The following is a 57,671-nucleotide window of genomic DNA, read 5'->3' on the forward strand; positions in this document are numbered from 1 at the left end:
GGCGCTTGCGCGAGCGCGAGGGGCCGCGAGCGAGCGCGAGCCGAGCGACCTGTTACGGGAGGGTGAACGTCGCGGTCTTTGCGGCGCTCGCGGCGCCCTGCTCGTCGTACGCCACCGCAGAGAGGGTGTAGGCGCCGCCGGGCGCGTTCCCCGCGAGAGTGAGCCGGATGGGGTACGTGCCCGCGGCGCCCCCGGGAATCGCGATCGACTGGGTGGGGATGATCGCTGGCCCGCTGGCCGAGAGGTCCAGCCGTAGAATCTTGTGCTGGTCGGGGTCGCTCACCGCGACGGAGGCCGTCATGACGTAGTTCCCGTCGGCGCCCTTCGCAGGGGCGGTCACCGTGAAGGTGTCGACGGAAGGCGGCGTGTTCGGAGGCGGCGTGTTCGGAGGCGGCGTGCTCGAAGCCGGCGTGTCCCCACACCCCGTCAGGGTGAGCGCCGCGAAGGCCAAGCACGTGGCGGAGATGCCGGAGGTGAGCGTACGGGCGAGCGCGCGAGGGAGGATGCGGGCCATAGAGTTCCTTGCGTGAGCGGAGCGCGCGGGGCGCGATGGGGAAGGGCGAGCGGCGGACGCAAGCGCACGAAATCACCCCGCGACCAGCACGTCCACCCGCGCGTGCGTGAACCGCGTCTCCACGGAGCCCTCAGTCACGAAGTTGCCCACCTTGTCGTACACTGGTTATGCCCGAGGTCGTGATGTCTGCCCGTCGCCTCGCCCCCGCTTCCGCGGGCCTCCTCGTGCTCGCCACGCTGGTCTCGGTCGCGCCCACCTCGCAGGCTCGCGCGGGCGGCGGGTGGCAGGAGTGGCACCAGACCGGCAACGACCTCATCGCCACCTTCGCGAAGGACGGCCGCGTCCACGTCGAGCATCACGTCCGCTACCGGGTGGTGGCAGGCCAGCTCCACTCGTTCGATCTGCCGTCGATCGACCTCGAGGCCTCGATCGCGCCGGACGTGTCGGTCGTCGGCGAGGACGGCGCGCACCTCGCGGCCCACGCCGAGGGGATCTCCTCGAAGGCCGCCAAGGACGTGCCGCACGACGGCGTGGTCGACGCGAACAGCCAGGTGGTTCGCGTGAGCGTCGACGACCCCAAGGGCCTGAAGCGAGGCACGTACGCGTTCGTGGTCGCCTACGACGTCGACGGCTGGAAGACGAAGCGCCTCGTGAAGGACGGCGCGCTCGTGCGGGCGTCGTTCACGCTGCCGCCCTCCGCGGAGGGACGCGACGCCGCGCGCGCGGTCTTCCGCCTGCCCTCGGGGCCGACCGAGCCGCGCGTCCTGCTCGCGGACGGCGCGGAGGCGGAGGACACGACGCTCGTGACGCTGCGCCGCACGACCGCCCAAGACGAGCTCGAGCTGGTGCGCGCGCACGTCTCGCGTGGCGAGACGTTGACCTGGGGCGTGCGGGCCGACGCGAAGGCCTTCGGCGTGCGCTCGAATGAGGCGCGCGAGACCACGCCGCGTGCGGTGGCGCCTCGTGACCGACGGCGGGGCGCGGCGTTCACGGCGGTGGCCCTGGTCGTCGGTCTCGCGCTCGGCGCGCTGTTTGGCCGCAAGCTCCGGGGCTTTCGGCGCGAGGTCGCGCGCGCGGGCATGTCGCCGCGGCCGCTGCTCCCCGTGCCAGCGTCGATCCGCCCGCCGCTGTTCGCCCTCGCGTTCGCGGCGGGGCTCTCCGTGGCCGTGCTGCTGTCGCCCCTCGCCGGCACGGCTCCGCTGTTGGTCGCGATGGCGCTTGCCGTCGAGCTCCGCCCGAGGAAGCTCGCGCTGCGCGTGCGTGGGCCCGGCGAGTGGAGGCCGCTCGACGGTCGGGACGAGGGTGGCGGCGAGCGCGCCTCGACCCTCGCGCGGTCCTCGTCGTGGCTCGACGCGACGAGCGGTCGCGGCCTCGCGATGTTCGTGGCCCTCGTCGCGCTGGCCGCGGGGCTCGGGGCGCTCGGGGAGGCCCTCTACCCAGGACTCCGAGTGCTGGCGCCGCTCGCGTCCCTCTCGCTCGCGCCGCTGTTCTTCTCTGGGGTCGTGGGCCAGCTCCCGTCGGGGAGCGTGGCGCGCGGGGTCTCCCTGCTCGCGCCGCTCGCGCGCCGCCTGGCCGCGAGGCGGGACCTCCGCGCCAAGCTCTACGGCCGCGTGCCGACGGGCACCGAGCGTTGCGACGAGGCACGGCTCCGCGCGCTGCCTCGGCGCGCGATGCCTGGGGTACGCGGGCTCGAGGTGGGCGTCGTGGAGTCGAAGACCCTGACCGGGTTCCTGCCCGCCGCCGAGGTGCTCGTCCGCGTCTTCGACGGGAGCCCGGCGCACATGAAGCTCGAGGGCGCGTCCGAGGCGGCGCTCGGGCCGCGCACGGCCGTGCCGGGGCGCAGCACCGAGGAAAAAGTGCTGCGGTTCGCGCCGGAGGGCTCGGAGCCGCGCGAGGTGGAGGGGCTGCTCGCGAAGTTGACCGCCGCGCTCACCGATCGTCGGGGCCCCGCCACGCCGGCGCCGAGCCGGCGCCCGAGCTACGCGGGGAGGGAGCGCCGCACGCCCCGCCCCCTCGATCCCAGCCCGGCGCCGACGGTTTGACCTGGCGCACCCTCGCCGACCGCGAAAAATCGAAGAATCGCGTTCCCCATTCGTGGCCGCCGGCTTAGCTTAGCGGCGAAATGCCCGAGAGCCCCGTGAACGTCCGCAACCACGGCGCCGCCGTGGCGCAGCACGCCGCTAGCGCGCCCCCTCCCCCCACCTTGAGCGCTTTGGCCGAGCGCGGCCGCCCGCCCGCCGTCGTCGCAGCGCCCACCGTAACCGTCGAACACGCGCTCTGCGCCTACGCGGAGCCCTACATCCGTGGCCGCCGAGGGCTCGTCGTCGGCGCCGCCAGCTCGGGTGTGGGGGAGCGCCTCCTCTCCCTCGGCGCCCGCTCGGTGCACCTCTTCGACCCGGATTCGGCCCGGGCCGCCCTCGCCCCCGCGGCGCGCGGCCTCACCGTCGCGGCGCTGGACGACCGCGCGCTCGACTTTCGCGACGGGGCCTTCCAGTTCGCGGTGGTGTTCGAGCTCGCTTCCGTCCCCTCTGCCGCCGGGTTCTTGTCGCAGCTACGCCGGCTCCTCGAGGCCGGCGGCGCGGTGATCGCGCGCACCGCCGCGGGCTCGGACGGCCTGGAGTACGGTGAGCTGTACGATCTCGTGTCGCTCGAGTTCCCGCACGTCACGATGGTTGGGGAGGTCGGCTTCGGCGGCGTCGCGTACGTCGAGCTCGGCGCGGAGGCGCCGGACGTCACGGTCGATTCTCAGCTCAGCCAGCCGAGCGCTCCGCGCGCGTACATCGCGGTCGCGTCGCACGCCCCGTTGACGCTCGACGGCTACGCCATCATCCAGCTCCCGGCCGCCGCGCCCTCCGTCTCGGACGCCGAGCGCGAGCGCCTGGAGGCGGGGCTGGCCGAGGTCGAGCGCCAGCGGACCCACGTCGAGACCCTCCTCGACACCCTCGACCGCGAGGGCGAGAAGGGCATGCGGCTCGCGATGGAGCTCGAGGTCGCCCAGAAATCGCTCGTCGACGCGCGCGCCCAGGCGTCCGTCACCATCGCCGAGGCGATGCAGGCGAGCCAGGAGGCCTCGGTCGCTCTGCAGGCGCGCCTCGCCGCGGAGCTCGAGGGCCAGCTCCGCGCCGCGCAGACCGAGTTCACCTCGCGCATCGAAGAGGCCGAGGCCCAGCTGCTCGTCCAAGATGCCCAGATCGTTCGGCTTTCGAAGGATCTCATCGACGCGAAGAACCGCCTCGAGCAGCCGCTCTCGACGCCGTCCCCGGTGGTGGACGACTCCCAGCTCAAGGTCCTCGAGGGGCGCGCCACGGCGGCCGACCGGCGGGCCGCTGCAGCGTCGACGGAGGTGGCGGAGCTCACCCGGAAGCTCGAGGCTGCGCGCGCCAACGCCGCGCAACACGCCGCGGAGCTCTCGCAGGCCAAGGCCGATCGCCTGGGCGCTGAGGAGGCCGCGGCCAAGGCGCTCGCGGCGGTCGAGGAGCTGCAGCGCGCGCTGTCCGAGGCGGAGAAGCGCTCGGCGGGGGCGATCTTGCTCGCGGGGGCGGCCGACGGACGCCTCGACGAGCTGGCGACGCTCACGTCGGACCTCCAGGCCGCGGTCGCTCGCGCCGACGAGCGCGTCGCGGTGGCCGAACGACGCGTCGACGAGCTGCTGACCGAGGTCGCCCGCGCCGACGAGGTCGAGGGGCGCATGCAGCGAGCGCTCGCCGAGGTGACCCGCCGCGCGGCGTCGGCCGAGGCTCGCGCCGAGGCCGCCGACGGGCGCATCGCGGAAGCGCACGCCCGCGGCTCGCAGGCCGACGCCCGCGCCTCCGAGGCCGAGGCTCGCGCCCAGCAGCTCGAAGAGCTCGCCCGCGCGGTCGAGGGCCGGCTCGGCGATCTCGCCCTCGCCGAGGAGCGCCTCGCGCAGCTCGCGCCCGCGTTCGAGCAGGTCGCCGGCGAGCACGCGCGGGAGGTCACGGAGCTCGAGGGCCAGCTCCTCGAGCGCGCGCGAATGCTGAAGGCGCAGGACGTGGAGCTCGCGCGGCGCGCCCGCATGATCGAGGACCTGCTCTCGGCGCTCGACGAGCTGCACCGCGGCGAGGTCCCCGGCGGCGCACACTCCGAGCCCCGCGAGGCGGCCCCCCGGCCCGCACAGGACGACGCTCGCGTCGCCGAGCTGCGCGCGCGCCTCGACGAGCTCGCGGCCGAGTGCGCGCGCCGCGAGGGTGAGCTCGAGGCTCGCGCCTGGCGCATCCAAGAGCTCGAGCTCGAGCGGACGCTGCCTCCGAGCCCGCCGCCTGCCGCCGCCACCCCGCCCGCCGCGGAGTCGGCCGCCGTCGCCGCGCTGCGCGCCGAGAACGAGCGGCTCGAGAGTGAGCTCTTCGCGCTGCGGCAAGGCTTCGTCCAGGAGCACGAGGCCCGGCTCGCGGCCGACGCGCAGGCTCTCGCCAAGCTGCAGGCCGAGCTCGAAGAGAGGAACGCCCGAATCGAGGCGCTCGAGGGGCGCCTGGCCGCCGCGAACGCCTAAGGCGCGGGGCCGCTTGCGCGGTTGACAGTCGCCGCGCGGGCTTTATCTTGCGCCGCGGTCTCGTGTAACCCGCCGTCGAGACCCGCGGCGTCGCCCGTTGCCCCGATCGCCGCCGTTCGCATCGCCGAGAGCGCCTTCACTTATGTCCCAGAAGCGTGATTACTACGAAGTGTTGGGCTCGGCCCGCGGTGCCTCCGCCGACGAGCTGCGCAAGGCCTACCGCAAGGAGGCCATGAAGCACCACCCCGATCGGAACCAGGGCAACCCCGAGGCCGAGGTGCGCTTCAAGGAGATCAACGAGGCTTACCAGGTGCTCTCCGACGAGCAGAAACGCCAGGTGTACGACCAGTTCGGGCACGCCGGCCTGGAGGGTGGCGGCGGCGGCTTCGATCCCGGCGTGAACGACATGTTCTCGCACATGCAGGATCTCTTCAGCGAGATGTTCTCGGGTGGCCGAGGCGGTCGCGGTCGAGGGCCTGCGCGCGGCGAGGACCTGCGCGTGCAGCAGCGCATCACGCTCTCCGAGGCCGCCCACGGCTGCAAGCGCGAGGTCTCGCTCCGCACGCCGGCCGCCTGCACCGACTGCGGAGGCAACGGCGCGCGTCCAGGCAGCAAGCCCGACGTGTGTGGCCACTGCCGCGGCACGGGGCAGGTGTCGAACGCGCGCGGGTTCGTCATGTTCACCGCGCCCTGTCCGAGATGTGGCGGCGCGGGTCAGCACATCCGTAACCCGTGCGGCGGGTGCCGCGGGCGTGGGGTCGTGGAGCGGCAGCGCAAGGTCAGCGTGCAGTTTCCCGCCGGCATCGACTCGGGCCAGCGCCTCCGGGTACCTGGCCAGGGCATGCCCGGGCCCCCCAACTCCCAGGCCGGCGATCTCTACGTCGAGGTCGACGTCGAAGAGCACCCGCGCTTCGAGCGGGACGGCGCCGATCTGGTGACCCGCGCGCACATCAACTTCACCGCCGCCGCCCTCGGCGCGGAGGTCCTCGTCGAGAACGTGGCCGAGCCCGGCGCCTCCGAGGGGCCTCGGGTCTCGGTCGACGTGCCGGCCGGCACCCAGCCAGGCGCTGTCTTCACCATCAAGGGCCAGGGCCTGCCGCGGCTCGACGGCCGCGGCCGTGGCGCGCTCGTGGTCGTTCTCCAGGTGGATGTGCCCACGGCGTTGAGCGACCGCGCACGCTCTCTCCTGGAGCAGCTCGACGCCGAGCTCGCCGCGGGCACGGGGTAGTGGCCTCACGAGGCGGACCGCCCTCGGCCGAGGAGTTCGCGCCGCTCAGCCTCGCGCAGGCTCCCACGACGGGGCTTCGCGGCTGGCTCGAGCGCATGTCTTCGCTCGGGGTGAAGGTCAACCAGCCGCCCGGCGAACGGCGGCGCATTCGACTCACCAACCAGAGCGCCCTCATCGGCGCGGTCAGCTGCGGTGGTTTCGCCGTCGGCTATGCGCTCGCGGGCCCGCGCTTCTATGCGTCGCTGGTGACGAACGTCATCGCGGTGGCGGTGCTCTGCCTCGCCCTCGCTTGCGCGCAGCGTGGCGCGCTCGTTCTGGCACGGGTCGCGGTGCTCGCCCCCATCAACGCGACGGTCGTCGTCGCGTCGACGCTGCTCGGCGGTCGGGTCGGCTTCATCTATTACATGTTCCTGTTCGCCGTGGTGGCGTTCCTGCTGTTCTCCGAGCGGCAGTGGGCCTACCGCCTCGGGTTCGCGGCGATGTCGTTGGTCGGCTGTGTCTACGTCGTGGTCGCGCCGCAGCTCCATGAGAGCCGAGTCTCACCGCACACCGCGCTCGCGCTCGACGTCGTCTCGGCCGTGACCGTGCTCGTCACGGTGCTCCTCATCGTCCACCTCTTCACGCGCGACACCGCGACCGCCGAGGAGCGCCTCGCCCTCGCGCACGCGCGCTCCGAACGCCTGCTGCTTAACGTCTTACCCGCCCCCATCTCCGCGCGACTGAAGGAGAACGGCGAGGCGATCGCCGACGGCTTCGCCGAGGTCACCGTCCTCTTCGCCGACCTCGTGGGCTTCACGGAGCTCAGCCAGCGCCTCACGCCGGAGGAGCTGGTCGTCATGTTGAACCGCACGTTCTCGGCGTTCGACGACATGGCCGCCGCGCTTGGCGTCGAGAAAATCAAGACCATCGGCGACTGCTACATGGTCGCTGCCGGGCTGCCCGAGCGCTCCAACGATCACGCCGAGCGCGTCGCACGCATGGCCTTGCGAATGCGCGAGGCGCTGGAGGACATCAACCGCGAGGGCGGCTACACGCTGCGCGTCCGCATCGGCGTCCACTCCGGGCCGGTCGTCGCTGGCGTGATCGGAAAGCGAAAGTTCATTTACGATCTTTGGGGCGACACCGTGAACACGGCCAGCCGAATGGAGTCGAGCGGTCGGCCCGGCGAGATCCAGGTCACACGCGAGGTCTACGATCGACTCGACGGCGTCTTCTCGTTCGAGCGCCGCGGGGTGATTCAGGTCAAGGGCAAGGGCGAGATGGAGACGTACCTTCTGCTCGGCGAGCGTCCCAAGGCCGACGTGCTCAAGGTCTCCCCGTAGCGACCTCGGGCCACGGCGGCCGGACCACCTGCTACGCTGCCGAGAGCGAGGTCTCCATGAACCGAAAAGTGAACGCCGCAGCGGCGAATGAAGGTGGATGGCGAGCCCGAGCCGAAGGCGAGGTGTCGACATGAGGGGGCGGTGGTTGTTTCGGTGCGTGGCGTCGGTGGCGTCCGCCGGATCCATCGTCGCCGTCTCCGCGTGCGGTGAGGAGCCGACCTCTCTCTTCTCGTATCCCGAGGCGGGAGCCGACGAGGGTGGGAGCGAAGCGAGCACCTTCGAACCGGGCAAGTCCGACGGCGGCCGCGGCTGTGGCACGGGCTGCCCCACGGGGCTCACCTGCGTGGGCGACGTGTGCGTCCCTCCGCAACCGAGCTGCCGCCCCGAGGGGGGTGTGGCCACGCCGTGCCGCTACGACAGCTACTGCCACGAGCCATCGGGCAAGTGCCTCCCGTACGGCTCCGTGCCAGAGGGGCGGCTCACCGATCCGACGTGCAAGCTCGGCGCGATCCCGGGGGCCTTCGCGCCCAAGAGCAAGTGCGAGTTCCCGAAGGCGGTGCCCATCGTGGGCGATCCCTTCCCCAACCACGTCGACGTGCAGGCCACCCCCGCCGTCGCGCGGCTGGGCGGGCCCACGGCGCCGCCCAGCATCGTCGTGCCGTTCACGGCGCCGGTCGCGAACAGCTACACCGAGAACCTGGGCGTGATCCGCGTGCTGCGGGGCACCGACTGCGCGCAGGAGGCCGTGCTCGGCGGCGTCGACCTCGACGCCGATGGCGCCATCGACTGGGCGCGCTCGTCGGCCTCGGTGGCCCTCGCCGATCTCGACGGCGACAAGAACCCCGAGGTCATCGCGTACATGGTCGGCACCGACGGCGAGACCATGGTCGCCTTCACGAAGAAGTCGGGTACGTGGGCCCCGCTCTGGCCGCGCAAGAAGGCGACCCACGCCGACGGCACGACCATCTTCAAGGCGACCCTCACGGGGGGGTGGGCCGGGCCGAGCGTCCACGACCTCGACGACGACGGGAAGCCCGAGATCGTCCGCGAGGGCTGGGTGTTCGACGGCGCCACCGGGAAGCTCCGCGCCGCGCCGCCAGCGAACTACGCGACCTACAGTCAGGGCATCGCCAGCGTGCTCGCGAACCTCGACGCGGATCCTCGCGTCGAGCTCACCAACGGCGCGCGCGTGTGGGAGCTCGACCCTGTCGCCAACGCCTGGGTCGAGGACACCACGTACTCGCAGGCCAGGCCCACCGGCCCGTGCTGTAGCGCGATCGCCGACTTCAACCCGTTCGACGGGCAGAAGAAGCCCGAGATCGCCGTCGCCACGACCGATCTGCTCACCATCTTCAAGACCGATCACTCCGTGTTCATGGGCATGCAAATCGCCGTGCCGGGCGGCGGTGGCGGCCCGCCCACGGTGGCCGACTTCGACGGCGACGGTCTGCCGGAGGTCGCCCTCGCCGGCCGCGCCTACTACACCGTGTTCGACCCCGACTGCCAGGCCACGCCGCGGCCCGGCGGAAAGTGTGCAGACCGCACGCATTGCGACTTCGCCGCGGGCGGCGCGTGCCCCGATCGCATCCTCTGGTCGCGTGGCACGCAGGACATCACCTCGAACACCACGGGCAGCTCCATCTTCGACTTCGAGGCCGACGGCAAGGCCGAGGCGGTCTACGCCGACGAGTGCTTCGCGCGGGTGTACTCGGGCGTCGACGGGCGGGTGCTCTTCTCGCAGTACCACTCGTCGTGCACCTGGCTCGAGAACCCCATCGTGGCGGACGTGGATGGCGATTTTCGCGCCGAGCTCGTCGTGCCGAACAACACGGCGTGCGGGCCGGTCGGGGTAGGGCAGGCGTGCACGTTGAACATCGACGCGCAGGGCGTAGACACGCAGTTCGCCGGGCTCGTCTGCCAAAAGCCGACCGACTGTGTCTCGGGCGTGTGCGACCAGGGCTACTGTCGCTGCACGACCAGCGCCGACTGCTGCGCCGACAAGGACGTGACCAAGTGCGAGGGCTTCGGCACGAAGTGCGCGAACCCGCCCGCGGGCACGGCGGGCGCGGGGAAGACCTGCCGCGCGAACCACCCGAAGGGGCTTCAGGGCATTCGCGTGTACGAGGACGCGGCCGACCGGTGGGTCCGCTCGCGCACGATCTGGAACCAGCACGCGTACGCGGTGACGCACGTGAACGAGGACGGCACCATCCCGAAGACCTCGTCGTGGGCGAACAACTGGGTCACCCCTGGGCTGAACAATTTCCGCCAGAACGTGCCGGGCACGGCGGACGCGAAGGACATCTCCGACCTCACCGCGCAGGCAGGGTACTCGTTCGCGTGCAACTCGTCCGGCGGCGCCCAGCTCACGTCGCAGGCGTGCAACCGCGGCACGGCGCCGGTAGGCGCGGGCGTGAGCGTGGGCTTCTACGTGGCCGGCGCGAAGGTGTGCTCGGCGCGCACGACCCAGCCGCTCGATCCGGGCAAGTGCGAGCAGGTGAGCTGCACCTGGGCGACCCCGCCGGGCGCCGCGGCGTCGGCCGTCGACGTCACGGTGCTCCCGAACGACGACGGCGCCATCGCCGAGTGCAACGGCGACAACAACGCGGGCCTCGTTGTGGGTGTATTCTGCACGGGAATCCGCTGAGGTTGGACCTCGAAGCGCTGCGCCGGCGTCTGCAAGAGACCCCCTCGGCGCCGGTGCGGGGGCGCGTGCTGGCCGTCACTGGGCTGGCGCTCCGCTTCGCGCTGCCGGGCGCGCGGGTGGGCGACGTGGTGGTGGTCCAGCGGCGGGGCGAGCCGCTCCCCTGCGAGGTCGTGGGCTTCTCGGAGGGCGTCGCGATCGGCATGCCCCTCGGTTCGCTCGTGGGGGTCGGACCCGACGACGAGGTGCGGCCGACCGGCGCCCCCTTCCGCGTCCCGGTGGGGGAGGGCCTCCTCGGTCGCGTGGTGGACGGGCTCGGGCGCTTCCTCGACGGTGGGCCGGAGCTCGACCCCGGCTGCGCGACCGTCGCGGCCGACCGCGCGCCCCCGCGCGCGCTCGAGCGCCCGCCCATCGATCGCGTGTTCCCCACCGGAGTGCGCGTCATCGACGGGTTGCTCACGCTCGGAGAGGGGCAGCGCGTGGGGCTCTTCGCGGGGTCGGGGGTAGGGAAGACCACGCTGCTCGGCGCGATCGCGCGCGGCGCCGACGCCGACGTGGTCGTGTGCGCGCTCGTGGGCGAGCGTGGGCGCGAGGTGCGAGATCTCCTCGAGCAGCTGGGCGAGGCGGGCCGGGCCAAGGCCATCGTGGTGGCGGCGACGAGCGACGTGCCCGCGCTCGAGCGCGTGCGCTCCGCGGAGATCGCCACCGCGTACGCGGAGTGGCTTCGCGATCGAGGCATGCGGGTGCTCCTCGTGGTCGACTCGATCACGCGGTACGCGCGCGCGCTCCGCGAGATCGGGCTGTCGGTCGGCGAGCCGCCCACGCGCCGAGGCTTCCCCCCGAGCGTCTTCGCCGCGCTCCCGCGGCTGCTCGAGCGCGCGGGCCGCGCGGGTGGCGGCGGCAGCATCACCGCGATTTACACCGTGCTCGTCGAGGGGGGAGATCTCGACGAGCCCGTGGCCGACGAGGTGCGCGGCATCCTGGACGGGCACATCGTCCTCGATCGTGGCCTCGCCGAGCGGGGCCGGTTCCCCGCCGTGAACGCGCCCGCGTCGGTGTCACGGCTCATGGGGGCGGTCGCGACGAAGGAGCACCAGCGGCTCGCTGTGCGCCTGCGGGCGCTGCTCGTCGCCTACGAGGGCAAGCGCGACCTCGTGCAGCTCGGCGCCTACGCGAAGGGCGCCGACAAGACGCTCGACGAGGCCCTGGCCAAGCTCGCGCGGATCGAGCGCCTGCTCAGCCAGGGGCCCGGGGACCCAGCGACGTTCGCCTCGACCGTGGGCGCGCTCGAAGATCTCGTGGGTTGATCGCCACGCCCACGTTCGCGCGCGTCGACTCGGTGCGGAACGCAAGGAAGGGGCCGATCACGCCTGGCCGCGTGTGCCGACGAACGCTTGCGGGATCGTCCCGATGGCCTGCGCGTAGGCGCGCTCCCAGAGCGTGCCGGTGTCGCCCTCGAAGAGCAGCGTCGCGTCGGCCGCGGCGGGCAGCCACGACCCGCGCGACAGCTCACGCTCGAGCTGGCCGGAGTCCCACCCCGCGTAGCCCACGAGCAGCCGGAAGACCTCGGGTCCGCGGGAGTCGATGAGCGTGCGGAGCGCCTCGACGGAAGACGTGACGGCGATCTCGTCGCCTACGGTGATCGACCCTGGCAAGAGCTCGTCGCCGGCCGCGCGGCGGTACACGATCCAGACCGAGTTCGGTGACACCGGGCCGCCGCGCAGCGCGGGCCCCTCGAAGGTGTCCGGGAGGGCGTCGTCGGGCGCCACGAGGCTCGTGGCGCGGACGATGGTCGACGCGTCGTCCACCAGGGCGCCGTTCAGCGTCCAGCCGAGCGACCCTGTCGCCTCGTGGACGCCGAGCAGCACCACGGTCCCCTGGAAGTGTGGATCGCCCAGGCGGGGCGCGGCGAGGAGCAGGCCAGGCTCGATGGCGTGGATCGACACCCCAAGGTCGTAGCAGATCTTCTCGCGTGTCGGCAGGGTCGGCCGGCCGGGTGCCGTGTGGGGCGACGTGACATTGTGCGGGGAGCGAATCGCGGTACGCTGCGAGGATGACACGGACCGGCAAGGCCTGCGCGGTGGCGGTCATCGGGCTCCTGCTCGCCGCGTGCGCGTCGCTCGAAGGGCTGGTTGGCGGCGCGGATTCCCCGCCTCCCGACGACTCGGGGCCGGCCACCGACGGGCCGGTCACCGACGGGCCCCTGGACGTCGGGCTGACCGACGCGTCGGCGCCTCTGTACCGCCCGGAATCGGGCACCTACCGCTACGTGGGCACTGGCCTCGACAAGCTCACGCGAATCGACGGAGGTCCCCTGAAGGAGCAGCTTCAGGGGCCCGTCATGGACGGCGTGGTCGCGCCTCTGCCCCGCGGAGACGGCGGCGTCGCCGACGCCTGCTATTCGTTCTCCCTCTTCGCGAGCGCCACGCACTCGTGGACGCTCAACCTCTGCCAGCGAGGCGACAGGCTCGTCGAGTCGAGCGGGCAGGACGAGCAGGTCTGGGTCTTCGGGACGCTCAGGAACCCGAACCTCGCGAGCTGGCGCTGCACGCCGGAGAACCTCATCCTTGGCCCGACGCTCGAGCGCGATAAGCAGGCGCCACACCTCTGCGAGGGGCAGAACACCACCCCGCCGGACAGCGGCTTTCGGCAGGGCGGTCTCCTCAAGTTCCTGGGTCGAGAGGTGCTGAACGTCGCCGGGCAGGACGTCTCCGCGATTCACGTCGAGGTCACGCGAACCGTGACGGGGAGCACCCAGCAAGGCACGCAGGCGCTCGAGCTCTGGCTCGACGCGCGCTCCTCCCTCCCTCTGCGAGGGGTGCGATCGAGCACCGTGACCACCACCGCGCCCTTCTTCGGCGAGCTGCGCTACACGGAGACGAGCGAGTTTCAGATCCAGTCACTGGACCCCGTGCTCCCGAGCTCCGACGCCTCCGTCGACGCCGACGGCGACGCGCCGAAGGACGGGCCGCGTGGGTAGCGCGCGTTGTCGGTCGCGGTTGCGCCGCGCGGCGGTCGTCGCCGCGAGCCTCGCGAGCCTCGGCGTCGCCTTCGCCCCGACGCACGCCGTGGCCGCGGCCCCGAACCAGAAGGCCGTGTGCCTCGCTGCCTACGAGGACGCCCAGCGCCTGCGCGTCGCGAGCAAGCTCGTGGCCGCGCGCGAGCAGCTCCGCGTGTGCCGCGCCGACGCGTGCCCGGCCTTGGTGCGCAACGAGTGCGAGAAGTGGCTCGGCGAGGTCGCGGAGAGCCTGCCTTCCGTGGTGCTCTCGGCGCGGGACCCGGGCGGCAAGGACCTCATCGACGCGACCGTGTCGATCGACGGCGCCGCCCCGCGCGGGCTCGATGGCAAGTCGGTCGACGTGGATCCCGGCTCGCACACGTTCCGCTTCCAACGCGGCAAGGACGTGAAGGAGGAGCGGTGGCTCGTGCGCCAGGGCGAGCACAACCGCGTGATCGTGGGCGTCCTCGGTGAGTCCCCCAGCCCCGCCGTGAGTGGCCCCGCGGTCGCGTCCGGCGCCGCCGTGGGGGGGCAGCCCAGCTCACAGCGCACGATTGGCCTCGTCGTCGGCGGCGTCGGTGTCGTCGGGCTGGGCGCCGCCACGGTCCTCGCCCTCGCCGCGAACGGGGAGGTCAACACCCTCCGCGAGACCTGCGGCGTGGGTCAGAAGTGCACGCAAGACCAGGTCGACGCCGTGGCGGGGCGGCGCACGATCGCGGGCGTCGGCGCGGGGCTCGGAGGCGCCGCGCTCGTGGCAGGCGTCGTGCTCTTCCTGACGGCACCCGGCGGAGAGCGCGCCGCGGCGTCGCTCGAGCGGAGGCCCGCAGACTCCGCGCGCTTCTGGCGCAGCTGGACCTGGAGCGCGTCGCCCCTTCCCGGCGGGTTCGTCGGCGGCGCGCGCGCCTCGTTTTGAACGCGTGCGACCCCGCGCCGTGCTAGTGCAGGGCTCCTCTTGAACCTGAACGTGAGCCCCAGGGCGAACCAAGGTCGAAGGCGGGCCCGAGCCGAAGGCGAGGTCTCGCCTTGAATCGTGCACCTGGGCTTGGGCGCGGCCCAACAGAAACGACAGAAACAGGAACAGTCTCGCTCTCTTGGACGACGTCCTTGTCGCGCGCCGCGCCGTCGGTCGGCCCGCACCGGGGCCCCTCGAGGGGTCCGTCGTGACCGTTCTTCAAGTGGGCAACGTGCGCTTCGGGTACGCCGGCGACACGCTGTTCGACAACGTCACCTTCACCGTCGCCGCGGGCGAGCGGGCCGCGCTCGTCGCGCCCAATGGCGCGGGCAAGTCGACCCTCCTGCGCATCGTGGCCGGCGAGCTCGAGCCGGACGCCGGGAGCGCGCTCATCCGCAAGGGCGCGAGCGTTGGGTACTACCGACAGTCGCACGAGGTCCGCGCGACCGGCGACGTGCTCTCGGCGTTCTTGTCGGGCTTCGCCGAGGTGCTCGCGCTCCGCGAGGCGCTCACCGCGGCCCAGGAGGCGGCGGCGACCGGCGAGCCGCGCGCGCTCGACGCGCTCGCGCACGCCCAGGATCGCTACCACCTCGCGCAGGGCGACGAGCTCGAACGCGAGGTGTCTATCCTAGCGCAGCGACTAGGTTTTTCGGAGCGCGATCTGTCGCGTTCGGTCGCGTCGCTCTCGGGTGGAGAGCGAGGTCGGCTCACCCTCGGGACGATCCTCGCGAAGAAGCCCGACCTGCTCCTGCTCGACGAGCCCACGAACCACCTCGACCTCGACACCATCGCCTGGCTCGAGTCGTTCCTCGTCGCGTACCGCGGCGCGCTGGTCGTCGTCTCTCACGACCGCGCGTTCCTCGACAACGTGTCGAACGTGACCCTCGAGCTCGGCACGAGGGGGCTGCGCGCGTACCCGCTCGCGTACTCGGCCTACGCAGAGGCGCGGAAAGACGACCTCGCGCGCGAGCGCGCCGTGCTCGAGCGGCAGCAGGCCTTCATCGAGAAGACCGAGGACTTCATCCGGCGAAACATCGCGGGACAGAAGACCAAGATGGCGCAGAGCCGGCGCAAAATGCTCGACAAGCTCGAGCGCGTCTCCGGCCCCGAGGACGTGTGGGACGTCGCCGATCGCATCGCGTTTCGGTTCGCACCGGCGCTCCGCTCGGGCGACATCGTGCTCGACGCGAGGGGCCTCGCCGCGTCGCGCGGGGGGCGAGCGCTCTTCTCTCGTGTGGAGTTGCTCATCCGCCGTGGCGAGCGCATCGGCGTGGTGGGCCCGAACGGCGCCGGCAAGTCCACGCTGCTGAAGCTCCTCGCGGGGCGTGGCGAGGCCGCGGATGTGGGCTCCGTGAAGCGCGGCACGAACCTCCAAGACGGATATTTCGACCAGCACCTCGGCGAGGTCGACACCGCGAAGACCGCCGTCGAGGAGGTCCGCCGCGTGCGGGCCGACTTCACGGTGGAGGCGGCGCGCCAGTACCTCGCCCGGTTCCGCTTCTGGGGCGACGATCCGCTCCGCAGCGTGGGGGGCTTCTCGGGCGGTGAGCGCTCGCGGCTCGCCCTCGCGAAGCTCTTGCTCGAGCCTCGCAACCTGCTCTTCCTCGACGAGCCGACCAACCACCTCGACATCCCCGCGGCCGAGATCCTCGAGGAGGCGCTCACGGGCTTCGAGGGCACCGTGGTGCTCGTCTCGCACGATCGGCGCTTCTTGGAGAACGTGACGACGCGCATCGTCGCCGTGCGCGACGGCGCGGTCGACGTGTACCCTGGCACCTTCCGCGAATACTCGGCGCACCTCGCGAAGCGGGCCTCGGCGGCGGCCGGCGAGGAGGCCGCGGCGAGGTCGGCGAAGAGATCGAAGGCGCCGCCCCCGAAGAAGGTCGAGGCTTCGCCCGCCGCGTCCGCCGCGCGCCAGGCGTCCGAAGCGCCGCGCGCCTCGTTCGAGCAGCAGCGCCAGCAGGCGCGTGACAAGGAGCGCCGCAAGCGCCGCGTGGCCGAGCTCGAGGACCTCATCGCGGCCGGCGAGGCCACCTTGGAGAAGCTCCGGGCCGAGCTCCGCGAGGATCCCGGCGGCGACTGGGCGAAGCTGGCGGAGAAGGCCAAAGAGGAGCAGTCTTTGCAGAAGCGCGTGGAGAAGATGATGGACGAGTGGACTCGCCTCTCGGAGGGCGGCCCGTGAGCGGCCGCGGTCTCGGCCTCGATCGAGGTCTCGCTGGCGGGACGCGCCTCGTCGCGTGCGCGTGCGCGCTCGGGCTCGCGCTCGCGGCGACGGTCGCGGTCGGCTGTTCTCGCAACGACCCGGATCTACCCAAGAAGGAGCCCGCCGCCGCGGGGCCGCTGGTCGTCCGCGACGACACGCAAGGGTTGCTCTTCACGTGGATCGACGCCAAGGGTGACTTCCACGTCGAGGAGACCGCGGACAAGGTGCCGTCCGAGCATCGCGACATGGTCCGCGTGCTCGAGCCCACCCGCGCCGAAGAGCCCGACCAGATCGCCGTCGTCGACCTCCGCGCGACCGCCAAGGGGCCCGATGGCGCCTACCCGGTCACCTCCAAGCCGCGGGCCTCCTTCGAGGCGGTCGCGGTCGGGCGTCGCAACGCGCTCCGCGCCGATCTCGCGGCCAAGGCGCCGTCGGGAGCGGCCGGGCCGTCCGGGGCGGGGGCTGGGCACGGGGCGAGCACGGGTGGCGGTGCGGCCGAGCGGCCGGGCGCAAAGAAGACCGTCACCGTCTATGGCGCCTCGTGGTGTGGCGCGTGCCAGAAGACCCGCGCATACTTGAAGCAGAAGGGCGTGGCGTTCGCCGACAAGGACATCGACGCCGACTCGAGCGCGGCGCGCGAGATGCGCGTGAAGCTCTCGAAGGCGGGTATCGAAGGCCGGGGGCATCCCGGTCATCGACATCGGTGGCGCGGTGATGGTGGGCTTCGACGCGCGCGCGATCGATCGCGCGCTCAGCGGGGGTTGAGCGCGGGCTCTGCCGCGGCCGTCCCGTGCGCGGCGTGAGCTCGCGGCGGCTCAGCGGCGAGGCGCGCGCGCCGTCGGGCCACGCGGCTCGAGCGCGCCCTCGCAGGTCGCCGTCGCTTTCCCGTCGCGGATCCAGCAGGGCGACCTGAACACCGCGTTTGGGCCCTCGCCGTCGCGGGCGAAACGCTCGAGGAGCGTCGCGTCGGCCTCGGGGGAGACGCGCCGCGCCACGATCTCGTCCGAGCCGCGTCGCTCCAGCTTCGGCTTGTCGTTCCACACCAGGTGGTAGCCGTAGCGAACGCGGGGTCGCGCGTTCGGGGCCGCGTTGGCGGCGGGAGTGACCGAGAGCTCCGCGATCATCCCCACGCGCGTCCACGCGTTCGCGGACACCTGCAGGCGATCGGGCAGCACGACGGGGTTCGGCGCTCGCCACGCGTAGCCTTGGTTCGTCACGAGGTTCCCCACCGAGGCGAAGATGGGCACGTGCCGCCCGTCCGCGGTGGTCGCGGTCTTCAGCGGCGACACGATGTGCGGGTGGTGGACGACGACGGCGTCCGCGCCCGCCTCGGCCAGACGCGCGCCGAGGGCGTACACGCTCGGCGGCTGCGCCTTGTACTCCTGGCCGAGGTGCACCACCGCGACGACGGCCGCGCAGCGTGTCCTCGCCTCGGCGATGGCATCGCCCACCTTCCTTTCGGCCGCGCGCCCGAGCGGCGCGTAGGCGAGCGAGCCCTCGCACGTGCGCGGATCGCCGTTCGTCAACGTGCTCCACGCCACGGCGCACACGTCGTGGCCGTCGCGTGAGGCGATCACCTGCGCGCGCCAGGGCGCCTCGCCCCCACCCACTACGCCGAGCTTCGAGGCCTGCGCTGAGGCGACCGTGGCGAGCAGCCCCTCGCGCCCGAGATCGCACGCGTGGTTGTTCGCGAGGCCGATCGCGCTCACGTGCGCGCCGGCGAGCTCGCTGGCCCAGAACGGGGGTGCGGCGTAGGCGAGCTCGGCCTCACGGCTGTGCCCGGTTGGGGTCGCGCCGGTCGATGACTCATGGTTCACGAGCACGCCGTCGGCCGAGCCGAAGAGCGGCGCGAGCGGACCCAGAGCGCGCGCGAGGGCGCCCGGGTGGATGAGGACGGGGCGGTGCGCGATGACGTCGCCCGTGAGCAACACGCGAAGGTCTCCGGAGCGCGCGGCCGCGGTCGGCGCCGGCGGCGCGGTCGGCGCGGTCGGCGCGGGGGCGGCGGGAGGGACCGCAGGAGGGAGCGAGGGAGACACGCTCGTGGTCGGGGCTGCCGCGCGCTCGGCGGGGGAGGCGCCGTCCGCGCTCGGGCGCTCACACGCGCCAAGGAGGAGGCTTGCGAGGCTCGCGAGGCAGGCGAGCGCGACGCGTTGAGCTTGGTCGAGGGAGAGGGCAGAGCCGGCTACGCGCATGCGTGAAGGTCGCCCAAGAAGCCGAACTTGGCCCAGTTTCCGGGGGCTTACGGGGCTCGGAGGGACCTGACGAAGGCAGGAGAGCCGGCAGCTCAGCCTTCGTCGTGGGGGCCTCGGCGTCGATTCGCGCTCAGCGGCGCTGGCCGCGCTGGCTCACGACCCGCTCGTATATTTCGCGTCTCGGGCGCCCGCTCCACGCCGAGAGCCGCTCGGCGAGGGTCTTGGCGTGCAGGCCCTCGGCCAGGCCCTCGGCGATGCGCCGATCGAGCGCGGCGTCGTCGACCTTGGCCTCCCGGGCGGCGACGTCGTGGGCGCCGAGCACGAGGACGATCTCGCCGAGCCACTCGCGGGGATCGGCGGCGAGCGCGCTCACGGTCCCGCGGACGACCTCCTCGTGGAGCTTCGTGAGCTCGCGCCCCACGGCGCACGCCCGCTCCGGCGTGGCCGAGGCCAGGTCACCGAGCGTGCCCTGGAGGCGCCTCGCCGACTCGTAGAGGACGACGGGCTCCGGGGTGGCGGCCACGCGCGAGAGCGCCTCGGCGCGTTCGGTGCCTTCGCGGGGCAGAAACCCCATGAAGCGAAACCCACGCTCCCCCGAGAGGCCGCTCGCGACCAGCGCGGCCAGCACGGCGCTCGCGCCGGGCAGGGGAGAGACCGTGTATCCTGCATGCACCGCGGCGGCGACGAGGGCGCCGCCCGGATCGCTCACCGCGGGCGTGCCCGCGTCGGTCGTGAGCGCGACGTCGGACCCGGAAGCGAGCACGTCGAGGATCTTCGCGAGATCCGCGGGGCTCGCGTGCGCGTCCACGCGGTGCAGGGTCTTCTGTCCGAGGCCGAGGTGCGAGAGGAGCTGCCGCGCGCGCCGCGTGTCCTCCGCGGCCACGTGGTCGACGGCCGCGAGCGCGTCGCGGGCGCGGAGCGTCAGATCACCCAGGTTGCCGATCGGCGTGGACACCACGAGCAGCGCGCCGCCTAGGCGCGCGCCGGGACCGCCGGTCGGGGGCTCGGCGCTCAGCTTATCTCCGTCGCGTCGCCCATCTCGGCCTTCAGGAAGTCGCGCAGGCGCAGCAGGAGTCGCTGCTCGAGCTGGCGCACGCGCTCGCGGGAGATGCCGAACTTGTCGCCCAGCTCCTGGAGGGTCATGGGCTCGTCGGCGACCAGCCGCAGCGTGAAGATGGCGAGGTCCTTGTCTTTGCCCTCGAGCGTCGCCCTGAACTCCTCGAGCTTCTGCTTGAGGAGAGTCTGCAGCTCGCCGTCGGCCAGCATGGCCTCGGGGCCGATCCCTCCGCTGGGCATCATGTCGATGCGGGAGATCGAGCGGCCGTCGGCGTCGCCCACGGGGGCGTCGAGTGAGTTCTCGTTCGAGCCGAGCCGCACTTCCATCTCCGCGACGTCGGCCTCGGGCACGTTCAGGCTCTTCGCGATCTCGGCGTGCGAGGGCGTGATCCCCATCGCCTCGAGCTCGGCCCGCTTCTTCCGCAGGTTGAAGAACAGCTTTCGCTGCGCCTGGGTGGTGCCGAGCTTCACGAGGCGCCAGTTGTTCAGGATGAAGCGCAGGATGTACGCGCGGATCCACCACGCCGCGTAGGACGAGAGCTTCACGCCGCGGTACGGGTCGTACCGCTTCACCGCCTGCATGAGGCCGATGTTGCCCTCCTGCACGAGGTCCATGATGTTCTTGTAGGCGCGACGGTACTCGTAGGCGATCTTCACCACGAGGCGCAGGTTCGCCGTGACGAGGCGCGCCGCGATGGCGGGGTCCTGGGTCTTCAGGAAGGTGGTGGCGAGCTCGTGGGTCTCCTCGACGGTGAGCAGCGGGTGGCGCTGCACCTCGCGGAGGTACGCGGCCATCGGGTCGAGCCGAGCCAGCGACGTGGGCTCCACGGACACCGGCGCCTCGGAGTCGCGGGCGCGCTTCGGGGCCGAGCTCGAGACCTCGGCGTCCGGATCGAGCGGATCGTCCTCGTCGACGAGGGGCTCGCCGCCGAGGTCGTCGCGCTCGCCGAGCGCAGCGTCCGACTCGGGGCCACCCTCCGAGGTCTCGTCGTCCGGATCGCGGGCGACCTCGCCCGAGTCAGCGGCGTCGCTGCCGTCAGCGCGGGCGTTTGCGCCGCCGGTCGATCGCGTCTCGTTCTTTCGTCGGGCCAAGGTACCTCTCGGCGGAGTCCTACCACATCCCCCGCCACGCGGGACGCCCGGCGTGGCAGCTGCGGTCGCGGCGCTTCGAGCGCCCGTGGGCCGACGCCTATGACGCGTGGAGCCACCAGGTGGACGCCACGCCCGTGAGCGCGAGCGCCCACAGCCCGGCGAGCAAGAGCTCCCGAGCGAGCGCGATGTGCGCTGGATTCCCGCGGAACTCGGGCCTCGGTGAGTGAGTGATCGTCATGAGAGCGAAGGTAAGCGCGTGGACGCGCTGCGTCAATATGTGGTCCCGTGTGGGACAGTGCGTCATTCGGCCCGTGGCCACCCTCGAGGGCGGACGCCGAGGCCAGCCGCCCCGGGTGCGGGTAGAGTGCTCGGATGCTGTCTTCACTCGTGTCCCGCCGGGACGACGCGCCCGCCATCGTTCGCTCCAACGGCGCGAGCCTCTCCTACGCGGAGCTCTACGCGCGCACTTCACGCCTCGCCGAGGCGTTCCGCGGCGCGGGCGCGGGGCCAGGGCAGGTGGTCGCGGTCGCGGCGAAGGACCCGGCGGACTACCTCACGCTCGCGCTCGCCGCCTGGCAGGCGGACGCGATCGTGCTGCTCCTCGACGCGCGCGCCGGCGAGAGCCTCCCGCTGACGGGCGCGCGCCGGGTGGGCGTGGTCTCGCTGGCGATGGGCATCACCGAGGACGGGCTCCCCAAGACCCTCGACACGGGCGTGCCCGCGCGCGCCTTCGATCCGTCGATCGGCCTCATCCTGTTCACCTCCGGCACCTCCGCGCTCCCGAAGGGGGTGCTGCTCCCGTCGGCGGGCGTCGCGCACAACGTCCGCGCGATCAACGCGTACTTGCCCATCGCCAAGCACCCGACGACGGGCATCGTCTTGCCGCTCTCGTACAGCTACGGGCTCGTCGGGCAGGCGCTCACCACCCTCGCGGTCGGCGGCACGGCCGTGCTGCTCTCCGACGTGATGTATCCGGCGAAGCTCGTCGAGGCGATGGTCACGTACGGCGTGACGGGCCTCTCGAGCGTGCCGCCTTCGCTCCGGCTCATCGCGCGGGCGTGCATCTCGGCGGGGCCCGAAAAGACCCCGCGGCTCGGGTACGTGGCGTCCGCGGGTGGGTTCCAAGACCCGCACACCCGCGAGCTCATCGCGCAGGCCTTCCCCGAGGCCACGCGGTTCAACCAGTACGGCCTCACGGAGGCCTCGCCGCGCGTGACGGCGCTCGCGCACCACGAGCCCGCGTACGCGCTCGGCTCGGTCGGCAAGGGCATCGACGGCGTGGAGGTCTTCGCCGTCGACGAGGCGGGCGCCCGCCTCCCCGCGGGGGTGCACGGCGAGATCGCTCTGCGCGGCCCGTCGGTCATGATCGGCTACATGGACGACCCTGAGGCCACCGCGAAGGTGCTCTCCGGCGGCGTGCTCCGCAGCGGCGACGCCGGCCACGTCGACGCCGATGGCTTCGTGTTCGTCGAGGGGCGCAAGGACGGCGTGGTCAAGTGCGGCGGCGAGCGCGTGAGCGTCGAGGAGGTTGCAGGGACCATGCGAACCGCGGAGGGGGTCCGCGACGCCGCGGTGATCGCCGTGCCTCATGAGGATCTCGGCAACGCGCTGTGGGCGTTCGTCGAGGCCGACGCGGCCGTCATTCCCGCGCTCCGCGCCCTCTCGCGCGAGAAGCTCCCGCCCGCGAAGAGGCCCCAGAAGTTCTTCGCCATCGAGGCGCTGCCGCGTACCTCGAACGGCAAGGTCGCCTTCGGGGAGTTGCGCAAGCTCGCCGAGGAGAAGTGAAGCCCCGCCGGCGTCTCGCGCCGCGTGACGCGAGCCGCGCGAGCGACGCCCGCGAGAGGAGCGACGTGTGGCCGAGGCACTGAAGGACTTCTTCTCCGCCGCGCGTGTCCGTGAGCTCGGCGAGGCGCTCGGGCGCGTGCACCCCCAGTTCCCCGTCGCGGCGTTCGTCCGCAGCGCGTCGCGCGGGCTCACTGACCTCGAGCTCGTCGCGCGCGCCCGCCACATCGCGGCCGCGCTCGCGCGTCACCTCCCCCCTCGCTACGAGGACGCGGTGGCCGTGCTCCTCACCTCGCTCGGGCCGGAGCACACGAGCGACGAGCTCCTCGGCGTCGGGATGGCGCCGTTCTTCTACATGCCCCACCTCGTGTTCGTCGCCGAGCACGGCCTCGATCACTTCGAGCTCTCGATGGCCGCGCAGAGAGAGCTGACGAAGCGCTTCACCGCGGAGTTCTCGATCCGCGCGTTCCTCGAGCGGCACCCGGAGCGCACCCTCGCGGTGCTGCGCGAGTGGGCCTCGGATCCCAACCCTCACGTGCGCCGTCTGGTCTCGGAGGGCACGCGCCCGCGCTTGCCGTGGGCGCCGCGCGTGCGCTGGCTCGAGGAGCACCCCGAGCGGCTGCTCCCGCTGCTCGAGCGCCTGAAGGACGACCCCACGCCCGTCGTCCGACGGAGCGTCGCGAACCACCTGAACGACCTCGGCAAGGCGCGGCCCGCGCTCCTCTTCGACACGTGCCGCGCGTGGCTCATCGGCGCCTCGGCCGCCCGTCGCGCGCTCGTGCAGCACGCGCTGCGCAGCGCGGCCAAGCGCGGGGAGGCCGGCGCGCTCGATCTCCTCGGCCATGGCGCGCGCCCTCGCCTCCGCGTCGCCAAGGTGAGGTTCGAGCCCCCGCGCACGCCCATTGGGGGCAAGGTGCGCGTCACGTTCACCCTCGTGAGCGAGGCGACCGCGGCGCAGGCGCTCCGGGTCGACCTCGCCGTGCTCTTCGTCAAGGCGCGCGGCGACGCGCGGGCGAAGGTGTTCAACGTCGCGCGCGTCGAGCTCGACGCGGGGGCGCGCGTCGAGCTCGCGAAGACCGTGTCGCTGGCCGTGCACTCTACACGGGTCCCGCGGCCCGGCGTGCACGCCGTGGAGGCGCGGGTGAACGGCGCCGCGTTCTCGCTCGGCGACTTCGTCGTGCTCCCCGAGGAGTGAGCGCGCGTCGAGGTTCTTGGGTCAGCCCTTCGCGTACCAGGCCTTCACGCCCGCGTGGTCGCGCACGGCGTCGTGCACCCGCACGAGCTTCGGGAATGGGTCGAACACCGTCGCGGGGACGTGGTCGACGCTACCGCTCTTGAACCACCGCACCACCATGTGGAGCTTGAGGTCGACGACGTGGACGGCGTCACCGCCGACGAACGGGCCGTCGCGGAGCTGCGCCTCCGTGAACCCCGCCCACGCCGGCAAGTACACGGCCGCGAGCTGCTCGCGCGCGCGTCGCTTCTCGTCCTCGTCCTTGATGCGGAGAGTGGGGCCCACGTTCGCCCGGAGATCCTCGCAGTGCGACATGAGCGCCTCGTGGCGCGCGGCCTCGAGGTCGTCCTTCGGGTGGAGCCCGTGGCGGCGGCCGATGAGCGTGAGGATCGCGTTCGATTGGGCGAGCGCCTGCCCGGCGAGCGTGAGCACGGGCATCGCGCCGAACGGCGTGGTCGGCTTCAGCGCCGGCCAGTCCGCGAACTTGATGCGGTCGTCCTCGAAGTCGAGGCCCGCGAGGTGGAGCGCGAGGCGGCACTCCTCGCCGCGGCTCACGGGTGCGTCGAAGTAGGTGAGCTTGATGGAGGGGGTCATGGGGCGGCAGCGTACGCGCATCCGCGGTCTGGCGCCGTCGATCCCGCAGCGCCGCGCGGCAGCGAGCCCGCCGCGGTCGGCTCAGCCGTAGCGCACCTGGACGTTCTCGATGAGGGCGCGCAGCGCCCGCTTCGCGCCCTCCGTCGTCGGCGAGCGCACGGTCGCCCACCCCTCGCCCTCGTAGCTCTCCGCGCGGGCCATGCCAGGGCGCGGCGCGCGAAGCTCCACCAGCGCGTCGCCCGCCTCTTCGACGGCGCGCTCGACGCCGGTGACCTGGACGACGCGCTGGCCCGGGCCCTGCCCGCGAAAGAACGCGGCGCCCGCCGCCCAGCGGCGCTCCTTGGGCGCGAAGCGATCGTGGGCGATCAGGGCCGCCCAGTCGGCGACGAGGTCGGTCTCGTGCGCGAGGCTCATGAGCGGCATGATGAGCACCCCCGGCGGCCGCGCGCCGACCTCGTTGACCAGCGCCGAGCCGTCGTCGCGGAGGAACCACTCCATGTGCGTCAGCGCCGTGCCCGCCGCCGTGCTCGCCCAGCGTCCGAACAGCGCGGAGAGCGCCGCGTCGTTCGTCGGCGCGAACCGCGTGAACGTCGGGTCGTCGGCCTCGCGGGGCAGGAGCACGCAGTACTGGATCCACGGGGTCTCGAGCACCTCGAGCGGGCTCGGCAGGTAGCGCGCGCCGCTGCGCCACACCGCGTGGCCGCGCACCGTGACCGTCTCGCACGTGAGCTCGCTCGCGCGGACGAACTCCTCGAGCTGGAGCGGCTGCTGGGCCGACGGCACGACTCCCTGCCGGGCGAGCGCGCGGGCGTCGTCGGGCGAGCTGACGCGGAAGGTCGCGCGCGCGCCGAGGCCGGCCCGTGGCTTCACGATGGCGGGGAAGCCGAGCGTCTGGAGACCCTCCCAGAGCTCACGCGGCGAGCGCGCGAGCAGGCTCTTCGCGACGGGCACGCCGTGCGCGCGGAGCACGGCCTTCATGTGGTCCTTGTCGCGAAAGCGCCGCGCGGTCTCGCCCCGCAGGCCCTCGATGTCGAGCGCGTCGCGCACCTCGGCCATGGGCGTCTGGAGCTGCTCGAGCGCGCCCGCGAGCCGGTCGACGCGGCCGACGCCCCTCGTGATCGCGCGCGCGGCGACCGTGAGCTCGGCGGCGTCGAGCGAGCGCTTCACCTGGTAGTGGCCGGCCACGCGCGGGGCGATCGCGCGGGGGATCGACGCCTCGGGGTCCTCGCTTATCACGCTCAGCGTCACGCCCTCGGTGCGGGCGAAGGCCGCGAGGGTGCGGTTCGTGGTCTCCAGGAAGCGGGGGGCGATGAAAACGACGTGCGACATGGGGCTGGAGGGTAGGCGAGACGCGCTCGCGCCGTCCTCCGGAACGCGCGTCAGCGGAGGGCTGCCAGGGCCGCCTTGGCCTTCGCGAGCGACACCGAGCCCACGGGCCGCAGCTCGGGCGCGAAGATCGCCACGCGCAGCTCTTCGAGGTCCCACCTGAGGGCGTCGACCGCGTCCAGCTCGCGCGCCGTGGAGCGCTTCGCGAGGAACGTGACCCACACGGGCGCGAACGGCTCGAGCTTGGCGGCGTCCTTTCGCGGATCCGCGAGCGCGCGGTCGAGCCTCACTCGGAGGGCCCGCAGGTAGCGAGGCATGTGGGCGAGCCGGGCGAGGGGGAGGGTCCGAGCCCAGCCCGGCCCGAGCAGCTCGGCGAGCTGTGCCCGCGTGTCGGCGCTCGCCAGCTTGCCGCTCGGGTGCTGCGAGGCCGAGCGCAGCGCCTTCTGCGCGCTCGCGAGCTCGCTGGTCACCGCCGTGATCGTCGCGGCGACCCGGCGCGCGCTCGGCTCGAGCTCGCGCAGGCCGCCCGAAGACAACGCGTCGAACGCGACCTTGGTCCGCGGGATGGGGCTCTCCGCGAGGCGAAACGCGTCGTCAACGATCTTGTCTATTAGGGCCGCGCGGAAGGCCTCGACCTCGGCACGGGAGAGCGGCGCGCCGCTCTCGGGCGTGGGGGGCGGCGGGAGGCGCGAGGCGATCCCGGAGAGCGCCCCCTTCGCGCCGAGGGCGAGCAGCCTGCGGACCCCGCCCCGGGTCTCCGCCTCCGCGGCCGTCCGGGACTCGCGGAGCGCGATGTCGACCGATGCACCCCGGTCCACGACCGCCGGGTAGCTCCGGAGCTCGGTGCCCGCGACCACGCGCGTGACCACCTCGGGCAGATCGCCGAGGTCCCCGTCCCATCGCGTGAGGCCTGTGCGCTCGAGCGTGCTGGCGGGCGCCGCCCGCTTCCAGGTCTCGCGGGCCTTCGCGCCGTACCGCTCGAGCAGCTCCCTCGCGTCGCGGCTCTCGGCCAGCACATGCCCTCGTTCGTCGAGGAGCCTGCACGTGCACCGGAGATATCCGGGCAGCACCTCGGGGCGGAACGAGCCCTCGGGGATCCAGAAGCCGGTCTCGGCCTCGACGGCGCGCGTCAGCGCGGGGAGCAGGGCGCCGTCGAAGGGCACGAGCCGAGGCGCGACGGCGCGCGCGAGCTCGGCGGTGGGGCCGAGCTCCCGGCGCACGGCGCGAGGGAGATCGGAGAGGAGCGCGGCGACCTTCTCTTCGTGCCAGCCGGGAACGGTCCAGTCGAGCTCACCCGGGTCGAGCTGGGGCACGAGGACGAGCGGGATGGAGAGCGTGATCCCGTCGCGCTCCGACGACGGATCGAACAGGTAGCTGAGGGGCACCCGCGCGCCGTGCAGCGTGAGCGCGTCGGGATAGTCGGCCTCGGAGAGGGACCTGTCGCCCACGAGCACGTCCTCGAGCTGCAGGACGAGCGCGCTCGGATCGTCGCGCTCCGCGGTCGCGATCCAGGCCTCGAAGGCCTTCCCGTCGAGCACGTCGCGCGGGACGCGCGCGTCGAAGAAGGCGAGCAGCGCGTCGTCGTCGGCGAGCATGTCGCTGCGCCGCGCCTTCGCGCGGAGGCGGGCCACCTCCTCCAGGAGGGCTCCGTTCGCGGCGGCGAACGCGCCCTTCGTCTGGTACTCGCCGCGCACGAGCGCGTGGTCGAGGAACATGAGGCGTGCCCTCGCGGGCTCCACGTCGGCGTAGTCGACCGTGCGGTCGCGAAAGAGCGTGAGCCCGAAGAGCGTGACGTGCTCCTTCACGCGGGCCTTGGCGGCGCGCTCGGACCAGTGGGGCTCGCCGTACGACCTCTTCAGCAGGTGCGCGCCGGCGCTGAGGAGCCACTCGGGCTCGAGCCGCGCGGCGCTGCGCGCGAAGAGCTGCGAGGTCTCCACGAGCTCGTGCGCCATGAGCCAGGCAGGCGGTCGCTTCGCGAGGGCCGAGGACGGATGGACGACGAAGCGGGTCTGCTTGGCGCCGAGGTACACCCGCGCCTCCGGGTTCCACTGCCCCACCTTCGAGAGCAGGCCGGTGAGGAGCGCTTGGTGGAGACCGTCGTTCGCGGTCGCGTCGGCCTCGCCCTCGCTCTCGCCCTCGCGCCGCGCGCGCGGTCCACGCCGCTCGTCGCCCGGGGTCGCCGCTCGAGGCCGCGGAGCGTCGCCCCCGCGCCGGCCTGCGCGGCGGGTGTCGGCGCTCGCCGCGCGGGGAGGCGGTGCGTCCGTCAGCTCTCGCGCCACCTCCTCGAGCTGGCGATGCACCTCGAACCACTCGCGCACGCGCACGTACGAGAGGAAGCTCTCCTTGCAGACCCGCCGCAGCTGCGCGCGCCCCTTGCCCTCGGCCTCGCGCACGAACGTGAACAGGCGCAGGAGGCCCACGAAGTCGGAGCGCTCGTCGCGGAAGCGACGGTGGAGCTCGTCGGCCCGCTGCTGCGCGTCGCGGGGTCGCTCGCGCGGGTCTTGGACCGACAGGCCCGCGGCGACGATCAGCACCTCGCGGAGACAGCCGAGCTCGAGCCCCGCCAGAATCATCCGACCTATTCGCGGATCGACAGGGAAGCGCGCGAGCCGTGCGCCCAGCGGCGTGAGCTCGCGGTGCGGCCCCAGGGCCCCGAGCTCGTCGAGCACGCGGTAGCCCTCGGTGACGGCGCGCGGCGAGGGCGGATCGAGGAACGCGAAGCTCTCGAGGTCGCCGAGGCCCAGCGCCTTCATACGCAAGATCGCGCCGGCGAGCCCGGTGCGCTTGATCTCCGGATCGGTGAACGCCGGTCGCGCCGCGTAGCTCGCCTCGTCGTAGAGGCGCACACACACGCCGGCGCGGACGCGGCCGCAGCGCCCCTTTCGCTGCTCCGCGCTCGCCTGCGAGATGCCCTCCACGTGCAGCGAGGTGGTGCCCGACCGCGCCTCGTAGCGGGAGAGTCGCGCGAGGCCCGTGTCCACCACGTACACGATGCCGGGGATCGTGACCGACGTCTCGGCCACGTTCGTCGCGAGAACGACGCGCCGCTGGGGCAGCGTCTTGAACGCGCGGGCTTGCTCTGCCGCGGTGAGGCGCGCGTAGAGGGGCTGCACGACCGTGTGCCGCAGGTCTCTCGCGCGGAGCTCCTGCTCGGTCTCGCGGATCTCGCGCTCGCCCGGGAGGAACACGAGGATGTCGCCGCGCGGGTCGAGCGCGGTCACGTCCACCACGGCGTCCGCGACGGCCTCCGCGAGATCGGCCTCGTCGCGTGGCGGGGCGTAGAGCACGTCGACGGGGAACGTGCGCCCCTCGACCTCGATCACCGGCGCGCCGCCGAACAGCGCCGAGAAGCGCGCGGTCTCGAGCGTGGCGGAGCTCACGACCACCTTGAGGTCGGGGCGTCGCGGGAGGATGCGGTGCAGGTACCCCAGCAAGAAGTCGATCGTGAGGGAGCGCTCGTGGGCCTCGTCGACGATGAGCGTGTCGTACGCCTCGAGCAGCGGATCGGACGCGATCTCCGCCAGCAAGATGCCGTCGGTCATCAGCTTCACGTACGTGCCGGGCGACGTGCGGTCGTCGAAGCGCACTTTGTAGCCCACGTCGGCGCCGACGGTGGTCTGGAGCTCTTCGGCGATGCGCGCGGCGACGGTGCTCGCCGCGAGCCGCCGTGGCTGCGTGATGCCGATGCGCTTGTCGAGGCCGCGCCCCATGGCGAGGGCAATCTTGGGGAGCTGGGTCGTCTTGCCAGAACCCGTCGCGCCCGCCACGATGACCACGGGGTGCGCGTCGATCGCGCGAGCGATGTCGAGCACCCGCGCGGAGATAGGCAGCTCGGGCGGGAAGCGGAGGCGCTCCTCGGTCGCGGCGGCCTCGTCGTCGCCGCGCTCGCTCTTGGGTCCTTCCGCCATAGCGCACCCCCGTACCACCGTGGCGGCGCGATGTCCCCTCGCCCGACCGCCGCCCAAGCCCCGCGACCGCCGGAAACGATGTACGAGTGGGGCCGTGGCCGAGCTCGCTCGCACCCTCGACCGACAGGCGCTGGACCTCGATCCCGGTCCCCGCGTGCGGATCGAGCTCGCCGTCCCGCCGGACTGGGCGCGGGACGGGGCGACCGTGCGCGTCCACGCCCCCGCGCGGGCGGTCTGCGCGCGGTGCGACGGCGGCGGGTGCGACGGCTGCGAGCGCGCCGGGGCGTTCAGGCTCGGCGCTTCGCCGGACGAGCGCGCCTTCGACCTCACCCTGCCGCGCGGGCTCTCCGCCGAGGGGGTCGAGCTGCGCGTGTCGACTCCCTTCGGCCACGGGAGCCCGATCACGCAGGTCCTGTGTCGGGTGCGCGTGTGCTCCGTCGGCGAGGGCCCGCGGGGATGCGCGCGGGTCGACGTCGCGGTGCCCGGTGGGACCACGCAGTGGCCGAGCGGGGCGCGGGGCCGAGCGTTCCGCCATGTGGCGTGCGCGGTGCTCGCCGCCGTGGCGCTCGCCGTGACCTGGCTCGCGGCGCACGGGCCTCACCCGAGGTGACTCGCGCACGAGACCCTTGCAGGCCGCGGCCGAGGAAAGTACGGTCCGCGATCCGAAAGGGTGGGACGCACATTGTACGCACGTAGAACTCCATCGCTCTCCTCGCACGTGGCTCTTCCGGCGCTCGCCTTGCTCACGGCGGTCGCGGCGTTCATGGCAGCGGGCTGCGAGAGCGCGCCACCGGACGACCCCACCACCACCCAGCTCGGCAAGTGCTCGTGCGTCTGTCGCGTCGACTCGAGCGGCATGAGCGCGGCCTGGGGCGCCACCTTCGTGCCCTCACCCGAGAGCAAGGCGTGCATCGACGTGTGCGGCGCCTACGAGTCGCGGCTCGAGAATCGCTCGTGCCGGCCGGTGTTCACCGGGAGGTTCGAGGCCTCCGACACAAAGACGTCGTTCTCGAACGACTCCGACTACGACGGCGTCCCCGACTCTCAAGACCGCTGCCCGAACCAGGCCGGTCCCTCGCAGAACGGTGGCTGCCCGGTGACCGGCACCCCCGTGATCGTCGCCGACGGCGACCGCGACGGCGACGGCGTGATGGACTCCGCCGACAAGTGCCCCGACAAGGCGGAGACCAAGAACGGCTACGAGGACGATGACGGCTGCCCCGACGAGATCCCCGCCGACGTGGCGAGCTTCTCGGGCTCCATCGAGGGCGTGGTCTTCAAGACCGGCTCTCCCGCGCTCGACGCGAAGTCGTTCCCGGTGCTCGAGAAGGCCGCCGAGGTCTTCAAGAAGCACCCCGAGCTCCGCGTCGAGATCGGCGGCCACACCGACAACGTCGGAAACGACAAGACGAACACCACGCTCTCGCAGAAGCGCGCCGAGTCCGTGAAGGCCTGGTTCGTGGGCAAGGGCCTCGCGGCCAACCGCTTCGAGGCCAAGGGCTACGGGCCCAGCAAGCCGGTCGCCGAAAACACGACCCCCGAAGGCCGCGGAAAGAACCGCCGCGTCGAGTTCACGCTCATCAAGAAGTAGTCCGTCACTGGGGGTCGTCGGACCCCCCAGTGCGCGGCTCACGCGTTCCATGAGCCACCACGCGCGCCCCTCGCCAGCATTGCCCGCTTCGCCCATCGCGTCCGTAGCGACCACGCCGCTGATACAGTTGGTTCGCGAATCTCTGTGACAGGAGACTAGTCTCCTGGAAGCGTGATCCCTTCCAGAAGTCGCGCGGCTCGGCCTTTCGCCACAAGGGAGCGAGGGGGTGTCCCGTTTTCGGCGGCGGTGGGAGGATACTCATGTTCGAGGGTCGGCGTTCTCGCGCGGTCACACCCGAAACCACTGTCCCCTGAGCGCAAAGCGCGGCCTCCACCGCGCGGAACGACGTCCGAGTTGAGGACGGGCCCGCCGCCGCCGAAAACGGGGCACCCCCTCGCTCCTCGGAATGACACCGAAGACCCGACTTCTGATACGAACCACGACTCCAGGGGACTAGCTAGGGGACGCGCCATTTTCCAGCCCGGTCGGCGAAACCGTCTCGGAGGCCGGCTGCGATGTAGCGGAGGCGAGTCAGCTTGTTCTTCTTGAAGGCCGTCGTCAGCCCCACCTCGACGAGGATTCGCGCCGCGACTCCCAGGTAGTCGGTGGGCGCCGACTCCGTGCGGCGTGCGACCAGGATGAGATTTCGGGTCCCGTAGTACGCATACCACGCGGGCTTGTCCGCGATGACGACGGGGCGGCCCAAGGTCCGCGCGGCAAACTCGTAGTTGTCGTCGAAGTGCGTCCCCGGGACGAGCACCTGCTTCCATCCTTTGCGCTCGAGCAGCCACCCGTAGCCGAGGTCCTCCCAGCCCATCCATAGGTCGCCCCAGGGCAAGAGCCCCTCCCGCACCGGCTCCAAGCCATAGAGCGCCCCGTTGCTGCTCGCCCAGTAGACGTCGACGGGGCTCTCGGACTTCTCCAGACCGTTCCCCACGTGGATGGGCATGGGCAGCCTCATGATGCCCGTGAAGTCGTACCGATTGCGACCGCGCATGAAGCGCATCGGATAGGCGGCGCCCACCCGGTCGTGCGTCGCGACGAACGCGACGAGCTTGGTCACGGTGTCTCGATCCACGGTGCCGTCGTGGTTGACCGCGTAGACGTAGTCGAGCCCCTCCTCCGCCGCGATCTTCAGGCGGAGCGAGAGGTTTCCCGCCGAGCCCAGGTTCCTGTCGGAGTCCCGCAGAATGACGTTCGTGTAGCCGCGCTCCTTGATGTGCGCCGCGATCGCCCCGCTCCCCTGAGAGTCGACGATGATGATGGTACGGAAGAGATCGGCACACTCCTCTTGGACGCAGTCAAGCAGCGCGCAGACCACCGCGTCCTGCCTGAAGGTCGAGATCGCCAACCCAACCTGTGGCTCCTTCATGGAGTCCCTTGGAAGTAGGCGACGGTGCGCGCCAGGCCTTCGCGCAGGGCGACCCCCGGTGCGAACCCGGTCTCCTCCGTGAGGCGGGTGATGTTCGCCCGAATCGCCATGATGTCGTTGGGCCACGGATCGCACTGTTCGACAGGGAGTGGCGACGTCGCGAGCCGCTGGACCTCGTCGAGCAGCTGTCGGATGGACGCGTCTTTGCCTGTGCCGACGTTGTAGAGCGTGTCCTTGGACGTCTCCGACACGGCCAGCATCGACTCCACGACGTCGTCGACGTATACGAAGTCGCGGCTCTGCTTCCCGTCCCCGTAGAGCTTGACCCCCTGATTGTGCGCCGCCGCGTGGCTGAACTTGCACGTCACGTTGGCGTACGGGTGGCTCGGGCTCTGGCGCGGCCCGTAGACGTTGAAGAACCGCAGACAGACGTGGGTGTAGTCGAACAGGTCCTTGTACATCGCCAGCATGTACTCGCCGGTGAGCTTCGAGAGCGCGTACATCGTCTGAGGATTCGGCCGGGTCTGCTCGGTCATCTCGGGCACGGGCTGGTTCCCGTACACCGTGGAGCTCGACGCGAAGACGATGCGCGGCTTCTCGAGGTCTTTCGCCACCTCGAGCACCCGGGTGAGGCCGTCGATGTTGACCTTCACGTAGGCGTCGGGATCGTACAGCGAGTCGTACCCGCTGATGAGCGCTGCCAAGTGATAGATCCGCGTGGTGCCGGCGAGCTCACTCTTGATCGTCGACAGCTTCTCGATGGGCAGATCGATGATCTTCAGGTCCTTGGCGATGCCCGCCAAGTTGGCCCGGGATCCGGACGAAAAGTTGTCAACGACGGTGACATCGTGCCCCTGGGCTACCAGGCGATCGCAGAGGTGCGAACCGATGAAACCAGCGCCGCCGGTGACTAGAATGCGTGTCATGGCCTGTCCTTACTCAAATTCTTGATCGCTTGCGCCAGCATGGCCCGCCAGTCGGGGAGCTGGACCTGATAGTCATTCGCCAGAGCATCCCCACATAGTCCGGAGTAGGCAGGCCGTGAGGCCGGCGTGGGGTATTCGCTCGCGGGAATCGCCACGACCTCCGCCACCTTCAGGGGGTGGCCGTTCGACCTGGCCCCCTCGAAGATTCGCTCCGCGAAGTGGTGCCAGCTGCAGATACCACGTCCCGACAGGTGGTAGATGGCGGAGACGAAGCGCCCGTCGAGGCGCCGGGCGGTCGCCTTGGCGAGGATCTGCGCGGTGACGTCCGCGATGCTCGGCGCCCAGTTCGGCGTGCCGAGCTGGTCTGCCACGACCCGCAGGTGCTCCCTGTCCCGGCCGAGCCTCAGCATCGTCAGGAAGAAGTTGCTCCCGCGGTTCGCGTACACCCAAGAGGTTCGCAGGCAGAGGAACTCCGACCCTACCTGCGCGAGCGCCCGCTCGCCCGCGAGCTTGCTGCGGCCATAGGCGTTGATCGGGTGGGTCTCGGCGGACTCGACATAAGGGGCGACGCCGGTGCCGTCGAAGACGTAGTCGGTCGAGTAGTGCACCACGAGCGCCTTGTTCCGCCGCGCCCACCCGGCGAGCTCCCCGACGGCGTGGCCGTTCACCGTGGTCGCGAGCGCCTCGTCCGTCTCGGCCTTGTCGACGGCGGTGTACGCCGCCGCGTTGACGATGACGTCGGGCCGGAGCGTGTCGAGGGTCGGCTGAATGGACTCGGGCCGGCTCAGGTCGAGCTCCGGCTGGTCGACCGCGATGACCTCCCCGAGGGGCAGCAGCGACCGCGATAGCTCCCAGCCCACCTGCCCGCTCGCGCCCGTGACGAGGAACTTCATGGCGAGACCTCGCCTTTAGCTCGGGCACGCCATCGACCTTGGTTCGCCCCTTCGGGGCTCACTCTCACGTTCATGGATAGGTCTCGCAGTCCGCGAGCGCGACGCCTCGCCGGTCCTTGTCGGAGATGACGAGGTCTCCCTGGACGCCGCCGAGCGGCCAGTCGATGCCTAGCTGTGGGTCGCTCCACATGAGGGTCCGCTCCGACTGCGGATGGTAGTAGTCGGTGGTCTTGTAGAGAAAGTCTGCGCTGTCGGAGAGGACGAGGAAGCCGTGCGCGAAGCCCGCTGGCACCCACAGCTGAAGCCGGTTGTCGGCGCTGAGCTCGACGCCGAACGACTTCCCGAACGTCGGCGACGACGCGCGCATGTCGACCACCGCGTCGAAGACGCGGCCGCTCGTCACGCGGACGAGCTTTCCCTGCGCCTGTTGGAGTTGATAGTGGAGCCCGCGTAGCGTGCCGTGCGTGGAACGAGAGTGGTTGTCTTGGACGAACTCGAAGTCGCCGCCCGTCGCGTCGCGAAAAGCCTTCTGGTTGAAGCTCTCGAAGAAGAAGCCGCGGGCGTCGCCGAAGACGCGCGGCTCGAAGACCCGCACGTCGGGGATGGTGGTCGGTATCACTCGCATGGGTAGGGGCTCTCGACGAGTTGGCGAAGGTAGGTGCCGTAGCTGGTTTTTCCGAGCTCATGGGCGATGGAGAGCAGTTGCTCCGCGCTGAGCCACTTGTTGCGATACCCGATCTCCTCGAGGCACGCGATCTTCATGCCTTGACGCTTCTCGATGGTCTGCACGAAGGAAGAGGCCTCCATCAGCGAGTCGTGAGTTCCGGTGTCGAGCCAGGCGAAGCCTCGGCCGAGGAGCTCGACACGCAGCGTGCCTCGCCGCAGGTAGGCGTTGTTGACCTCGGTGATCTCGAGCTCACCCCGCGCCGAGGGCTTGATGCTGCGGGCGATGCCGACCACGTCGTTGTCGTAGAAGTAGAGGCCCGTGACGGCGACGTTCGACCGAGGCGCCGCGGGCTTCTCCTCGATGGACGTCACCTTTCCCTCGGCGTCGAAGTCGACCACGCCGAAGCGATGCGGGTCGGAGACGCGGTACCCGAAGACGGTGGCCCCCGACTCGCGCGCCGCGACGGCCCGCAGCTGCGAACCGAAGGACTGCCCGTAGAAGACGTTGTCGCCGAGCGCGAGGCAGACCGGGCTCTCGCCGATGAAAGAGCCGCCGATCAGGAACGCCTGAGCCAGGCCCTCCGGTCGAGGCTGCTCGGCATACGAGAGGGTAATACCAAAGGAGCCGCCGTCGCCGAGCAGGCGCCGGTACGCCGGCAGGTCCTCCGGCGTCGAGATCACCAAGATCTCGCGAATCCCGGAGAGCATCAGCACCGAGATTGGGTGGTAGATCATCGGCTTGTCGTAGACGGGCAAGAGTTGCTTCGAGACACCCTTGGTGATCGGGTGCAGGCGCGTCCCCGAGCCGCCGGCCAGCACGATGCCCTTGAACCGTGAATCGCTACTCATGCCGTGTCTCCTCGTGATGGGCGATCCCCATGCGTCCGAGCCGGTACTCGCCGTTCAGGACTCGCTGCCACCAGGGCTCGTTCTCGAGATACCACTGAACCGTCTTCCGCATCCCGGTCGCGAAGGTCTCCTCGGGGCGCCACCCGAGGTCGCGCTCGATCTTGCCGGCGTCGATGGCGTAGCGCTTGTCGTGACCCGGCCGGTCCGTCACGAAAGTGATGAGGTCTCGGTACGCGGCGACCGTGGCGAGCTTTCGCGCCGGCGCGAGCTCCTCCAGGAGATCGCAGATGGCGTGCACGACCTCCAGGTTGCGCAGCTCGTTGTGGCCACCAATGTTGTACGTGCTGCCGACGGCGCCGCGCTCCACGACCCGCGTGAGGGCGCGCGCGTGGTCGTCGACGTAGAGCCAGTCCCGCACCTGCTGGCCGTTGCCGTACACGGGCAGCGGCTTCCCCTTCAAGGCGTTCAGGATCATGTGCGGCACGAGCTTCTCGGGGAAGTGAAACGGGCCGTAGTTGTTCGAGCAATTGGAGACGACGGTAGGCAGCGCGAAGGTGCGGTGCCACGCGCGCACGAGGTGATCGCTCGCCGCCTTGGTCGCCGAGTACGGCGAGCTTGGCGCGTAGGGAGTGGCCTCGGTGAAGGGAGGGGCGCCTTCGTCCAGGTCGCCGTAGACCTCGTCGGTAGACACGTGGTGGAACCGAAACGAGGCCTTGGCGGCCGCGTCGAGGCCCTGCCAGTAGGCGCGTGCGGTCTCCAAGAGCGTGTAGGTGCCGACGACGTTGGTCTGGATGAACGCGCTGGGCCCCTCGATGGAGCGGTCCACGTGAGACTCGGCCGCGAGGTGCATGACCGCGTCGGGCCGGTGCTCGTGAAAGACCCGCTCGAGCTCCCGGCGATCCGTGATGTCGACCTTCTCGAAGCGATACCGAGCCGCGTCGGCGACGGACGCCAGCGAGTCGCGGTTGCCCGCGTACGTCAGACAGTCGACGTTCACGACGTCGTGGAGGGTGTTCGCGATGAGGTTGCGGACGACGGCACCGCCGATGAAGCCTGCGCCGCCAGTGACCAAGATCTTCATGTCCGTGATACTCGAAAGAGGGGAGCGAATGGATGGAGGGGCAGCGAGCCGCGTGTTGACTTCGGACCGGCGCGGGACGAGCCGTGGGGGGCTGGGCCCGCACGCTGGCGCGGCCGAGACGCTACAGGGAGCCTTCCTGGCCTCGTGGAGGTGGCGCCACCGGGCCCACGCCGTGGCTTGCGCGGAGGCTCAGGACGCCCGCGCGGGGGCGGCGCGCTGCGGCCCCGGAGACGCCGTGGCGCCGGGCGGCCGCGGTCCGCTCATCCGTCGGCCGCTCGCCGCGTGAGGCCCTCGGCCCGACGCCGCGGGCGTTCACCGCGAGATGCATCTCGTTGACCTCCTGCGTCGTGTCGTCTGTCGCTGCACGTTCCGGGCATAGTCGCACGATCGGGCCGCCCGAGCGGACGAAATTCTGGCCGAACGGCCCCTCCTGGCTCCGTCCGGCGAGCGCGCGGTGCTATCCGGCGACGCGCAGCACTTCCCGCAGCGAGGTGCTCCCCTGCCGCGCTAGCTGCAGCCCCGCGTGGACGAGCGGCACCATGCCCCCCGCGATCGCGGCGGCGTGGATATGTGCGGTGGGCACCTTGGTGTTCATGAGCTCCCGCACCTCGTCGGTCACCTCGAGCATCTCGAAGAAGGCGAGGCGGCCCGCGTAGCCGGTGTGGTCGCAGTGCTCGCAGCCCGGGGCGGTGAAGAACCCCTCCGCGGGTTCCCCGAGGCGGTCGAGCTGGTTGGTCTCGTCCGCCGTGCAGGGCGTGGGCCTTCGGCAATGCTCGCACAGGGCGCGAACGAGCCGCTGGGACACGCTCGCCAACGACGCCGACGCGAGCAGGAAGGGCTCCACGCCCATCTCGATGAGGCGGTTGAACGCGCCGGCGGCGGACTCCGCGTGCACCGTGGTGACGATCTGGTGGCCCGTCAGGCCCGCCTGCACGGCGATGTGCGCGGTCTCGGCGTCGCGGATCTCGCCCACCATGATCACGTTCGGATCCTGGCGAAGGATGGAGCGCAGCCCCGCGGCGAACGTAAGCCCCACCTGGTTGTTCACCTGGGTCTGGGTGAGGAAAGGCACGTCGTACTCCACCGGATCCTCGATGGTGACGATCTGGGTGGTCTGCCGGCGGGACTCCTTGATGTGAGCGAGCGCGGCGTAGATGGTGGTCGTCTTGCCGCTGCCGGTCGGCCCCGTGAGAAAGATGATGCCTTGGGGCCGATCGCAGAGGGCGCGGAGCCGCCCGAGGAGCGGCTCCGGCATCCCGATATTGCCGAGGTCGGGGAGGGCGACCCCCACGTTGCCCAGGCGGAGCACCACGCGCTCGCCGTGGTTGGTGGGCAGCACCGAGACCCGGATGTCGGCGGTGCCCGCGCTGAGGTCGAGCACGAAGTGGCCGTCCTGGGGCCGATCGGTGTGAAAGATCGTGATGCGCGACAGCACCTTGAGGCGCGAGACGAGCTGCTTGTGCTGCTCGCGGGGGAAGCGCATCACCTCGGTGAGCACGCCGTGCACGCGGTAGGAAATGTCCGTGCCGCCCTCGAGGGGGTGGAGGTGCACGTCGGAGGCCCGGACGCGCACCGCGCCGCGGAGGAGCGCGTCGACGAAGGCGATCATGTCGGGCTGCGGGGCCTGCATGATGCTGGCGAGCTCTCGGCGGAGCAGCTCGAGCTCTTGCGGCGCGTCGGCGCTGGGCATGTCCGCGGTCTGCGGGCGCCTCGGCGCCGGGGCCGCGGCCGCCTTCGGGCCCCAGAGGTGCTGGAAGACCCCGAACGAGAGCAGGCAGAGACCGCCCACCTTGAGCACGGGCCCCACCACGTCGGCGATCGCGGTCGCGGCGAAAGCGAGGCCGAGCGGGCCGGCGAGGAGGCCAGCGCCGAGTGAGGTGAGCCCCGAGACGACCCATGGGATGACTCGCGGACCGGAGGGGGCTTCGCTTCGTGACGTCACGAACGCGAGGCTACGCGCATCCACGCTCCGCGTCTCGCGGTGACTCACTCGCGCGGCGCTTCCCCTCGCGCGGCGATCGCGGCACACTCGCGCCCATGTCCTCGATCGTCCTCCACGGCTACTGGCGCTCGTCCTGCTCCTACCGTGTCCGCATCGCCCTCGGGGCCAAGGGCCTCGACTACGCGACGCACCCGGTGAACCTGCTGACCGGCGCGCAGTTGCATGCAGACTACACAAGCGTCTCGCCCACTGGCTACGTCCCCACGCTGGAGCTCGGCGGCGAGGCGTTCATCGAATCGATGGCCATCCTCGAGCTGCTCGAGGAGCTGCACGCCGAGCCGGCGCTCTTGCCGAAGACCCCCACGGAGCGTGCGCGCGTCCGGGCGCTCTGCGAGATCATCAACGCGGGCGTTCAACCGCTGCAGAACCTGAACGTTCTCCGTCGCGTCTCCGAGGACGCCGCGGCGCAGAAGGAGTGGATGGTCCACTTCATCGGCAAGGGGCTCCGCGCCTTCGAGCACCGACTCGAGCAGCTCGAGACCCACGGCGTTCGCGGGCCGTTCGTATACGGCGAGCGGTTCGGGATGGCCGACTGTCTCCTCGTGCCTCAGGTGTACGCCGCGCGTCGGCAGGGCGTTGATCTTGGCCCCATGGCGCGCGTCGTGCGCGCCGCGGAGGCCGCGGGGGAGCTCGCGTTCGTGAAGGCGGCCCATCCGGACAAGCAGCCCGACGCGGTGCTCTGACCGACGGGGCTGAGAGCGCGCGGAGCCACGGGGGCCGCGCCCTGGAGTCTCACACGGAACCCAGGCCACTCCCACGATGCACCACCCTCGACTGGACAGCGGGCTGCGTCGCGCTCGACGACGACGAGATCGTCGCGCTCGCCGCGCGGGTGCCGGACGGGACGCCGGTCGACATCGAGGACTGAGCCCCCGGTCCAGCGCGAGGTCGGGCGCGCGGTGAGCTTCGATCGGTCCGAGAAGTCCCGGTTCCTTCCGCGCGGTCCACGGACTAGCCTTGGCGTGTGCTGCCGCGTCAGGTCGAGGACAAGCTCGCGGCCCTGCCGACGACGCCCGGGGTCTACCTGTTCAAGGACGAGGGCGGCGTCGTCGTCTACGTGGGCAAGGCGAAGAGCCTCCGCGCCCGCGTGCGGTCTTACTTCCATGCGAGCACCTCGGACACGCGCTACTTCGTGCCCCTGTTGCACGGCGTGGTGGCCGACCTCGAGACCCTGGTCACGCAGTCCGAGAAGGAGGCGGCGATCCTCGAGAACCTCCTCATCAAGCAGCATCGGCCGCGCTTCAACATCAAGCTGCGCGACGACAAGGAGTACCCCTCGCTCCGGCTCGAGCCGCGCGCCGAGTGGCCCCGGCTCACCGTCGTGCGCACCCCCGCCGCCGACGGCGCGCGCTACTTCGGGCCGTACCATTCGGCCACCGCCGCGAGGCGCACGCTCCACCTCGTCAACAAACACTTCCAGCTCCGCACGTGCACCGACGCCGACCTCGGCTCGCGGCGCCGGCCGTGCCTCCAGCACCAGATCAAGCGCTGCCCGGCGCCGTGCGTGTTCGAGGTGGACCGCGCGTTCTACGCGGAGCAGGTGCGCGCCGTGGCGCTCTTCCTGGAGGGGCGCCACGACGAGCTCTCGAGCGAGCTCCAGCAGCGCATGGGCGAGGCGGCCGCCGCGATGAGCTTCGAGCTCGCCGCCGTGTACCGCGACCAGCTCCACGCGATCTCCAAGGTGCGTGAGGAGCAGCGGGTGGTCACGGTCGAGCGCGGCGCGCGCGACGTGCTCGGGCTCTACCGCGAGGGCGACCTCGTCGAGCTCGCGCTGCTCCACGTCCGCGACGGCAAGCTCGCGGGGGTGGCGACCTTCAGCGTACGCGGCGCGGAGGTGCCGGACGAAGAGGTCGTCGCGGCGTTCCTCTCGCAGCACTACTCGCGCCACGACCGGCGAGACGCCGAGGCGCCGAAGGTGCGTCGCCCGGAGGGCGCGCGCGAGCCTGAGATTGCGGAGGCCAGCGCGGTGCCGGAGGAGATCCTGGTGGGCGCCCTCCCAGACGCCGCCGAGGGCATCGCCGACTGGCTCGGCGAGCGCGCTGGCAAAGCGGTGCGGCTCCATCACCCGCAGCGCGGACCGAAGGCGGCTTTGCTCGCTCTCGCCGACGAAAACGCGCGCCACGCCTTCGCCGAGAAGCGCCGCGCCTCCGACGACGTGAGCGAGCGCCTCGCCCAGCTCCAGAAGCGCCTGCGCTTGCCGCAGCTCCCGCGGCGCATCGAGTGCTGCGACATCTCCCACCTCGGTGGCGGCGACACGGTCGGCGCCGTGGTCGCGATGGCGGACGGTGAGCCGGACAAGGCCCGGTACCGCACCTACCACGTGCGCACGGTGGGCGCGGCCTCGGGCGGCGCGGGCGCTCTGGGGGACGACTACGGCGCCATGTACGAGGTGCTGGCGCGTCGCTTCCGCCGCGGGCTCGCCGCGAGGGGGAGATCTGCGGAACCCGTGGAGCCCTCCGAGGCGACGGAGCCCGCGGAGCCTGGCGAGGTGCACGAGGGCGCGGGCGCGTGGGACCTGCCCGACCTCTTCGTGGTCGACGGTGGGCGCGGACAGCTGGCCGTGGCGCTCTCGGCCGCGCGCGACCTGGGTCTCCACGATCTCCCGATCGTCGCGCTCGCGAAGGAGAAGGAGAACGTTCTCGGGGATACCCTCGTCGATCGCGTGTACCTCCCGGGTCAGAAGAACCCGATCGCCCTGCGGAGCCACTCGGGCTCCCTCTTTTTCCTCGCCCGCCTGCGCGACGAAGCGCACCGCTTCTCCAACCGAGGTCGCGAGAAGCTCGGCACGTCGCGCCGCATGCGCGGGGCCCTCGACGGCGTCCGCGGTCTTGGCAAGACCACGAGCGCCGCGCTGCTCCGAGGGCTCGGCACCCTCAGCGCGGTGCGAGCGGCCTCCGACGAAGAGCTGCTCGCCGTCCCGGGCGTCAACCGGCGCCACGTGGCGGCGCTCCGCGCGCACTTCCGGGGCGAGCCCTCGCCTGAGCCAACGGAGTTGAAAAAATAGCCAACTTGGTTGGCGTTCCGCGGTTGAGCCCTCATCGCGAGAGCCCCTTCAGCCCTCACCTGTCCCAAATTGCGTCGCGGGCGCGGTGGCCCGGTTCGTGCTTCAGTATTCGAGAGGGAGGGCGCCGGTGCCACCACTGAACGGCTCGCGTGGCGAGCGTTGACACGGCGGGCCGGCCTCCGATAAGGTTCTCGCGATTTTCTGCGTTTTTCTCGGTGAAAGCGCCAAGGAGCGTCCCGATGGGTTTGATCAAGCTCGGTAAGTTCGTGTTGGTGGGCGGTGCGGTGACGGCGCTGGGCGCGGGCTGCCTCTCGCGCCCCGTGTCGCAGCAGGAGCCCACCACGAAGGTGAGCTTCACGACGACGGTCAAGCAGGCGGCCGTCGACAAGATCGACCTCCTCTTGGTCATCGACAACTCGCGCTCCATGGGCGACAAGCAGGCCATCCTGAGCGAGGCCGTCCCCGACCTCATCAACAGCCTCGTGACCCCGAACTGCGTCGACGACGACGGCAAGCCCACGGGCGACCGCGCCGATCCCGCCGCCGAAGAGGGCAAGGAGTGCAAGACGGGCAAGGCGGAGTTCAAGCCCATCGTCGACATCCACGTCGGCGTGGTCTCGTCGGCCATGGGCGGCTTCGGCTCCGACTCCTGCGCCGACTCGCAGAACCCGACCGACGCCACGCTGAACTCGCACAACGACGACAAGGGGCAGCTCCTGAACCGCTCCGGCGCGAAGGAGACCGCGATCGCCAACGCGTCGCCCTCGAACTTCCTCTCCTGGTTCCCGGGAGTGAAGCGCAACGAGGCCAAGCAGCCGTCGGCTGGCTCGACGCCGTACACGACCCTGGCCGACTTCAACAGCGCCTTTGCCGGTCTCATCGGCGGCGTGAAGGAGTACGGCTGCGGCTTCGAGGCCAGCCTCGAGAGCTGGTACCACTTCCTGGTCCAGCCCGACCCCTACGCGAAGATCGTGCGTGAGGCGAACGCGGCCCGCTACGACGGCGTCGACGAGACCATCCTCCGGCAGCGCGCCGATTTCCTCCGCTCCGACTCGCTCGTCGCGATCGTCATGCTCACCGACGAGGACGACTCGGCGGTCGACCCGCTCGCCCTGGGCGGCCAGGGCTGGGCGTTCATGAACACGGCGTTCCCGGCCTCGGTCGGCGTCGCCGGCGCGCAGCGCGAGCCCAACCGTGGCGGCTCCACCGCGCCGAAGGGCACCTCGGCGTGCGACGCCGATCCCGGCAGCGCCGACTGCACCTCCTGCGGCTTCAAGAACGACCCCAAGGTCCAGGCCGACGCGAAGTGCAAGGACAACGACGGCTTCTATGGCAAGGGCGACGACGACATGAACGTGCGCTTCCACAAGATGAAGCAGCGCTTCGGTGTCGACCCGCAGTACCCCATCAAGCGTTACGTCGACGGCCTCACCAAGACCCAGATCCCCGACCGGGTGACCGAGCACGACGCGAACGGCAACTACATCGGGCAGGGCAAGTGCCGTAACCCGCTGTTCTCCAAGAACCTGCCGAAGGCCGGCGGCGACGCCGACGCCCTCTGCAACCTCGAGAAGGGGCCGCGCGCCCGACCTCGTGTTCTTCGCGGTCGTCGGGGGTGTCCCGCAGGACCTCATCCACTTCGACGCGAGCAACGTCGAGAAGAGCAAGGTCACCGAGGAAGACTGGGTCAAGATCATCGGTCGCGATCCCGACAAGTACAACCTCGAGGGCATGGACGCGCGCATGGACCAGTCGGTCAAGCCGCGCAACGGCCGGCCCGCGCCGAGCGCGACGCCGGGCACGAACTTCGACGGCAAGGAGCTGCGCGACTGGGACACGAAGGGCCAAGACCTCCAGTACGCCTGCACCTTCCCCCTCGCGGCCCCCGTGCAGTGCGGCGCCACGAACAAGGAGACCTGCGACTGCGACGGCACGAAGAACCCGCCGCTCTGCTCCGCCGCGACCACGCAGAGCCGCGCGAAGGCGTACCCCACGCAGCGTCAGTTCCGTGTCGTCCACGCGCTGAAGGACCAGGGCATCATCAGCTCGCTCTGCCCGCTCACCACGGGCGAGGGCGCGGCCGAGAAGCAGGAGGCCAAGGACGTCGACGGCAAGCCCAACCCGCGCTACGGCTACCGGCCCGCGGTCAAGTCGATCGTCGACCGCCTGAAGAACGCGCTCGCCAACCAGTGCCTCCCGCAGAAGCTCACGCGTGACGACAAGGGGCAGGTCTCCTGCCTCATCCTCGAGACGCTCCCCAACAAGGGCGACAAGTGCGCGGCGTACGGCTTGACGGATCCGGCTCCCGAAATCCTCGAGAAGTTCCGCGAGAAGCAGAAGGAGCAGAAGGCGGACACGACTCTCACTGTGTGCCAGGCCAACCAGATCGTGAAGAAGCCGGGCGAGACCTGCTCGCGCGACACGGCGGCGGGGTGGTGCTACGTCGAGAACACCGACACCGTGAAGGTCATCGGCGCCTGCTCTCAGGCGATCGTGTTCTCGCCGACGGGTAACCCGCCGGTGGGTGCGCTCACCGACCTGCAGTGCATCCAGCAGTTCGGCGGCGCGAGCGCCGCTCCCGACGGCGGCAAGTAGCCCGAAGGGGTGGGAGAGAGGAGGGCGCGTGGGCTCCGGCTCGCGCGCCCTCTCTCGTGTCCAACTCCTGCCCGGCCGTGCCCCGCTGGGCGGCCGAACGAGGCCTTTCGGGCTCGCAATTTGGCGAGCTCTGGCGGAGAATCTAGCGGCGTGAGCCAAGCGCTGCCAAGCAACGCCAAGAAGACCATCCTCATCATCGAGGACGAGCCTCACATCGTGATGGGGCTCCGCGACGCGCTCGAGTTCGAGGGGTTTCGCGTGCTTGCCTCGGGGACGGGCCGCGAGGGGGTGCACCTCGCGCGGTCCGGCGCGCCAGACGCGATCATCCTCGACCTGATGCTGCCCGACATGAACGGCTACGCGGTCTGCGAGGAGATCCGCCGCGCGTCGCCGGTGGTGCCCATCGTGATGCTCACGGCGCGCTCGCAGGAGACCGACAAGATCCGCGGCCTCGACTCCGGCGCCGACGACTACGTCACGAAGCCGTTCAGCGTGAATGAGCTCATCGCGCGCATCCGGGCCATCTTTCGTCGCGCGGCGCGCCCGGGGGCGGCGCCCGATCTCCTCGAGATCGGCGAGGCGAAGGTCAACCTCGGCGCCCACACGCTGCGGGCCTTCGGGGACGACCACCAGCTCTCGTTCTACGAGGTCGAGCTCCTCAGGCTCCTGGCGGAGCGCGTGGGACAGGCGGTGAGCCGCGACGAGATCCTCCAGCGCATCTGGGGGCTCGACGCCCACCCGACCAACCGCACGGTCGACAACTTCATCGTGAAGCTACGAAAGAAGATTGAGCGCACGCCCGACAAGCCCGCCCACATCCTCACGGTCTACGGCTTCGGCTACAAGCTGGTGTTGGGCGCCATCTCGCCGTAGAGGCTAGTCTCCTGGAAGCGTGATCCCTTCCAGAAGTCGCGCGGCTCGGCCCTTCGCCACAAGGGAGCGAGGGGGTGTCCCGTTTTCGGCGGCGGTGGGAGGATACTCATGTTCGAGGGTCGGCGTTCTCGCGCGGTCACACCCGAAACCACTGTCCCCTGAGCGCAAAGCGCCGCCTCCACCGCGCGGAACGACGTCCGAGTTGAGGACGGGCCCGCCGCCGCCGAAAACGGGGCACCCCCTCGCTCCTCGGAATGACACCGAAGACCGGACTTCTGATACGAACCACGACTCCAGGGGACTAGCCAAGGCTTGGCGGCTTCAACGCCCTACGAAGACAAGCTCCAATCGCGCGTTGCGGGCCCGGCGCGCCGCATCGGTGGGCGCGACGACCGGGAGGCTCGCCCCCGGCGCGTCTCCACGGATGCGCTCCTTCGCGACGCCGCTCGACTCGAGGAGCCGAAGCGCGGCCTCCAAGCGCTTCCCGCTCGTCGCGGCGCTCGCGGGGTCGGCCTCGTGCACGACGACCTGAAGGGCTACGCCGGGGTGCGCGCGCGCGACGAGCGCAGCGGCCATGACGGCCTGCTTGCCGGCCTCGGTGAGCTCGGTGGCTTGGAAGGCGCCGCGGAGCGTGAGCATCGTGCCACGCTCGTCGCGGACGGGGCCGGGCGCGCCCCGCTGCGCCGCGGCAGCGGAGAGCTCGGAGAAGAGCAGATCGGGGTCGGGTGTCCCCGCGGTCTGGCCCGCCGCGCTCCCCGTGCGTCGCGCCTGCGTGAGCGCGGCGAGGCACGCGACGCGGGCCCTGGCGGCGGCGTCGATGGGCTCGCGGGGCGCCGCGGACGCGGAGACAGGGGCGGGCGGCTTGATGGTCTTCGGCGGCGGTCCCTTGGCGATGGCGGAGCCCGCCTCAGCCACGCGAGCCTCGGCCTCCGTGAGGGCGGCGGCGGGGTGCAGGGGGGACGGATCGAGCAGGTGCGCCGCGCCGCACAGCAGGCGCGCCTCGGCCAGCAGGGAGCTGGCGGCCCGGAGCCGAGCGGCGGCGCGGGCGGCGTCCGCCCCGGCGCTCTCCGCCGGGAGCGCGGCCTCACGCGCGATGAAGAGCTTCTTCTCGAGGTCGTCGACGTCGGCGTCCACCCGCGCGCGCTCCGCGCGCAGAGCCTTCAGCGCGCCATCGGCGGCGCCGGCGTCGGCCGAGGCCGTGGCCTCCTCCTGCTTCGCCCGGGCGAGCCGCGCCACCACGAACGCTCGCTGCATGGCGGCGACCGAGCGCAGGGCGTGGATCGCGGCGGTGGGCTCGTCGCCCTCGGTGACTGCGCGTCGTGCCGCCTCGAGCTCGAGCTGGGCCTCGGCGACGAATGTTGGCGCGAGCGGCCGGGCGCCCTCGGCGCGGCTCGCATAGAGCCCCTCGGCCGCGGTCACGTCGGCGACCCGTTGCGTCGACGTGCCACCGCAGGCGACGAGGTGCAGCGCGACCACGGCGGCCGCGAAGTGCGGGGAAATGCGGGCGAGGGTCACTTCTTGGCCCCCGTCGGCTTCGCGGGCGCTTTCGTCGGTGGGCGCTTCGGGGCGCCTGCATCGGCCTCGCGGGCGTCCTTCGCGACGGAGCTCGTGCGGTCGGGGCGCTTCGACTCGCCTTCGAGCGCCGCGAGCTGGGCTTTGAGCCGGCCTGTCTGACCTAGCCCCTCCTCCAGCGACGCGCGCTCGCGCTCCACCTGCGCGGAGGCGTCGAGGGCGTTGAGCCGTGCCGCGCGCGCCCGCTCCTCGGCCTTCGCCGCGCTGACCACGTCTCGCGCGGTCTCGGCCCACCGCCGCGCGAGGCCGTCGCACAGGCGCGCGCGGGTCTCGTCGCGCACCTCGCGGAGCCGCTCGGCTCGCGCGAGGGCCTCGTGGGCCCGGGCGAGGGGCTCGCGTGCCAACTCGGCGGAGGCGGGGGAGGCCTCGACCTCTCGCAGCGCGCTGAGCGCCAGCGCCCGATCGTCGTCCATCGCGAGCGCGTGCGCGCCCGCCGCGGCGACGAGGGCGACGCCCGCGACGAGGGTCGCCAGTCGCCGAAGGGCCCAGAACGAGCGACGCACCATGCCACTCCGTACTTCTCAGCGCAGGTGTCCGTCAAGCGCGGCGCGAAGGGGCGGCGACTTGACCCCCCGGGCGATGCCGTCGATACTCAATTTCGTAGTGAATTGCCCACCAGAAACGGCGCGACACGAAGAGAGCGGCGGCGGGCGCCGTCGCCGCGTCGCGTCGCCATGTGCGGCGCGCGTCGTTCGCGCGGCGGTGAGGGCCGAGCCGTGAGCGAACCCGCGCAGAGGAGCGACCTGCCGGAGGCGTCGCCTTCCATCTCGTTTGGCAAATACCAGCTCTTCGCGAGCCTGGGGCGGGGCGGCATGGCCGACGTGTTCCTGTCCGTCGCGCGCGGCCCGATGGGCTTCAACAAGCTCGCGGTCGTCAAGCGTCTGCGCGGCGCGCTGGCCGAGGAGCGCGCCTTCCTCGACATGTTCCTCGACGAGGCGAGGCTGGCGGCGCGCCTGAACCACCCCAACATCGTCCACACCTACGAGGTAGGCGAGCACAACCGCGCCTACTTCATCGCGATGGAGTACCTCGAAGGCCAGAGCCTGAACAAGGTGATCCGCGAGTCTCTCAAGCGCAAGGACCCCCTGCCGGAGGGCTTCTGCGCGCGCGTGGTGGCGGACGCCCTCAATGGCCTCGATCATGCCCACAAGCTGAAGGACTACGACGGCTCGCCCCTGTCGATCATCCACCGCGACGTCAGCCCCCACAACATTTTCGTCACCTACGACGGGCACACCAAGGTGGTCGATTTCGGCATCGCCAAGGCGGCGCTGTCGTCGACCCAGACCGAGGTCGGCGTCCTCAAGGGCAAGGTCGCCTACATGGCGCCCGAGCACGCGATGGGGGGCGCGATCGATCAGCGCGCGGACGTCTTCGCGATGGGGATCGTCCTCTGGGAGATGCTCGCGGGCGAGCGCCTCATGAGCGGCGACAGCGCCGCCAACACCCTTCACAAGCTCCTGAACGTCCCCATCCCTCGGGTCTCCGAGCGCCGCAGCGTCGACGTGGAGCTCGACGAGATCGTGGCGCGTGCGCTCCAGAAGAAGCCCGACGACCGCTGGGCGAGCGCCGGTGACATGCGGGACGCGCTCGAGGCGTTCCTCGCGCGCGCGCCCCACCGCCACGAGGACGTCGGGCGTCGGGTCGCCGGGATGTTCCAGCGGGTCCGCGAGGAGGCGCAGCGCCAGGTGCAGAAGCACATGGCCGTGCTTACCGCCGCGAGCAGCACCCAGGAGGTCCAGGCCCTCACCCTCGAGTCGCTCCGGCGCATGGAGCGCTCGGGCGCCAACGTGAGCGGCCACCTCCTCCGGCTCAACGAGAGCGGCAGCGGCATGGTGTCGAGCGCGCTCGCCTTCTCGGGCGGAGGCGGCACCTTCCCGAGCGGGCCTGCGCCCACCTACGCCCCTCCGCCCATCGCGCCCCCCCCGCCCCGCACGAGCCCTCTTCCGTGGGCGCTCGCGCTCGCGCTGCTCGGCGTGGTCGCGGTCGTCGCCGTCGTCGTCGCGTTTCGCGCCGGGACCCAGCGCCAGACCGTCCGCCCGGCGGAGCCCAGCGCCCTCCCCGAGCCCGGCGCGGTGGTCGCCGCCCCTGGCCCTTCGACGCCGCAGGCGACCAGTCCTTCGATCAACCCCACGGCGGTCCTCGTGGCCGGCGGGGCGACCCCCACACCGCCCCCGCCGGTTGCGCCGGCGATCGCGTCGTCCGCGCCTCCGGCGCCCACGCCACACGTCCCGACCGCGGGCTCCACGCGAGCCCCCGCGACCGCGAAGCCGGCTCCGGCGCCGAAGCCCACGGCGGTGGAGCCGGCCGTCGAGCCGGGGTACCTGAGCTTCGACACCTACCCGTGGACTCGGGTCTCCGACGGGGGCCGCGCGCTCGGCACCACGCCGCTCAATCGCGTCGCGCTCTCGCCGGGCACTCACACGCTCACACTCGAGAACCCCGAGCAGGGCATCTCGAAGACCCACGTCGTCGTCATCAAGAGTGGCGAGACGACGCGCGGGCGTCTTGGCTTGAAGTGACACGCCGGGCGACGTCACGCGCGCTCTCGCGCTATACTGCCGCGGTGATGGAAGGGCAGGGGGACGTGAACGGCCCGGGGATGGACCAAACGAGGCGTGAGAGCCAACGGACGCTCGCCGAGCGTTGCGCCGCGGGCGTGCTCGCGGGCGCGGTCGTGGCGCTCGCCGCGTGCGGGGACTCGGCGCCGTCGAAGGGTACGTATTCACTCGTCTTTCCGTCAGTGGCGGCCGCGGTCGCCGCCGAGTCGGTGCAGGTCTTCGTGTTCGACGCACCCGCCGCCAACCGCGCGACCCTGTGCAGCGAGCTCGTCTCGCTCCGACGCTCCGGCCGTCCGCTGAACCCCCTCGCGCGGGGGCCTGTGCTGCGAGTCTGCGACGCCCAGTCACCCCAGGGCGGGCAGGGCGAGCTCACGGTGGGCTACGGAGACCGCGCGTTCCTCGCGGTTGCGCTGCGCCAGGGCGAGGACTTCCTCATGGGCTGCGCCGTCCAGAACGTGGGCACGGGCGACGCCCCCGCGAAGGTCTATCTCGCGCCCGCGAGCCCCAAAGTGACCGTCCCAGCCACTACGTGCAGCAGCCTCTCCGACGCCTGCGGTGGACGATGCAAGTAGCGCTCACCGGGCCTCGGCCCGCCACCCACGGCACCCACCGCTCGGAGCAGCCATGAGCGTTCGTCCAATCACGCGCTGGGTGAGCCTCTGCGGTGCCCTCGCGTCGCTCGTATGGGCCGCCGCCGGCTTCCTGGGAGGGGCCTCGACTGGCGGCTGCACTCCGGAGGGCCCCGCCGCGACCCCGACCGAGCCCATCGTCATCGGTGTGTCGCTCGGCCTGTCCGAGTCGCTCGCCTCGTTCACGGCCGCGCTCCAGCAGGCCGTGCGCGCCGCCGAAGGGCAGATCAACGCCTCCGGTGGGCTGCTCGGGCGGCCTGTGCGCTTCGACGTCGTCGACGATCGCAGCAACAACAAGGAGTACATCGACGGCGTAGCCCAGGGCTTCATCACCTCGAACGTGGTGGCGGTCATCGGCCCCGTGGGAAGCTCCCAGGTCGACCGCATCCAGGCGGCCCTGCGTGGGCGCCAGATCCTGCTCATCTCTCCGTCGGCGACGTCCACGACCCTCACCGGCATTCAGCCCGCGAAGGATCGCTACCTCTTCCGCACGGTCCCGTCGGACGAGTTCCAGGTGAAGGCGCTCGTGCGGCTCGCGCGGCTCGGTCCCGGCGGATTCGGCGCGCAGAGCACCAGCGACGCGGGCGCGGGCGGCGACGCGGGGGCCCCGGCTGGGGAGGCGTGTCCGCGCATGTTCGTCATCCACGCCGACAACAAGTACGGCGGCCCGATGGCCGACGCCCTCGAGGCTTCCTATCCGGGCCCGGGTCGTCAGGTCGTAGGACGCGTGAAGGTCGCCGAGGAGGTGGTGGCGAGCTACGACGGCGTCGTCGCGCAGGTGCTCGCCGCCAAGCCCGACTGCCTCGCGCTGATTCAGTACGACGACGTCGGCGGCGCGCTCACTCGGGCGATCGACAAGGCCCGCAGGGACAACCCCGCGGCGCTGCCCGCCAGGTTCTTCCTCATGGGCACCGACGGCGTCTACACGAGCGGCTATCTGGAGAACAGCCGCGACGACAAGGGCAACCCCGCGTCGCGCAACGCCGCAGAGGGGGTGTATGGCACGAACCCCGACACCAACCCGCCGACACCCGAATACAACGAGATGAAGAACATCTTTACCGCGTATTTCCCGCTGAAGTCGGGCGAGGAGGTCCCCGCGTTCGTGGCGAACACCTACGACGCGGCCGTGCTCGTCGCCTTGGCCATCCAGCAGGCCGGTTCCGCCACCGACCGCGTGAAGATCCGCGACGCGCTCTTTCAGGTCTCCCGGGGCGGGAAAGCGTACTCGCCCGCGCAGCTCAACGAGGCGCTGCTCGCGATCCGCCAAGGTGGCGACGTCGACTACAACGGCGCCTCGGGCACCGTCGACCTCGACGACAACGGCAACGTCGAGGCGGGCTTCATCGTGTGGAAGGTGGAGAAGGGCCAGTTCGTGACCGCCGGCCGTATCCCCCAGAAGGACCTCGGGAACTAGAAGATCGACAGAGCGCACGGTCAGGCGGTGCTCCGCCGGAGCCCGACTGGGGTTCCTGGGGCGTCGGGATCGCGAGCCTGTCATGGCCGCCATCGCCAACCCTCGACCGAGCGCGCCGAGGTGAACGGGGTCGCAGCCGCCCTCCCAGCCATGTCGTCAGAGTGGCGTCGGGCCGCGCCCCTCACGCCGGAGGGCCAGGGCGACGCTCACTCCTTCCAGAGGAACTTCCAGGGGTTGTGCTTCAGGTCGCGCACCATCTCCTGGACGTCGTCGTAGATCGCCTCGTCCATCACGAGGGAGCCCACGGTGCCCTCGCCCTTCTTGATGTGCGTGACGATCGCCTGCGCGTCGGCCGCGGTGGCGTTGGCGCGGGCGGCGAGCTGCGCGACCTCGTCGAGGGTCTTCTTCAGCTTGGCCTGCTCTTCCGGGCTGCCGACGGTCGCCGAGACCCGGTTGATGTTGGCCATCGCCTCCTTCGCGTCCTTGAGGAGCGGGCCCGAGTCGCGCTGCAGGTCCTGCGAAATGCGGTCGATGTTGTCGATCGTGCGCGCGATCTTGGGGTTGTCGACGTACCGGATCTTGGCGTCGTGCGTGAGCTGGTTCGCCTCGGCCGAGAGCGCCTCGAGGTTCGCGACCGTGCGGTTGATTCGCTCGCGGTTGTCGGTGAGCACGCCGTTCAGGTTCTTCAGCAGGCCGGCGGTGTTCGTCGCGATGTCGGAGATGAGCTCGCGGTTGTTCCGGATCCCGTTCATCGTCGTGTCGAGCAGCTCGTAGGCCTTCGCGAGGAAGAGGTCGAGGCGCGGCGGATCGATGCCCTTGACGATCGCGTTCTCCTTCAGCGCCGGCTTGCTCACCGAGCCCGGCTCCACGGCCATGAACTGCTCGCCGAGCACGCCTTGGGTGGTGACGTAGAAGTCCGCATCCTCGTGGATGGCGTCCTGCACGCGCTTCTCGAGCGCGATCTTCGCGCGGATGAGGGTGCGTCGGTTGGTCTTTGGATCGACGACGCCGCCCATGAACTTGAGGTCCTCGACCTTGCCGACTTTCACGCCGGCGACGCGCACGGGCGCGCCGGTCTGCAGGCCGCCCGGGTTGTCGAAATCGACGTACAGCGTGTAGGTCTTCTCGAACGAGAGGCCGCCCATGATGAGGAGGAAGCCGCCAAGGATCGTCATCGACACGAGGATGAGGATGCCGACCTTGACCTCGATGGAACGCTCTTTTGCCATTCTTCGCGGAGCTCCCGGGCGGCAAGAGACGAAAGAACGCGCTCGCCCGCAGCCAAGTTATAGAGCAACGGGCCGCGCCGCGGGGAAGAAGGGTTCGCGCGGCGTGGCGTTTTCCCGCTCGCGCCGGCGCCTCGACGAGGCCGACCCGCCTACATCTCCATGGGGCCGGTGGCGTGGCCGCGGATGAACTGGTGGACCACGCCGTCCTCGCAGCGCTGGAAGTCGTCCTGCGTGCCGAGCATTTTGACGTGGCCCTTGTAGAGCATGACGATCCGCTGAGCGATCGAGAAGATGCTCGTGAGGTCGTGACTCACCACGATGGACGTCACTCCGGTGGAGTCCGAGAGCTCGTGAATCAGGCGGTCCACGCGCCTGGCGCTGACGGGATCGAGCGAGGTCGTGGGCTCGTCGAAGAGCACGTAGCGGGGGTCGAGCGAGAGCGCCCTCGCGATCGCCACGCGCTTGCGCATGCCGTCGCCCAGCTCGGTGGGGTACTTGTCGGCGAAGTCCTGCATGTGGACCCGCACGAGGAACCGCTTGCCCTCCTCGAGGGCCTCCTTCTGGGTCATGTTCTTGTGCTTGCGGAGCGGGAGCGCGATGTTCTCGACGCAGGTGAGGCTGTCGAACAGCGTCGAGTGCTGGAACACCATCGCGCACTTCTTCCGCACCGGGCCCATGCGGACCTCGTCGAACTTCGAGACCTCCTCGCCGTCGAGCCAGATCTCCCCCGAGTCGGGATACAGCAGGCCGACGAGGTGCTTGATGAGCACGCTCTTGCCCACGCCGGAGGCGCCGATGATGAAGAAGACCTCGCCCTCCTTCACCTCGAACGAGACGCCGTGGAGCACGGCCTTGGGGCCGAACGACTTCTTGATGTCGATGAACTGAATGCCGCGTTTCCCCGGCGTGACCACGGGCGCGACGAAGTTGGGGGGCTTGGGGTTCTGCGCGCTCACGGGCTACCTGCGGGGCTAGGCACGGCCACCCTGGCCTAGCCAGGGAAGATGATGAAGCCGGCCGCCGAGATGAAGAAGTTCAAGATGATGATCGCCAGCGAGGTGTTGACGACCGCGCGGGTCGTCGCCCAGCCCACACCCTCGGAGCCGCCGAAGGTGGAGAGCCCGCAGTACCCGCTGACGATGGGGATCGCGGCACCGTACGCGATGCACTTGGTGAGCCCGATGGACACGTCGCCGACGTCGACGAGCTTGGCGTTGAAGAAGGTCGCGAAGGGCACGTCGAAGGCGACGTACGCGGTGACCGCGCCCGAGCAGAAGGCGACGGCGCCCGCCCACACGATGAGCATGAGCGTCATGACGACGCTCGCCTTGAATCGAGGCACGAGCAAAAAGTCGATGGGATCCGCCGCGCACATGCGCAGCGCGTCGACCTGCTCGGTCACGACCATGCTGCCGATCTCGGCGGCGATGCCCGCGCCCACGCGGGTGGCGAGCATGAGCGCCCCGAGCGAGGCCGCGAGATCGCGCACGAGCAGTTCGAGGTAAGTGGCCCCGAGGAGCGTGAAGTCGGGCACGACGCGCTTCGCCTGCAGGCCCGACTGGTACACGAGGATCATGCCGATGAAGCCCATCGTGCACGTGAGAAAGAAGAGCGACTTGTTGCCGATCTCGTACATCTGCAGGGCCATCGCGCGGGGCTCGCGCTTGCCTCGCAGGCTGTAATAGAGCGTGCGCACGAAGACCGAGTAGAGGTCGCGGGCCCCGATCCCTAGATCGATCGCCGCGGCCCCGAGCGTGCCGAGCACTCCACCCTCGTCGTCGGGGGCGGCTTCTGTGGCCGGGGTGGTGTCGGTCTGCTCGGCTGCCATGTCGGTTCAGCCGAGCACGAGGCTGACGAGGTAGTCGAGGAGCAGGATGCCCGCCGCGCTCGCGACGACCGTGGCGTTCACGGAGCGGCCCACGCCCGGAGCGCCGCCGGTGGTGCTGATGCCGAAGTGGCAGCTCGCGAGCCCGATGACGAAGCCGAACACGACGCTCTTCACGAGGCCGTTCGCGACGTCGGAGAAGTTCAGGAGGCCTCCCGTGAGGCCGTTGTAGAAGGTGCGAGGCTCGACCGAGAGCAGCCCCTTGCCGGTGTACGCAGCGCCGAAGAGCGCCAGCGAGTCGGCGAAGAGCGTCATGAGGAAGAGTGTGACGACGATGCCGACGAAGCGCGGCGCGATGAGGAAGGCGATGGGATCGATCGCGAGAACGCGGAGCGCGTCGAACTGCTCGGTGACGACCATCGTGCCAAGCTCGGCGGTGTTGTTCGCCCCCACTCGCCCGGAGATCATCAGCGCGCAGAGCAGCGGCGCGACCTCGCGGAGCGTGCTGAAGCCCGCGCCCCAGCCGAGCAGCCCCTCGGCGCCGTAGCGTTTCACGATGGGCGCGGCCTGAACCACCATGATGGCGCCCGTGAAGAGGGCCGTGACCACCACGATGGGCAGCGACTTCACCGCCATCTTGTAGAGGTTCTTCCATAGCTCGGAGCGGTCGATGCGCCCGGAGAAGAGCCCGACCGTGATCTTCCCGAGGAGGATCGCCATGCCGCCCGCGGTGAAGGCGATCGAGAAGAACGCCGCGCCCATGCTCTTCAAGAGCGGGTGTTCGTCGGCTGTGTCGGTCCCGGGCTGCGCCATGGCAACCCCGCACGCTACCACGACGATCGCGGGCCGCGACACCATATCCCGCGGGCCGTCTGGGACGGCTCTCTCGCTAGTCCCCTGGAGTCGTGGTTCGTATCAGAAGTCCGGTCTTCGGTGTCATGCCGAGGAGCGAGGGGGTGCCCCGTTTTCGGCGGCGGCGGGCCCGTCCTCAACTCGGACGTCGTTCCGCGCGGTGGAGGCCGCGCTTTGCGCTCAGGGGACAGTGGTTTCGGGTGTGACCGCGCGAGAACGCCGACCCTCGAACATGAGTATCCTCCCACCGCCGCCGAAAACGGGACACCCCCTCGCTCCCTTGTGGCGAAAGGCCGAGCCGCGCGACTTCTGGAAGGGATCACGCTTCCAGGGGACTAGTCGGGGTTCAGGAACCACTCGATCGTGCCGAGGACCAGCGCGTTCACCGCCGTCACCCCGAGCGCGAGCAAGACCCCTAGCGCGAAGCCCAAGACCGACCGGCGGGTGCGTGCAAAATGCACGGGAAGCGCGAGCACGCCGAACACGACGAGCGCCGCGTTTCGGCTGGGTTCGGGCCACGCGCGCGCGCGCGCCTCGGGCGAGAGGCGGCGCTCGTCGCGCAGCACGACGGCGAAGAGCGCCCCGGTCGTGACGGCGAACGACACCAAGATCTCCACGAGCTCGAGCACGGGAGTGAGTCTCGCAGCCAGCGCCGCCCTCGTCGAGCGTGCGGTCGCGAGGAGCCGCGAGGAGCCGCGAGGAGCCGCCCGTGCGGTCGGCGCAGGCCGTGATAGCTTATTCCAATGCTTAGGGTCTTCGCGGTGCGTCTCGGGTGGGCGGCGGTCGTGGGCGCGCTCTTCCTCGGCCGCGACATGTGCCTCGGCGGCGGCAAGCGACCGACGCCGCCGGTCGACCCGACGGACAGCCGCGACTCGTCGCTCGACCTCGGCGCCTCCGCCCCGGGGCGAGCGGCGCTCGTTCAATCAAGGAGCGTGGTGCATGGCTGACGTAAATGCCTGGGCGCTGAGGTTCGGCTGGCTCACGGTCGTCGGTGGCCTCTTGGTCCACCGCGACATGTGCTTGGGCGGCGGCAAGCGGTTCCCGGATCCCGAGCCCGCCCCCGACACGGGCCCGGCCGACTCGTCGACCGACACCGGGAAGGACGCCCACCTTCGACGCACCGGTGTTCCGTGCTCGGGAGCGACCACCCGCCGCGCGCCCCGCCCAACGGAGCGAGTCGTCGCGCACGCCGCGCCCGTCGTTCGCGAAAAGGTCTGATAAGAGTGCCTTCGCGCGCGCGGATGAGCGTGACGCTCGCTCCGCTCGGGGCGCTCGACACTGCGCGTCGGGCGCTTTTCCGCGCGTCGGGCCCGCTCGCGCGCTGGCTGCTGGTCGACCGAGAGTCGCGGGTAGCCACCTTCGGCTGCGTGGGGCTCGTCGTCGCCTTCGCGCTGGCGCTCGCCTGCCCGGGGTGGGCCATCGGCGTAGGCACGGTGGTGCTCGGGGTGCCGCATGTGGTCTCCGACGTGCGCTACCTCGTCGTGCGGCGCGGGCTCGCGCGCCGCGCCTCGCTCTACGCGGGCGTGCTCGTCGCGGTCGTGGGCACGCCGCTTGGCTTTGGGCTCCGCGCGGCGGTCGTCGGCGCGGCGGTCGCGGTGGCGTTCGCGCGGGCGAGCGTCGCGCGCCGCGCCGGAGTGCTCTTCGGGCTGTCGCTCGCCTTCGCCCTCGCGTGGGTGTACCGCGGCCTCGCCGAGCTCGCGTACCTGCACGCGCACAACCTCATCGCGCTCGGATTCTTCGCCCTCTTCGCGCGGCGCATGCGCGGGGCGGTGTGGCTGCCGCTCGCCTTCTTCGTCGTGCTGGCGGCCTTCCTGCTCGGCCCGTACGCGCTGCCCGCGCTCACCTGGACCGGCGCTCTCACGCGCGCCCCCGTGGGGCTCGACCTCACCACCCTGGTGTCGCAGCTCGCGCCCACGGTCGACAGCTCATGGGCGGTGCGCGGGGTCGCGTTCTTCGCGTTCGCGCAGGCCGCGCACTACGTGGTGTGGCTCCGGCTGGTGCCCGAGCTCGAGCGGCCGTCGCCGCGGCCGCGCTCGTTCCGGCAGTCGTGGCGCGCGATCGTCCGCGAGCTGTCGCCGTACGCTGTCGCCTTCTTCGTCCTCGGGACGGTCGTGTTCGTGGGTTGGGGGCTGCGCGACCTCGCGGGCGCGCGGATCGCGTACCTCCAGAGCGCGTTCTTCCA

General features: G+C 71.3%; 48 protein-coding genes and 1 pseudogene (1 of these 49 only partly in view). 24 read left to right on the plus strand and 25 right to left on the minus strand.

The features are described 5' to 3' along the window. Positions 1-52: 52 nt before the first annotated feature. Positions 53-514, minus strand: a complete 462-nt coding sequence (locus tag IPQ09_09995; protein MBL0194532.1) for a hypothetical protein — start codon at positions 512-514, stop codon at positions 53-55. 182 nt (positions 515-696) lie between these two features. On the opposite strand from IPQ09_09995, the gene IPQ09_10000 reads away from it, so the two are divergent. From IPQ09_10000 to IPQ09_10025, 6 genes are all read left to right on the plus strand, one after another. Continuing rightward, positions 697-2,556, plus strand: a complete 1,860-nt coding sequence (locus IPQ09_10000; GenBank protein MBL0194533.1) for a hypothetical protein — start codon at positions 697-699, stop codon at positions 2,554-2,556. An 80-nt stretch (positions 2,557-2,636) separates the two neighbouring features. Continuing rightward, positions 2,637-5,021 carry a hypothetical protein gene (locus IPQ09_10005; GenBank protein MBL0194534.1) on the plus strand — a complete coding sequence of 795 codons (2,385 nt, stop codon included), beginning with the start codon at positions 2,637-2,639 and terminating at the stop codon, positions 5,019-5,021. 142 nt (positions 5,022-5,163) lie between these two features. Next, a complete protein-coding gene (gene dnaJ / locus IPQ09_10010; protein ID MBL0194535.1) occupies positions 5,164-6,249 on the plus strand; it encodes a molecular chaperone DnaJ in 1,086 nt (361 codons plus the stop codon). A 95-nt stretch (positions 6,250-6,344) separates the two neighbouring features. Further along, positions 6,345-7,571, plus strand: a complete 1,227-nt coding sequence (locus IPQ09_10015) for an adenylate/guanylate cyclase domain-containing protein (GenBank protein ID MBL0194536.1) — start codon at positions 6,345-6,347, stop codon at positions 7,569-7,571. Between the two features lie 130 nt (positions 7,572-7,701). Beyond that, positions 7,702-10,218: a VCBS repeat-containing protein gene (locus IPQ09_10020; protein ID MBL0194537.1), complete on the plus strand. Its 2,517-nt coding sequence runs from the start codon at positions 7,702-7,704 to the stop codon at positions 10,216-10,218. Then, positions 10,215-11,522 carry a FliI/YscN family ATPase gene (locus tag IPQ09_10025; protein MBL0194538.1) on the plus strand — a complete coding sequence of 436 codons (1,308 nt, stop codon included), beginning with the start codon at positions 10,215-10,217 and terminating at the stop codon, positions 11,520-11,522. Before IPQ09_10020 ends, IPQ09_10025 begins: the two co-directional genes overlap by 4 nt. A gap of 57 nt (positions 11,523-11,579) precedes the next feature. On the opposite strand, the gene IPQ09_10030 is transcribed toward IPQ09_10025, so the two are convergent. Next, positions 11,580-12,161, minus strand: coding sequence for a YqgE/AlgH family protein (locus tag IPQ09_10030; protein ID MBL0194539.1), 582 nt, complete (start codon positions 12,159-12,161; stop codon positions 11,580-11,582). Between the two features lie 107 nt (positions 12,162-12,268). On the opposite strand from IPQ09_10030, the gene IPQ09_10035 reads away from it, so the two are divergent. The 4 genes and pseudogenes from IPQ09_10035 to IPQ09_10050 all read left to right on the plus strand — a co-directional run bounded on the left by IPQ09_10035 (position 12,269) and on the right by IPQ09_10050 (position 17,133). Next, positions 12,269-13,195, plus strand: a complete 927-nt coding sequence (locus tag IPQ09_10035) for a hypothetical protein (protein MBL0194540.1) — start codon at positions 12,269-12,271, stop codon at positions 13,193-13,195. Continuing rightward, positions 13,188-14,126, plus strand: coding sequence for a hypothetical protein (locus IPQ09_10040; GenBank protein MBL0194541.1), 939 nt, complete (start codon positions 13,188-13,190; stop codon positions 14,124-14,126). Before IPQ09_10035 ends, IPQ09_10040 begins: the two co-directional genes overlap by 8 nt. A gap of 247 nt (positions 14,127-14,373) precedes the next feature. Next, positions 14,374-16,347, plus strand: coding sequence for an ABC-F family ATP-binding cassette domain-containing protein (locus IPQ09_10045; protein MBL0194542.1), 1,974 nt, complete (start codon positions 14,374-14,376; stop codon positions 16,345-16,347). 266 nt (positions 16,348-16,613) lie between these two features. Next, positions 16,614-17,133: pseudogene (locus tag IPQ09_10050) on the plus strand (NrdH-redoxin). Between the two features lie 50 nt (positions 17,134-17,183). Here IPQ09_10050 and IPQ09_10055 read toward each other — a convergent pair. The 4 genes from IPQ09_10055 to IPQ09_10070 form a co-directional block, all read right to left on the minus strand. After that, positions 17,184-18,560, minus strand: a complete 1,377-nt coding sequence (locus tag IPQ09_10055) for a CapA family protein (protein ID MBL0194543.1) — start codon at positions 18,558-18,560, stop codon at positions 17,184-17,186. A gap of 130 nt (positions 18,561-18,690) precedes the next feature. Further along, entirely contained in the window at positions 18,691-19,575 is an 885-nt protein-coding gene (gene rsmI, locus IPQ09_10060; GenBank protein MBL0194544.1) for a 16S rRNA (cytidine(1402)-2'-O)-methyltransferase, read from the minus strand. Next, positions 19,572-20,708: an RNA polymerase factor sigma-32 gene (locus IPQ09_10065; protein ID MBL0194545.1), complete on the minus strand. Its 1,137-nt coding sequence runs from the start codon at positions 20,706-20,708 to the stop codon at positions 19,572-19,574. The genes rsmI and IPQ09_10065 overlap by 4 nt, the downstream gene beginning before the upstream one ends. Before the next feature lie 97 nt (positions 20,709-20,805). Next, positions 20,806-20,946, minus strand: a complete 141-nt coding sequence (locus tag IPQ09_10070; GenBank protein ID MBL0194546.1) for a hypothetical protein — start codon at positions 20,944-20,946, stop codon at positions 20,806-20,808. Positions 20,947-21,080: 134 nt separating this feature from the next. Between IPQ09_10070 and IPQ09_10075 the strand changes: the two genes are divergently transcribed. Both IPQ09_10075 and IPQ09_10080 read left to right on the plus strand, forming a co-directional pair. After that, positions 21,081-22,493, plus strand: a complete 1,413-nt coding sequence (locus IPQ09_10075) for an acyl--CoA ligase (GenBank protein MBL0194547.1) — start codon at positions 21,081-21,083, stop codon at positions 22,491-22,493. A gap of 67 nt (positions 22,494-22,560) precedes the next feature. After that, a complete protein-coding gene (locus IPQ09_10080; GenBank protein ID MBL0194548.1) occupies positions 22,561-23,685 on the plus strand; it encodes a DNA alkylation repair protein in 1,125 nt (374 codons plus the stop codon). Between the two features lie 21 nt (positions 23,686-23,706). Here IPQ09_10080 and IPQ09_10085 read toward each other — a convergent pair whose 3' ends face one another. The 3 genes from IPQ09_10085 to hrpA all read right to left on the minus strand — a co-directional run bounded on the left by IPQ09_10085 (position 23,707) and on the right by hrpA (position 29,552). Further along, positions 23,707-24,318, minus strand: coding sequence for a glutathione S-transferase family protein (locus tag IPQ09_10085; protein MBL0194549.1), 612 nt, complete (start codon positions 24,316-24,318; stop codon positions 23,707-23,709). A gap of 81 nt (positions 24,319-24,399) precedes the next feature. Then, the gene (locus tag IPQ09_10090; GenBank protein MBL0194550.1) at positions 24,400-25,647 is read right to left on the minus strand and encodes an ATP-grasp domain-containing protein; all 1,248 of its coding nucleotides are present in this window, start codon (positions 25,645-25,647) and stop codon (positions 24,400-24,402) included. A gap of 50 nt (positions 25,648-25,697) precedes the next feature. Beyond that, positions 25,698-29,552, minus strand: a complete 3,855-nt coding sequence (gene hrpA, locus IPQ09_10095) for an ATP-dependent RNA helicase HrpA (protein MBL0194551.1) — start codon at positions 29,550-29,552, stop codon at positions 25,698-25,700. A gap of 94 nt (positions 29,553-29,646) precedes the next feature. On the opposite strand from hrpA, the gene IPQ09_10100 reads away from it, so the two are divergent. Further along, entirely contained in the window at positions 29,647-30,162 is a 516-nt protein-coding gene (locus IPQ09_10100) for a hypothetical protein (GenBank protein ID MBL0194552.1), read from the plus strand. 108 nt (positions 30,163-30,270) lie between these two features. Then, positions 30,271-31,143: an OmpA family protein gene (locus tag IPQ09_10105; protein MBL0194553.1), complete on the plus strand. Its 873-nt coding sequence runs from the start codon at positions 30,271-30,273 to the stop codon at positions 31,141-31,143. A gap of 457 nt (positions 31,144-31,600) precedes the next feature. Here the strand turns inward: IPQ09_10105 and IPQ09_10110 are convergent, their stop codons facing one another. From IPQ09_10110 to IPQ09_10140, 7 genes are all read right to left on the minus strand, one after another. Beyond that, entirely contained in the window at positions 31,601-32,515 is a 915-nt protein-coding gene (locus IPQ09_10110) for a glycosyltransferase (protein ID MBL0194554.1), read from the minus strand. Beyond that, positions 32,512-33,441, minus strand: a complete 930-nt coding sequence (locus tag IPQ09_10115; GenBank protein MBL0194555.1) for an NAD-dependent epimerase/dehydratase family protein — start codon at positions 33,439-33,441, stop codon at positions 32,512-32,514. The genes IPQ09_10110 and IPQ09_10115 overlap by 4 nt, the downstream gene beginning before the upstream one ends. Beyond that, positions 33,438-34,334, minus strand: coding sequence for a dTDP-4-dehydrorhamnose reductase (gene rfbD / locus IPQ09_10120; protein MBL0194556.1), 897 nt, complete (start codon positions 34,332-34,334; stop codon positions 33,438-33,440). Before rfbD ends, IPQ09_10115 begins: the two co-directional genes overlap by 4 nt. Before the next feature lie 70 nt (positions 34,335-34,404). Beyond that, positions 34,405-34,959, minus strand: a complete 555-nt coding sequence (rfbC, locus tag IPQ09_10125) for a dTDP-4-dehydrorhamnose 3,5-epimerase (GenBank protein ID MBL0194557.1) — start codon at positions 34,957-34,959, stop codon at positions 34,405-34,407. Further along, positions 34,950-35,849, minus strand: coding sequence for a glucose-1-phosphate thymidylyltransferase RfbA (rfbA, locus tag IPQ09_10130; protein MBL0194558.1), 900 nt, complete (start codon positions 35,847-35,849; stop codon positions 34,950-34,952). The genes rfbC and rfbA overlap by 10 nt, the downstream gene beginning before the upstream one ends. After that, positions 35,842-36,930 (minus strand): dTDP-glucose 4,6-dehydratase, encoded by a 1,089-nt coding sequence (rfbB, locus tag IPQ09_10135; GenBank protein ID MBL0194559.1) that lies wholly within the window; start codon positions 36,928-36,930, stop codon positions 35,842-35,844. The genes rfbA and rfbB overlap by 8 nt, the downstream gene beginning before the upstream one ends. A 457-nt stretch (positions 36,931-37,387) precedes the next feature. Further along, positions 37,388-38,620 (minus strand): type II/IV secretion system protein, encoded by a 1,233-nt coding sequence (locus tag IPQ09_10140; GenBank protein MBL0194560.1) that lies wholly within the window; start codon positions 38,618-38,620, stop codon positions 37,388-37,390. A gap of 356 nt (positions 38,621-38,976) precedes the next feature. Here IPQ09_10140 and maiA point away from each other — a divergent pair, with 356 nt between their 5' ends. Together maiA and uvrC are read left to right on the plus strand one after the other, a co-directional pair. Continuing rightward, positions 38,977-39,615, plus strand: a complete 639-nt coding sequence (gene maiA / locus IPQ09_10145; protein ID MBL0194561.1) for a maleylacetoacetate isomerase — start codon at positions 38,977-38,979, stop codon at positions 39,613-39,615. 281 nt (positions 39,616-39,896) lie between these two features. Further along, positions 39,897-41,936 carry an excinuclease ABC subunit UvrC gene (gene uvrC / locus IPQ09_10150; protein ID MBL0194562.1) on the plus strand — a complete coding sequence of 680 codons (2,040 nt, stop codon included), beginning with the start codon at positions 39,897-39,899 and terminating at the stop codon, positions 41,934-41,936. A gap of 55 nt (positions 41,937-41,991) precedes the next feature. Here uvrC and IPQ09_10155 read toward each other — a convergent pair whose 3' ends face one another. Further along, positions 41,992-42,816: a hypothetical protein gene (locus IPQ09_10155; protein ID MBL0194563.1), complete on the minus strand. Its 825-nt coding sequence runs from the start codon at positions 42,814-42,816 to the stop codon at positions 41,992-41,994. A 114-nt stretch (positions 42,817-42,930) separates the two neighbouring features. Further along, positions 42,931-43,254 carry a hypothetical protein gene (locus IPQ09_10160; protein MBL0194564.1) on the minus strand — a complete coding sequence of 108 codons (324 nt, stop codon included), beginning with the start codon at positions 43,252-43,254 and terminating at the stop codon, positions 42,931-42,933. A gap of 275 nt (positions 43,255-43,529) precedes the next feature. Here IPQ09_10160 and IPQ09_10165 point away from each other — a divergent pair, with 275 nt between their 5' ends. Continuing rightward, positions 43,530-44,531, plus strand: coding sequence for a hypothetical protein (locus tag IPQ09_10165; protein MBL0194565.1), 1,002 nt, complete (start codon positions 43,530-43,532; stop codon positions 44,529-44,531). Between the two features lie 219 nt (positions 44,532-44,750). After that, on the plus strand, positions 44,751-45,404 hold the full coding sequence (locus IPQ09_10170) for a response regulator transcription factor (GenBank protein MBL0194566.1): 654 nt from the start codon (positions 44,751-44,753) through the stop codon (positions 45,402-45,404). 321 nt (positions 45,405-45,725) lie between these two features. Here IPQ09_10170 and IPQ09_10175 read toward each other — a convergent pair whose 3' ends face one another. Further along, on the minus strand, positions 45,726-46,919 hold the full coding sequence (locus IPQ09_10175; protein MBL0194567.1) for a hypothetical protein: 1,194 nt from the start codon (positions 46,917-46,919) through the stop codon (positions 45,726-45,728). Beyond that, the gene (locus IPQ09_10180; protein ID MBL0194568.1) at positions 46,916-47,482 is read right to left on the minus strand and encodes a hypothetical protein; all 567 of its coding nucleotides are present in this window, start codon (positions 47,480-47,482) and stop codon (positions 46,916-46,918) included. Before IPQ09_10180 ends, IPQ09_10175 begins: the two co-directional genes overlap by 4 nt. A 210-nt stretch (positions 47,483-47,692) precedes the next feature. Between IPQ09_10180 and IPQ09_10185 the strand changes: the two genes are divergently transcribed. From IPQ09_10185 to IPQ09_10195, 3 genes are read left to right on the plus strand one after another with little or no spacing between them, the layout of a single operon-like run. Beyond that, positions 47,693-49,498: a protein kinase gene (locus tag IPQ09_10185; GenBank protein ID MBL0194569.1), complete on the plus strand. Its 1,806-nt coding sequence runs from the start codon at positions 47,693-47,695 to the stop codon at positions 49,496-49,498. A gap of 44 nt (positions 49,499-49,542) precedes the next feature. Continuing rightward, on the plus strand, positions 49,543-50,109 hold the full coding sequence (locus IPQ09_10190) for a hypothetical protein (GenBank protein ID MBL0194570.1): 567 nt from the start codon (positions 49,543-49,545) through the stop codon (positions 50,107-50,109). Between the two features lie 52 nt (positions 50,110-50,161). Then, a complete protein-coding gene (locus tag IPQ09_10195; protein MBL0194571.1) occupies positions 50,162-51,583 on the plus strand; it encodes an ABC transporter substrate-binding protein in 1,422 nt (473 codons plus the stop codon). 206 nt (positions 51,584-51,789) lie between these two features. Here IPQ09_10195 and IPQ09_10200 read toward each other — a convergent pair whose 3' ends face one another. From IPQ09_10200 to IPQ09_10220, 5 genes are all read right to left on the minus strand, one after another. Continuing rightward, positions 51,790-52,812, minus strand: a complete 1,023-nt coding sequence (locus IPQ09_10200; GenBank protein ID MBL0194572.1) for an MCE family protein — start codon at positions 52,810-52,812, stop codon at positions 51,790-51,792. Positions 52,813-52,961: 149 nt separating this feature from the next. Continuing rightward, positions 52,962-53,660 (minus strand): ATP-binding cassette domain-containing protein, encoded by a 699-nt coding sequence (locus IPQ09_10205; GenBank protein MBL0194573.1) that lies wholly within the window; start codon positions 53,658-53,660, stop codon positions 52,962-52,964. Between the two features lie 143 nt (positions 53,661-53,803). Further along, the gene (locus tag IPQ09_10210; GenBank protein ID MBL0194574.1) at positions 53,804-54,640 is read right to left on the minus strand and encodes an ABC transporter permease; all 837 of its coding nucleotides are present in this window, start codon (positions 54,638-54,640) and stop codon (positions 53,804-53,806) included. Positions 54,641-54,646: 6 nt separating this feature from the next. Next, a complete protein-coding gene (locus IPQ09_10215; GenBank protein MBL0194575.1) occupies positions 54,647-55,495 on the minus strand; it encodes an ABC transporter permease in 849 nt (282 codons plus the stop codon). Between the two features lie 329 nt (positions 55,496-55,824). Then, a complete protein-coding gene (locus IPQ09_10220; protein MBL0194576.1) occupies positions 55,825-56,118 on the minus strand; it encodes a hypothetical protein in 294 nt (97 codons plus the stop codon). Between the two features lie 114 nt (positions 56,119-56,232). Here IPQ09_10220 and IPQ09_10225 point away from each other — a divergent pair, with 114 nt between their 5' ends. The 3 genes in view from IPQ09_10225 to IPQ09_10235 are tightly spaced (at most 23 nt apart) and all read left to right on the plus strand, a layout consistent with a single transcriptional unit that may run on beyond the window. Continuing rightward, complete coding sequence (locus tag IPQ09_10225) at positions 56,233-56,436, plus strand: hypothetical protein (protein MBL0194577.1); 204 nt, start codon at positions 56,233-56,235, stop codon at positions 56,434-56,436. Beyond that, on the plus strand, positions 56,429-56,707 hold the full coding sequence (locus IPQ09_10230) for a hypothetical protein (protein ID MBL0194578.1): 279 nt from the start codon (positions 56,429-56,431) through the stop codon (positions 56,705-56,707). Before IPQ09_10225 ends, IPQ09_10230 begins: the two co-directional genes overlap by 8 nt. Positions 56,708-56,730: 23 nt before the next feature. After that, positions 56,731-57,671: the 5' portion of a hypothetical protein gene (locus IPQ09_10235; GenBank protein ID MBL0194579.1), read on the plus strand. Its footprint extends 91 nt past the window's final position; only the first 941 of its 1,032 coding nucleotides appear in the window; its start codon is at positions 56,731-56,733; its stop codon lies off the right edge, out of view.

The organism is Myxococcales bacterium (genome assembly GCA_016720545.1).
Lineage (GTDB): Bacteria > Myxococcota_A > Polyangia > Polyangiales > Polyangiaceae > JAAFHV01.

Excerpts from the sequence above, each read along its gene's own strand:
- IPQ09_10055 (MBL0194543.1), bottom strand. The coding sequence starts at position 18,560 with ATGCGCGTAGCCGGCTCTGCCCTCTCCCTCGACCAAGCTCAACGCGTC.
- IPQ09_10200 (MBL0194572.1), bottom strand. The coding sequence starts at position 52,812 with ATGGCAAAAGAGCGTTCCATCGAGGTCAAGGTCGGCATCCTCATCCTC.
- IPQ09_10195 (MBL0194571.1), top strand. The coding sequence starts at position 50,162 with ATGAGCGTTCGTCCAATCACGCGCTGGGTGAGCCTCTGCGGTGCCCTC.
- IPQ09_10090 (MBL0194550.1), bottom strand. The coding sequence starts at position 25,647 with ATGTCGCACGTCGTTTTCATCGCCCCCCGCTTCCTGGAGACCACGAAC.
- hrpA (MBL0194551.1), bottom strand. The coding sequence starts at position 29,552 with ATGGCGGAAGGACCCAAGAGCGAGCGCGGCGACGACGAGGCCGCCGCG.
- IPQ09_10230 (MBL0194578.1), top strand. The coding sequence starts at position 56,429 with ATGGCTGACGTAAATGCCTGGGCGCTGAGGTTCGGCTGGCTCACGGTC.
- IPQ09_10070 (MBL0194546.1), bottom strand. The coding sequence starts at position 20,946 with ATGACGATCACTCACTCACCGAGGCCCGAGTTCCGCGGGAATCCAGCG.
- IPQ09_10110 (MBL0194554.1), bottom strand. The coding sequence starts at position 32,515 with ATGAAGGAGCCACAGGTTGGGTTGGCGATCTCGACCTTCAGGCAGGAC.
- IPQ09_10115 (MBL0194555.1), bottom strand. The coding sequence starts at position 33,441 with ATGACACGCATTCTAGTCACCGGCGGCGCTGGTTTCATCGGTTCGCAC.
- IPQ09_10035 (MBL0194540.1), top strand. The coding sequence starts at position 12,269 with ATGACACGGACCGGCAAGGCCTGCGCGGTGGCGGTCATCGGGCTCCTG.
- IPQ09_10180 (MBL0194568.1), bottom strand. The coding sequence starts at position 47,482 with ATGGTGCGTCGCTCGTTCTGGGCCCTTCGGCGACTGGCGACCCTCGTC.
- IPQ09_10210 (MBL0194574.1), bottom strand. The coding sequence starts at position 54,640 with ATGGCAGCCGAGCAGACCGACACCACCCCGGCCACAGAAGCCGCCCCC.
- IPQ09_09995 (MBL0194532.1), bottom strand. The coding sequence starts at position 514 with ATGGCCCGCATCCTCCCTCGCGCGCTCGCCCGTACGCTCACCTCCGGC.
- IPQ09_10085 (MBL0194549.1), bottom strand. The coding sequence starts at position 24,318 with ATGACCCCCTCCATCAAGCTCACCTACTTCGACGCACCCGTGAGCCGC.
- IPQ09_10020 (MBL0194537.1), top strand. The coding sequence starts at position 7,702 with ATGAGGGGGCGGTGGTTGTTTCGGTGCGTGGCGTCGGTGGCGTCCGCC.
- rfbD (MBL0194556.1), bottom strand. The coding sequence starts at position 34,334 with ATGAAGTTCCTCGTCACGGGCGCGAGCGGGCAGGTGGGCTGGGAGCTA.
- IPQ09_10015 (MBL0194536.1), top strand. The coding sequence starts at position 6,345 with ATGTCTTCGCTCGGGGTGAAGGTCAACCAGCCGCCCGGCGAACGGCGG.
- IPQ09_10215 (MBL0194575.1), bottom strand. The coding sequence starts at position 55,495 with ATGGTGTCGCGGCCCGCGATCGTCGTGGTAGCGTGCGGGGTTGCCATG.
- dnaJ (MBL0194535.1), top strand. The coding sequence starts at position 5,164 with ATGTCCCAGAAGCGTGATTACTACGAAGTGTTGGGCTCGGCCCGCGGT.
- rfbC (MBL0194557.1), bottom strand. The coding sequence starts at position 34,959 with ATGCGAGTGATACCGACCACCATCCCCGACGTGCGGGTCTTCGAGCCG.
- IPQ09_10225 (MBL0194577.1), top strand. The coding sequence starts at position 56,233 with ATGCTTAGGGTCTTCGCGGTGCGTCTCGGGTGGGCGGCGGTCGTGGGC.
- IPQ09_10075 (MBL0194547.1), top strand. The coding sequence starts at position 21,081 with ATGCTGTCTTCACTCGTGTCCCGCCGGGACGACGCGCCCGCCATCGTT.
- rfbB (MBL0194559.1), bottom strand. The coding sequence starts at position 36,930 with ATGAAGATCTTGGTCACTGGCGGCGCAGGCTTCATCGGCGGTGCCGTC.
- IPQ09_10155 (MBL0194563.1), bottom strand. The coding sequence starts at position 42,816 with ATGAGACCGGCAAAGGCGCTGTTGAAGTCGGCCAGGGTCGTGTACGGC.
- IPQ09_10005 (MBL0194534.1), top strand. The coding sequence starts at position 2,637 with ATGCCCGAGAGCCCCGTGAACGTCCGCAACCACGGCGCCGCCGTGGCG.
- IPQ09_10000 (MBL0194533.1), top strand. The coding sequence starts at position 697 with ATGTCTGCCCGTCGCCTCGCCCCCGCTTCCGCGGGCCTCCTCGTGCTC.
- IPQ09_10170 (MBL0194566.1), top strand. The coding sequence starts at position 44,751 with ATGGGGCTCCGCGACGCGCTCGAGTTCGAGGGGTTTCGCGTGCTTGCC.
- rfbA (MBL0194558.1), bottom strand. The coding sequence starts at position 35,849 with ATGAGTAGCGATTCACGGTTCAAGGGCATCGTGCTGGCCGGCGGCTCG.
- IPQ09_10140 (MBL0194560.1), bottom strand. The coding sequence starts at position 38,620 with ATGCCCAGCGCCGACGCGCCGCAAGAGCTCGAGCTGCTCCGCCGAGAG.